The following is a 52,850-nucleotide window of genomic DNA, read 5'->3' on the forward strand; positions in this document are numbered from 1 at the left end:
GCACCTCTGAGTGCCGCTTTTTTTTGCCGACGTAACGACAGGCTGCATTACGCCTCCCCTGCTCAGTACTGTCGCCCTCCTCTTGTTGATTCTTCCCTGCGCGATGCCCGCGCGAAGTTTTTGTGGACCTCTGCCCACTGCCACCAGCAATTTTGTTAATATCCACTATAGCGAGTAATCCTGTCAGTAAGCGAAACGCGTTTCTGCAAGTTGATTCGTGGCGACACGTAGCATAATGCGCCGGATATCCACTATAGCGAGTACGCTTCCGCGCCGTTCGTTTTTAGCAGAGCCAGCGCTGAACAAAGAGCAGCGCTTGTCGGCAGGGCTTTGCACCGGATCTGACAGACTGATCGCTCAGCTATCAGCTCAACTGACCTCTGGGATAACCACTATAGCGAGAAGACAGAGAACAGATGCAGTAAAAGCGTAACCGCCCACCCTGTTCAGGAATCAGTTGATTGAACGGCGCTAAGCAGAGCCTGTACTCATATCCGAATTATTCAGTCTGACGTCAGGCTACTGTCTGCTAACCACTGTAGCGAGTAAAGGTAATGTCCGGGAAAGGGAGTCAGGCCGGGAAAGACAGGCTTGATAAAGGCTTAGAGTGACAGTAAGCACTTACTTGATAGCTTTGATTGTTGACAGAATCATAGCGCGCAAAGGGTGACAACCACTATAGCGAGTAAACCCTCCTTTTTTTGTTCTCATCTGATAACCACTGTAGCGAGAATGTGTGCTTTGCCAGCATAAAAATGGATGTATTAAACAGACAATTGAGAAAAAATTGATCAAATAACCGCTATAGCGAGTGGCCCGAAGGTGACAACCAAGCTGCAACCACAGGTTAAGTGGTTCCGATAAGAGAGAAAACCACTATAGCGAGTAAATACGACTGGACACAGGTAGAATGATCACTTCTGAGCCTTGCATTAACCTGGGCAACAAAAAAATAACCACTGTAGCGAGTAAACAATAGAAGCTTTTTGGACCATCTCTCTGATGGTGGTAAGGAGTAACCACTGTAGCGAGTAGATATCATTTATCCCTGCCACGATGCTATACAGGACTCCCGGATGAACACAGTTAGTCCGGAAGGTTACTTTTCACGGATAACCACTGTAGAGAGTAAAATTACTCGCTATAGTGGTTGCTGAAGTGAGCCGGATTCGCTAAACGTTTTCGCGGGTAAAAAAAGAGCAAAAATGGCGCTGAAAACCGGGAAAACGCCTGCATATCCGCCTCATGCATCACTGCTTTTTTTGTCTTCGGATCTTATTCAGTAACTCTTTTTCTTCGCGTGAAACCATAACCAGCTCACTGCTCTCCTCTTGAAGTAGCGGTCCCGGCAGGCTGGTGTCAACGACGTCGGGATCAATATCCAGATCGTCAAATTCATCCATCTCATCATCGATAAGACCTGACTTACTGAGCGGCAGTTCGGCGGGACGCAGCTTTGGATGACGATAGTGGATCCAGAAGTAGACAGAGGAGCCGCGACGCGTTTCGGTATAATCAAGATAGCCAATCTCTTTTAACTGCTCCATAGCCTTTCTGACGGTGGCATTCTGGGTGATCACGCGCGATGTCAGGTTAAGCCGGGCGCGCAGGCGGGCCATCGATATCGGGGCTGGCTTTGGCGGCAGACTTTCGATAAAGGTGTAAAGCGCCTGAGCAGACTCTTTGCGTGCCAGCTCATTGATGGCTTTCAGCTGCAGCAGGACCTTTCTGTCGAACTGATAGAGTTCAAAGATCTTAGGATCGGCCTGCAACGTGACCGTATCCTTCTTGATGCTGTATTTAGCCGACTGCACCAGGTGCGTAGTGTAGTTTTCGCCACCTTTGCTGGTAAAAGTGAGGGTATTGGAAGCAATACGCGTCAGCGAAGCATCCAGACGGCTTCTGAGCTTCGAGGAGAGCCTTGCAGAAGGTATGCCGCAGAGTTTGGCAAACTCAACAAATGAGAGCGTTACCGTGTCTCCCAGACACTCATGTGTGGCAAAGGCCCGAATGATCCCCACCCAGGTTTTGAAATCGTTATCCATATCCAGGCGCGCCCCCAGAATTTTGATGTTGTCATAGCCTTCTGACCTGACAAGGGATAACTGTTTAAGATCCTGGGTCACATCCATAGCATTCATCTGGTTTTTCTGACTGCGTGCGGTGGATTTAAGCGTGGGAACAAACAGGCCGAGTCGCATCAGCGCTACCGGCTGCACGGTGTTATTACTGTTGGGAGTCAGCGTAACAACTTCACCAGTGCGTTTATCAGTTTCGCTAAACGCGTCCGCTATGTTCAGGATATCTGGTTCTTTTCTTGGCATGGGGGAAGATCCGTGATGTGAACAGGCAAAAGCCGCCGCTACTCGATACAGTGGATACTATCACTCACTATAGCGGTTAATCTACTTGCCATAGTGGTTAATTGCCTCGCTACAGTGGATGTTTTACTCACTATAGTGGTTAGCCATACGGGTCGAAAGCACGTGTACCAGCGCCTGGCAGCATGGCGGGATCTCTTTGGAACTTTCAGGGATCTTATGAGGATCTGTTATTGGATCGATTCAGTGGATAACCCGACAGCACTGACTGAAAATTGCGCTACTTTCTGACCCGCCTGTTTCTGTCTGTATGCGTTCCCCTCACCTTGTCGACTAAAAGTACCTCAGTAATAGCTGACAGAAACTTATTCACACACTGAAAGGGAATTTACTCGCTACAGTGGTTATCAGTCACTCGCCAGCGCGGTTGCTTTACTCGCTATAGTGGTTGTCATGCTCGCTACAGTGGTTATTTCTCTCGCTATAGTGGTTACAGATCCCCTCTCAGGCGTTGTGTGGCAAGGCCTGGAACGGTATGGGGATCTGTTTAGGATCTCAATTTGATCTATTAAGGATCGAACGATTGGATCTGGCCTGTGGATAACGGGGAAAAAATGAGACGCTTTGTCTGCGCTACAGGTGCAGCCCATCTCACAGGGCCTGCAGAAATCAGTCTGATAAGACAGCAACGGATAGTTTTGATAACAGGCTAAAGCGGAGAATAAGGATGGGAGTATCAGACATCTGCTGCAGCATCTTCGCTAAACAGAAAAAGCCTCAGTACGCTAAACCTAAACCTAAACTGTGCTCTTTAACCAGTTTTCACCGTAAAGACATATATATTAAATTATTGATTTTTAATAAAAAATTAATTTATTTTCATGATGAAAACACCATTCGTAAAAGTTTCTGTTAGCTTTATTCGTCAAGGTTAACGAACAAAAAATCAGAAATGCAAAAGAAGGGGGGCTTTAACTGCTACAGAAGAGCAGAAGATAGTATGACAACCAGAATTTATGCGGATGCAGGCTGTAACAGCGTTTCGAAAAACTAACTCAGCAATGGCTGTTTATCATTCAGAATTAACAACAGCAGGATTAATCATGGCAATTCATCTGAGCATAAGCAGCAATTTACAGCCTAGAGCACAGACGGGCATCGCGCGATCAGAAAATCATTACGAAAGAAAAAGGGATGTAAGTATCAAACACAGTATCCATGAAAAATTGCTGACGCCCCTGTCAGGCCACCAAAGAAACAGTCCTTGCGCTGAAAGTACGATCATCAATCTGAATACCACTTTCATCAAACCTTTGAACTGAGTACCGGCAGGATACTGAAGCTGAGCTGAAACTCTGTCACGGGCCAGGAAGTGCTGTGCAAATGGCCTGCCTCAAATCAGTTAATGGTTTTTTACGGGCATTACCATCGTAAACACGGGTTTTGCTGAGTGACACCATGATTGCCCGTTAAAGATACAGTGCTGTACGTCCTGAGCAGCTAAGCTTTACTGCGACATAGAGCGAGAGTGGATTGCGATAACAGTCTATATAAGTCAGGAGCTTCATTATAAATTATCTGAACAGACTCATCATGGTACATCTGTAAAGTATATCGGGCATGTCTGCTGCCACTATATAGTCCAGCATCTTCTAAAATGGCAGAGGCAGATAAGGTTGAGATGTCATATCCACGTTAACATAACATCCCACCTGACATCTGTAACACAACAGGCTCAAGCAAAATTTTCACCAGCCAATTTACAGCACAAAGCCATGATTTAATTATATTTTTATCAAATTTTCATGCTGAAAACACCATCAAAAAGGCCTGCATAATGTTGACCGGGAACTCAGCCATCACAACCATAATGCCTTTCTGCGTAAAACCCGTCGCGCCATTTCAATAGTCATCTCTCAGCACTGTTTTTCGTTCAGGTTATAAAAATCTGCAAGACGCACCCACCCTGCCCCCCGCCTACGCTTCACACTCCCGGCATCACTCTGTGATAAAAAATCCAGGTTTTTAGCTTTTTTCTAAAAAATTGGCAGGTCGCTGCTTTTTGTGTAGTATGCCAAAAACATTAATAAAGAGGGGCTTATGAAGCGCGATTATGGTGGAGTGCTGGAGATGGCAACCCGTGCCAACTCAATGTTGCATGGACTCAGCGATCATATTGAACAGCAGCGTCAGGAGTTTAACCAGACCGGCTTTTATCAGACCTTTTCCCGTAACGCAGTCGCTAATATGCCCCTGCTGAGTAAGCATGCTGTGGTTGCCGCGATCAGCGATATGGAAGCTGCAGGCTATCAGTTCGGTAAGAAACAGACCGGCAGCACATCACAGTATGCGCTGACCATTCAGAACGTGGTCGACATCTATCAGCATCGCAAAGTCCCTAAATATCGCGACCGTCATGATGGCCCCTTTGTCGTGTTTGTTGTCAGCCTTAAGGGCGGTGTGTCTAAAACAGTGAGTACTGTCACTCTTGCGCATGGCATGCGCGCGCACCCTTCTATGCTGCACAACGATCTGCGCATTCTGGTTATCGACCTCGATCCTCAGGCTTCAAGCACCATGTTCCTGAGCCACACCAACAGCGTCGGTTCCGTACTCGAAACCGCCGCGCAGGCGATGCTTAACGACCTGGATGCCGATCAGCTGCGTGAACAGTTTATTAAGCCGACTGTGATGCCCGGCGTGGACGTTATCCCGGCCTCAATCGACGACGGTTTTGTTGCCAGCGACTGGGAAGAGCTGGTGGCCGAACATCTGCCTGGGGTGGCACCTTCAGAGGTATTACGCCGTAATGTGATCGACCGTCTGGCAGGTGACTATGACTTCATCTTCCTGGACACCGGTCCTCACCTCGATTCCTTTATGCTGAATGCGATTGCGGCCAGTGACGTCCTGCTGACACCAACACCGCCCGCGCAGGTCGATTTCCATTCCACCATGAAGTATCTGACTCGCCTGCCGGAGATGCTGGAGCGAATCGAATCCGAAGGTGTTGAGCCACGCCTCAAGGCAAACATCGGCTTTATGTCCAAGATGACTTCCAAGCACGATCACCTGACTTCCCAGAGTTATGCTCGTGAGGTCTTTACCAAATCCATGCTGGACTGCGGTTTACCGCGTCTGGATGGATTTGAGCGATGCGGCGAATCTTTTGACACCGTCATCAGTGCTAACCCGGCCTCTTATCCGGGTAGTGCCGACGCGCTGCGCAAAGCCAAACATGAAGCCGAGCAGTTCTCCAGGGCTGTTTTTGATCGAATCGAATATATCAGGAGTACTCTGTGAGCAAACCTATACAGCGTATCGGCCGAAAGTTCGGGGATTCTGCTATCGCCAGCATGATAGACAGTAGCAGCCAGTCACGCACCTTTACGCTGAAGTCAGGGGCAAAAGCCACCTTTGTTCGCCAGCTGATCCCGCATGATGATATTGCAACCCGGACTTGCGTTGACCCCGGTGTTAACGGGCGCGACCAGAGTACGCTGACCCCCGAGTCGCTTCAGGAGATCACCCGCACCATTACGCTGCAGCAGTTTTTCCCGGCCATTGGTCGCGTAAACGGAAACCAGATTGAGATCATGGACGGTTCGCGTCGCCGCGCTGCCTGTCTGCTTGCCGGCGCGAGTCTGGAAGTGCTGGTGACAGCGGATGATCTGAGTCTCAGTGACGCGCGTCAGCTCGCCGCAGATATTCAGACGGCGAAAGAGCATAACCTGCGTGAACTGGGGCTGCGCTTTAAGCTGATGAACGAGAATGGCATGAGCAAAACCGAGATCGCCAAAGCAGAGGGGATCTCCAATGCTAAAGTTTCCCGCGCCTTCCAGGCGGCTTCGGTTCCCGCCGCCTTTATCGAGCTTTTTCCGGTCGTTTCTGAGCTGACCTTGCAGGACTATCAGTTGCTGCTTGATGTCTGGGAAGAGGCGAAAGCGGAGGCTGTAGATGTCAGTGAGCTGGCCGGTGAGATCCGACACAGACTGGATGAAGATGCGGCGCTGCAAAGTGCCAGCATGGATGAGAAAAAAAGCGTCATCCTGAACGGGTTCAGGAGTGCCCGCCGTCAGTTAAAGAAACCGGCGCCCGCCAGCAAAACGGTGACGGAAAAACTGGCCACGTTCAGCACGGCAAACGCCTATGCGCGTCGTAAAGTTAATGACGAGAAGCGTACGATACAATACGAATTCAGTCGTCTGCCAAAAGATATTGCCGAGCAGATTGATAATTCAATCAGACAGATACTCTCCACCCTTAAATAACCTGTATCTCCTCGTGAATAACAGAACCGGCCCTGTGCCGGTTTTTTTGTGCCGAAAAAGGTTGTCAGTTATACCGCACTGGCCTGTTCAGAACAGGTTTCTGCTTAATCTCTGTTAAGTGTTCTCCAGTTCAGGCGGGTTTAACTTGAAGTTGCCCCGATTTGGCGTTATAGCTAAATCGGTTTAGCTTTCCAATTCAATCAGAGGAGTATTTTATGTCTGTTCGCGTATGGTGCCTCGGGGACGCCGTGGTGGATTTGCTGCCCGAAGCGCCAGATCGACTGATGCAGTGTCCGGGTGGTGCGCCCGCCAATGTGGCTGTGGGTATCGCCCGCCTTCAGGGAAACAGTGGTTTCATTGGCAGAGTAGGGGCTGATCCCTTTGGTGAGTTCATGCGGCAGACGCTCAGAGATGAGCAGGTCGATACCCGGTATATGGTAGCCGATCCGGAACACCGCACTTCAACGGTTGTGGTCGGACTGGATGATCAGGGGGAACGCTCCTTTACCTTTATGGTGCGGCCCAGTGCCGATCTGTTTCTGGCCGCCGCGGATTTGCCTGCTTTCCGTTCCGGCGAGTGGCTGCACTGCTGTTCGATTGCCCTTGCCGCGGAACCCTCACGCACCACGACACTGACAGCGATGCAGCAGATCCGGGCTGCCGGGGGGCACGTCAGCTTTGATGTAAACCTGCGGCAGGATCTCTGGCCCGATACAGCACAGTTGCATGCAGTGGTGAATCAGGCGCTGAGCCTTGCTGACGTAGTGAAACTTTCGGATGAGGAGATCGAGTTTCTCTGTCCGGATCAGGCGCCGTCCGTCAGCATGCCACAACTGGCAGCGCAGTTCAGTATTGAATTGCTGCTGGTCACCCGGGGCAGGGAGGGGGTCATCGCCTGTTTCCAGGGCCAGATCAAGCATTACGCTACCTCGCCTGTGAACAGCATCGACACGACAGGTGCAGGCGATGCGTTTGTGGCGGGACTGCTCTGGAAGCTGGCGCAATGCGGCCTGCCTGCCGATGAATCGCAGTTAGCCCTCTCTCTTGCCTGCGCACAACGCTGTGGTGCACTGGCGACCACGGCGAAAGGCGCGATGACGGCGCTTCCCTGGCGCCACCAGCTGGACGATCTCGCTGGCTGACGATCCTTTATTTCGCCTGTTTTGCGAGCTGTCTCACAATCACTAAACCGGTTTAGCTTTTTTCATTGCGCAGGGAAATTACCCATGGCTATGATTTGCGCCTAAACCGGTTTAGCAAAATCCGGTGATGATAGCCTCTCTTCTCAGGGACATAAAAATGAAAAAAAGCACGCTGGCAGTGACCCTCTCTACGCTTTTCCTTTCCACCCCTGTCTGGGCCGATCCCAGCATGAGCAGCATTGAAGCACGTCTGGCAGCGATGGAGCAGCGACTTCAGGCAGCCGAGCAGCGGGCAAGTGCCGCAGAAATCCGTGCAGAGAATGCTGAAAAGCAGGCTCAGCACCTGGCGGCGGTTCAGCAGCAGAATCAGGCGGCTGCCGCTCAGGTCGCAAATAACGCCACGACACCGGAGACGAAACCGCAGCCTGCAGATAATGGCGGCTTCGAATTTCATGGGTATGCCCGCTCCGGCCTGCTGATGAACAGCTCAGCCGCCCGGACGCAGGGCGGGCCGACCGTCACCCCAGCCGGTGAAACCGGCGGTCACGTCGGGCGTCTGGGTAACGAACCGGACACCTATGTTGAACTTAACCTGGAGCATAAACAGACGCTGGATAATGGGGCGACGACCCGTTTCAAAGCGATGCTGGCGGACGGGCAGCGCACCTACAATGACTGGACCGCTGCCAGCAGCGATCTCAATCTGCGTCAGGCGTTTGTCGAACTCGGACAGCTTCCCACCTTCAGCGGCGCATTCGATAACGCCACGGTCTGGGCGGGTAAGCGCTTTGACCGGGATAACTTTGATATCCACTGGATCGACTCCGACGTGGTGTTTCTGGCGGGAACTGGCGCAGGTATCTACGACATGAAATGGAGCGATCAGGCGCGCAGTAACATTTCGCTGTATGGCCGGACCTTTGGCGATATCGAAAATAATGAAAACACCGCACAGAACTACATTCTGTCGCTGAATAACTTCGTCGGGCCAGTGCAGCTGATGGTCAGCGGAATGCGGGCGAAAGATAACGACGATCGTCGCGACATTGATGGACTGAAAGTGAAAAGCGATGCGGCAGAAACCGGCGTTCATGCCCTGCTGGGACTGCACAACGACAGCTTTTACGGGCTGACAGAAGGCACCTCAAAAACCGCGCTGCTTTATGGTCATGGACTGGGTGCGGAAGTCAAATCCATTGGCTCCGATGGGGCGTTGCTGCCGGAGGCAAACACCTGGCGTCTGGCGAGTTATGGCATCACGCCGTTGGGCGGTGGCTGGCACATTGCGCCTGCGCTGCTGGCACAGCGCAGTGACGATCGGTATGTCAAAGGCGACAGTTATGACTGGGCGACAGCTAACCTGCGCCTGATTCAGGAGATCACCCAGAACTTTGAGATGCAGTATGAGGGCTCCTATCAGTACATGGATCTGCGCCCGGCGGGTTACAACAACCGTAACGCGGTCAGCGGCAGCTTTACCAAACTTACCGTTGCCCCGACTCTGAAAGCGGGGGATGTGGGTGACTTCCTTAAACGCCCGGAAATCCGTCTCTTTGCCACCTGGATGGACTGGGATCACCGGCTCGATAACTATGCCAGTGACGACGCCTTCGGCAGCAAAGGCTTCGATGCCGGTGGCGAATGGAACTTCGGCGTACAGATGGAAACCTGGTTCTGAACAGGCGGCCCTGGTGAACGGGGCCACTGCGCCACGCGGTTAAAAACATAACAAGACTGAGGTATTTATGGATTACGTGAAAATCGCCCGGGCACTCCTTCCGCTGATGGGAGGCAAAGAGAACATCGCCAGCGCCGCCCACTGTGCCACGCGTCTGCGGCTGGTGCTGGCAGATGATGAGAAAGCAGACACTGCCGCCATTGGCCGTGTGGAAGGTGTTAAAGGCTGCTTCCGCAACGCCGGTCAGCTGCAGGTTATCTTCGGCACCGGCGTGGTGAACAAGGTGTACGCGGCCTTTATCGCCGAGGCGGGGATCAGTGAATCGAGCAAATCTGAAGCCGCCGACATGGCTGCCCGCAAGCTCAACCCTTTCCAGCGCATCGCCCGCCTGTTATCCAATATCTTCGTGCCGATTATTCCGGCGATTGTGGCATCAGGTTTACTGATGGGCCTGCTGGGAATGGTCAAAACTTACGGCTGGGTCAATCCGGAAAACGCGCTCTATATCATGCTGGACATGTGTAGCTCGGCGGCCTTTATCATCCTGCCGATCCTGATTGGTTTCACAGCGGCCCGCGAATTCGGCGGTAACCCCTTTCTGGGCGCGACCCTGGGTGGCATTCTCACGCATCCGGCACTGACCAACGCCTGGGGCGTTGCTGCCGGATTCCACACCATGAACTTCTTCGGTATCGAAGTGGCGATGATAGGCTATCAGGGCACGGTATTCCCGGTTCTGCTGGCCGTGTGGTTCATGAGCCTGCTGGAAAAGCAGTTGCGCCGTATTATTCCGGATGCGCTGGATCTGATCCTGACGCCATTCCTGACGGTCATCATTTCTGGCTTTATCGCGCTGCTGATTATCGGACCGGCCGGACGCATGCTGGGCGATGGGATCTCGTTTGTCCTCAGTACCCTGATTGCGCACGCGGGCTGGCTGGCAGGACTGGTCTTCGGCGGACTCTATTCGGTCATTGTTATCACCGGTGTACATCATAGCTTTCACGCTATCGAAGCGGGACTGCTGGGCAATCCTGCTATTGGCGTGAATTTCCTGCTGCCCATCTGGGCGATGGCGAACGTTGCCCAGGGTGGCGCCTGTCTGGCCGTCTGGTTTAAAACCCGCGATGTAAAAATCAAAGCGATCGCGCTGCCCTCTGCGTTTTCCGCGCTGCTGGGGATCACCGAGGCGGCCATTTTCGGTATCAACCTGCGCTTTATGAAGCCCTTTATCGCCGGATTAGTGGGCGGTGCGCTGGGCGGTGCCTGGGTCGTGTCGGTGCATGTTTATATGACGGCGGTAGGGCTGACCGGTCTGCCTGGCATGGCGATTGTTCAGGCCAGTTCTCTGCTGAATTATATTATCGGTATCGTCATCGCGTTCACGACCGCGTTCGTCATCTCTTATCTGCTTAAATACAAAACGGAGGCGGAATAATGGCCTCATCAACACATTTGGCCGCGATCCTGCAGGCGGTCATGCAGGGAATGCCAAAGGCGCTTAGCGACAGCCACTATCCCGGCTGGCATCTGGCGCCGGTCACCGGTCTGCTCAACGATCCCAATGGTTTTATCCAGTTCGACGGTGCGTATCATCTCTTCTATCAGTGGAATGCGCTGGGTTGTGCGCATCAGCACAAATGCTGGGGGCACTGGCGCTCAGCCGATCTGCTGCACTGGGAACATCAGCCCATTGCCCTGATACCGGATGAGGAGTATGACCGCAGCGGCTGCTACTCCGGCAGTGCGGTAGAGGACGAAGGCACTATGACGTTAATCTACACCGGCAACGTGAAGTTTGAGGATGGCTCGCGCACCGCGTGGCAGTGCCTGGCGCAGCAGAACCGTGCAGGCGGCTTTGATAAACTCGGGCCGGTCATCGCGCTGCCCGAGGGCTACACCGGTCATGTCCGCGACCCGAAAGTATGGCGGCATGACAATCACTGGTACATGGTACTGGCCGCGCAGACAACGCAGCGGCAGGGCAGGGTGCTGCTGCTGCGTTCTGAGGATCTGCGGACATGGCAGAATCTTGGCGAGATTGCGGGCAGCGAACGGGGAGGGCTGGCTGCCGCCGGTTACATGTGGGAATGCCCGGATATGTTCACGCTGGGCGACAGCACTTTCCTGATCTGCTGTCCGCAGGGCGTGCCGCGCGAAGAGAAGCGCTATCTCAACAGTCACGCCTGCGCCTGGCTGAGCGGTTCGCTGGATTATACGCAGCCTGCCTTCCTGCATGGGCCGCTGAATGAAATGGATGCCGGATTCGAATTTTATGCTCCGCAAACCACGCTGACTGCAGACGGTCGTCGTCTGCTGGTGGGCTGGATGGGCACGCCGGACGGCGAAGAGATGGCCCAGCCTACCGTTTCACAGGGATGGATCCATCAGATGACCTGCATACGCGAGCTGAGCGCGCGCAATGGCCGGCTCTGCCAGCAGCCGATTGCCGAGCTGCAGGCGCTGCGGGAAAAGGAGCAGCACTATCTGGGCCGAGCCAGTGATGCTCCCGCAATCGCCGCACAGCGACTGGAACTGATGCTGGAGAGCGAGGGCGGCATCGAACTCAGCTTCGCGGATACGCTGATCCTGACGTGGCAGCAGGATGAACTGCGGCTGACGCGTCGCAGCCTGGTCACGGGCGAGTGGATGACCCGTTACTGGATCGGGGCTGCCCGCCGGTTGCAGATCCTGTGCGACCACTCCAGCGTTGAAATCTTCATCAATGAGGGGGAAGGGGTAATGAGCAGTCGCTATTTTCCTGAGCATCCGGCAAGGCTGACTCTGCGCGGAGACGCAGAACTGCAGGTGCGCTACTGGTCGTTACGTCGCTGCATGGTAGACTAAGCGACTGTTTCCTTAACCGATGCCTTGTCGTGCGAAAAACAAAACGCGTTACCATCAGTGACATTGCCGGGCTGGCCGGGGTTTCAAAAGCCACGGCCAGTCTGGTGCTCAATGGTCGGGGTGAAGAGCTACGGGTTGCGAAAGAGACGCGCGAGCGGGTTCTGGCCCTGGCCCGGGAGCATCATTATCAGCCCAGCATCCATGCCCGGATGCTGCATGATGCCCGCAGTCATACGCTGGGACTGGTCGTCCCGGAGATCACGAATCACGGTTTCGCCGCCTTTTCTCACGCGCTGGAAAATCTCTGCCGTGCGGCGGGTCTGCAGCTGCTAATCTCCTGCACCGACGAAAATGCCACTCAGGAGCGCGTCGTAGTGAATAACCTGGTGTCGCGCCAGGTCGACGGGTTAATTGTCGCCTCCAGCATGCTGAACGACAGTGACTATCTCAGCCTCAGTGAACAGATGCCGGTGCTGCTGTTTGACCGGCACATGAATAATACGACGCTGCCCTGGGTAATTACCGATTCCGTTACGCCGACCGCTGAGCTGGTCGAAAAGCTGGCGCGTGCCTGTCCGGAAGAGATCTATTTTCTGGGCGGTCAGTCTGCGCTCTCGCCGACGCAGGATCGTCTGGCCGGATTCAGACAGGGTCTGGCGCGCGCAGGGGTGACAGCGCAGCCGGAATGGATAATTCAGGGCAACTATCATCCCGGCAGCGGCTATGAGATGTTTGCTGCGCTCTGCAGCCAGCTGGGTCGGCCGCCGAAAGCCATGTTTACCGCCGCCTGTGGCCTGCTGGAGGGGGTGCTGCGCTACATGAGCGAGCATAATCTGCTTAACAGCGACATCCGTATCGCCAGTTTCGACGATCACTATCTCTATGATTCTCTCTCTATTCCCATCGATACCGTAGAGCAAAATGTTCCGGAGCTGGCACAGGCCTGCTTTTCTTTGCTGACCACCATGATTGCGGGTGAGGAACCAGCCGCCAGCCAGCTGGTGCTGCCTGCCACGCTGCGCCTGCGCGGATAGTGGCCAGATTCTATTCCGGCCACCGGGTCAATCAGGCTTTGCGCTGAATACGGGTAAGCGAGGCCACAAGGCTGGCTTTATCGGCCTCACTGAGATGCGGCGCTGCCAGCGCCGCGATCAGCCGGTGACTGTCCGACGCTGTCAGCGGACCCGCCGTCAGGCGCTGGCCGATCGCGGTAAGCAGTTCTGTATCCAGCCGTTCTATCTGCTGCCGGGTTTCTGCCAGATCGGCGGGCGCGCGGGCGTTTTCAGGTGTGGCGAGCCAGTCAGCCAGATAGCGATACTGAATGGCTTTACTGGCGTTCATCAGCGCATGGATGAACGGCGTTACGGACTGCGGTTCAAGCCCTGTCTGCTGCGCGTTGCGCAGCATCTTATCCAGCACAACCTGCTCTCGAGGCAGATCTTCCACAGGTAAATGGTGCCGGGCTTTGTAACCGGCAACGGCTTTCATAATCTGCATGCGCTCATTCAGTGCTGCTGAGATAGCATCGGGTGAAACTGTTCCCGCCAGCGCGTTACTGCATATAAACAGGGAAGAGAGAAAAACGGCTACAAATTGCATCATTGGCCTGCTCCGTTAATGAAAACTGGCACTGATTTAGCCATGAAGAAATAACGGGGTGTTATTATTTTATTTTCAAAATGTGAATGGCTGCTTTGATGCAGGATATCGTCCTGTATCGTTAATCGGACACTATTTTTCTGTCTTTTTTCATCAAAGATTCATCTGCGAATGCCGGACAGGCAGATTGTTTCCAGCGTAATCTGACGCCGGATCGGACTGTTTTCCGGACCGTCTGAGCTTTCTCCGGGATTTCGCTGCGCCGTTATTCAGGATCGGATATCAGAAGCGTGGCAATTCCGCTAAGTGAAGAGAAAATGGCAGGGGATCAAGGGGGAATACCAGCAAAACCGCAAAACCCTTAGATAGTACGCCGGGCGGTGCGTAAATCGGCAGGTGTAAAAAAGTGGTATTTTAGCAGGCAGCGGCGCCCGGCATTCTGCGCGCTGCGCAGGGAAGGGGTATTGCCTGGCAGGATCGTGCCGGTCAGCAGTGCCGCCAGACCATAGCGCTGCCTGAGCTGCTGCTGCAGGCAGCGCTGAGCGCGCGCGGCCAGCCCACGACCCTGAAACGCAGGCGTAATCACTTCATCCATAATCTGGAATCCCTCCATAAAGGCCAGTCGTCGCGGTACGCAAATCATCAGTCCGGCTACGCTGCCCTGCCAGACGATCAGACAGACATGCCCCCCGGCGATATCGTCACGCAGTTCCTGACGACTGGTTGCCAGTAGCTGCCCGCGCAGGTGGGGCAGTTTTTGCCAGCTGGTGCGGTAAGCACGATTAATCGCCGTGAGACAGGCGGGATAATCTTTGCGGCTGGCCGTCACCAGTGAAAGCGCCGGATCGCCTGACCCGCAGGATGAGGCGGGATCGCTGACGAAAACCAGCTGATCGGTGACGCCGATATCAGGCATGGAGGCAGGTAACAGGATACGCAGCTTCTGAGGGTTCAGCGGCTGCCAGACCTGCATGATGGCGCTGGCAACGGTATGATCCAGCTCCCCATCCCGGGCAATAACCTCGATAAAAGGCTGGGCGAGATCGCCACCCAGATAACGGGGGCCGGTAAGATAACGCTGACCGTTAATAACGAGTTCACGCTGCAGAAAAGTATGCTGGGGCAGACCAGTTTCACGCCATGGAAAAGCTGCCGAGAAATGGTGGTCGTGACATCTGAACGCTTCCAGTGCCAGCCAGCGGCTCAGCCAGTCGCTGAGGCAGGCCGGAGAGACCGGAAGGGTACGATAGAGCGACACCATATAATTCAGCATAAGAGTCCTTACCGGGGGCCGTCAGCAATCGCCCGCTTCTCTGTCGCTCATCTGGAGCGCAGAAGTGGCTGCAGAGAGTGTAAACGAACAGCCTGCTTTCTGACCATCACAAACGCATCGGTTCTGCATTTCACCCCGGTAACATTTCGCCTGTCACAACGCGATGGAAATTCAGGCAGGCAGTCGCGCTCTGCGCCAGCCCTCGCTCAGCGATGGTGATGCTGACGGCTAATCCCTCATTCAGCGTTGGTAATTAATGCCGGATTATCTTCAGATGGTCAAATTAATTGATGATAATAGCCGGAATTGCACAAAAATATATTAAATTTCAGGGCGACAAAACTTTTACGAAAATAGGACGGAATCAGATAATCAGCCAGCGATAAATGGCTTATGCTTTAAGGGCTGTCCAATAATTATAAAATGTTCTTTTTTTAACACCCGGGGGTTACATGGTTCATATTGATTTATGCACCAAAGAGGGCGTAATGAAAGCTTATGCTTTTCAGACACCTATGCAGGCAATGACATTGTTAGATAAGATTAAAGATGATGAGTTTCAGTGGTTTAATCTGGAGTGGGATGGGCAACGCTTTACCTGTCCCTATCACTTTATTAAAAGACTCAGCAGCCGTTCTTATATCAGATCGTTCTGGCGTTAATGAGATTAATGTATTTTGCAGAGAGACGTCTGCAAAATAATCATGCTTATTTTCCGCTGTGCCGAATCTGAGTAATCTGGCCCGCCCGGCGGGGCAATCTCTGCCCCGTCATTTTCGCCTCTGAAGCACGGTTATTATCAAAACGACCAAGAGTAACGGCAGGCCAGACCACCGCATCTCTGTGACTCGCCTTCATCTTTAGATACTCACTTCGCTGACAAGTGTTATTGCGTTCAGCAGATTGTCATTGCTTCAATAATCAGACTTTGTGGCGACAGACAGCACAAAGCGATGCCAGTAATGAGCAGACTCAGCACTTACTGCGTAGTCGCCAGCCGAGCCACTCATCCAGTGCCGCCTCCGGCAGCGGTCGGGCATAGAAAAAGCCCTGCGCCTGATCACAGCCAAAGTCGGTCAGCGCCGATTCGGTTTCTGCGTTTTCTACGCCTTCGGCGAGGACTGTGTAGTCCAGATCTTTCAGCATGGCAATAATGCTGCGTGCAATGACACGCGAAGCGGTATCCGATGAAATTTCGCTGATCAGGGAGCGGTCGAGCTTAATCACGTCGAGAGGCATCCGTCGCAGATAGCTGATATTACTGTAGCCTGTGCCGAAGTCATCCAGCGAAATACCAAACCCACGCAGTTTCAGCATCTCAAGCCCCTGCATCGCCGCCGGGCTCTCCAGGATCCGCTCGGTTTCCAGACACTCAATACCCAGCAGCGAAACCGGCAGCTTCGCTCTGATCATCTTATCTTCCAGTTCGTCGGCAAAACCGTCACGGGAAAAATCGCTGCTGCTGACGTTGATAGTGACTGGCAGTTGAATATAACTGTCGCGCAGCCGGGAGAGCCGGGCTATGGCCCGCTCTGTCACCCAGTCTGTCAGCTCACTGAGCAGTTCGGTTTGGCCGGCAAAAGGCAGAAACTGAGCAGGCGAGAGCTCGCCGTGCTGCGGATGCTGCCAGCGGATCAGCGCTTCCAGACCGATGGGTTTGCCGCTATGCAGACAGATTTTAGGCTGATAGGCGAGCCATAGCCCCTTATCCTGACGAATAGCTGCAGCCAGGTCGTGCATCAGGGTGAAATCCTGGGTATGGCGGGTATCAGTGTCCTCGCTGAAAAGCATGGAGGCAACGTCGCGGGTGATCGCCTCATGCAGGGCACTGACAGCTCGTCGCAGGATCTCCTGCGCGGGCAGCTCTCCGGTCCTGAAACCGGCCTCCCCGGTGTGGGTCACCAGCGCAACCGACAGCCCGTCGCCGAGGTCGGCGCTGATCCCTGTCAGCTTATCGGCCACCCAGCTTGCCGTCAGTCTGCTCTCCTGACGTGTCAGCAGAGCAAAGCGCCCGGTTGCCACCGTGTAGAGCATTTCACCCGGCGCGGGCCGCAGACGCAGCGGCAGCAGGGTCGCCACATCTTTCAGCAGGCTTTCGACCGGCCCCATACCCATCGAGCGCGCAAGCTCATAGGCGCGCGGCATATCAATGCAGTCAATCAGGACCAGCCGCCGCAGCGTGGTGTCACCAGAGGCAGCCAGAAACTGCAGATCGCGAATCAGACGCTGACGATTGGGCAGACCCGTGACCGGGTCGGCAAAGCCCGCTGAATACCAGGCTTCGAGAAATGACATCACCAGCGCCGCCAGCATAGTGAGCATCGCGATTTGCTCGCGACCAAAGCGATGAGGCACCACATCCGTCACGCATAGCGTACCCAGGATCAGACCGGCGCTGCTTTTCAGTGGCACACCCGCATAGAAGCGAATAAAAGGCGCACCGAGAATCAGCGGATGTTCAGCAAAGCGGGTATCGAGCAGCGTATCGGGCACCACCACGGTGCTGTCACTGTCTACGGCGTGACGGCAGAGTGAATCCTGCCGGGTAGAGTGCGTCAGCGTGAAATTGTGCGCCGCCCTGACGTGCTGCATCTCATCATCCAGTACGGAGATAAAACTCCCCGGAATACCGAGCGCCTGGCTGGCCAGCCGGACAAACTGCCGCAATACCTGGTCACGACTTTCGTCATAACTCAACAGCGCATTCAGTGTGCGCGCGCGGCAATCGTTGTCGCCGCCAGAACGTGTAAACATGGATCCCTCCGCACCGGATGATTACGGTGCGAAATTAAACAGTTAAATTTAATAATATGCGTGATAACTACAGGCAATTTCTGAAAAAGGGAAGAGCCAAGACAGTTTATTTTTTTAATTCACTGTGCGCCAGTCCTGACCAGGACAACAGAGCTTTTTTCTTTAACGAAATATTTTCTTAACCACGATTCTATTATTTTGTCGTCAGAAACTTTTAATTTTTGAAATACCCTGCCAGGATAGAAGGTATAAAAATAGTGCACTATATAATAACGCACTAAAGTAGATGACAAAACTTATTATTGCCTTTTTTAACTACACCAAAACAACATCAGGGAAACCCTTATGAATTCACTCAGGCATTTCACTATCCGCCGCGTTGTGCTGTGGATGATGATCGTATCAGTCGGCGTGATTGCGCTGGCAGGCCTCTGCAGCAATCAGTTAGTGCGCGATATCTTTCGCCAGACGGAACGCTCCAGTGTCCTGACGCAGCAGCTGAGCGTGCTGGCGCAGAGTGCTCTCATCATGCAGAGCGGCCGTCCGGCTGATAAAGACGCGCTTACTGCCGCTATTCCGGCCGATCCTGAATGGGATGGCCTGCGTACCGCCCTCACGGCCGCTCCTGCAGACTTTCCGTCTGCTGCCCGCGAACAGCTGAATCAGCTGACGCAGCAGCTGGCGCAAAGTCAGACTCCGCTCAGGGCTGACCGCCGTAAGCTCGAAGGTGTGCTGCTGGTTGCACTGCTGATGTCCATCGCGTTGATGCTGTTCTGTGACCGCTATCTGGTGGTTCACCTGGTGCGTCCGGTGGGTAAGATCCGCGCGCACCTGAAAGTGATCGCAGACGGCGATCTGACCCGTGAACCTGAAGATCTGGGGCGTAATTGCGTCGGGCAACTGGTGCCTCTGGTAAAAGAAATGCAGCACAGTCTGCTGGAAACGGTCAGTGCCATTCACGACAACGCGGCGATTCTCCATCGCGAAGCGGGCGATATTGCTGCAGGCAACGCGGACCTTTCTGACCGGACCTCGACGCAAGCCGCGGCGCTGGAGCAGACGGCGGCCAGCATGGAGGAGATTACCGTTACCGTGCGTAACAACGCGCAGAACGCCCGTGAGGCGCGGGAACTGGCCGTCAGCACGACGGATACCACCCGCCAGGGCGTAGCACTGGTGCAGACGGTTGCGGCAGCGATTGTCAGCATTGCGCAGGGCTCAGAGAAAATCCGTCAGTTTACCGCCACCATCAATGGCATTGCGTTTCAGACCAATATCCTGGCGCTGAATGCCGCCGTCGAAGCAGCCCGTGCGGGTGAGCAGGGGCGTGGCTTTGCGGTGGTCGCCAGTGAGGTTCGTTCACTGGCGCAGCGCAGCGCGGCCGCCTCTAAAGAGATTGAAGAGCTTATCACTGAGACGGTTGCGCGTGTTGAAGACGGCAGACGGGCGGCAGAAAGTGCAGGAACCACGATGGAGGCAGTACTGCGTGGCGTCGGCGGTGTCAATGACCGCATTGGACAGATTGCGCTGGCGTCGGATGAGCAGAGCAAAGGGATTGCCCAGGTAACGGTGGCCGTGGCTGAGCTTGACCGCGTGACTCAGCAAAATGCGACGCTGGTTCAGCAGGTTTCTGCGACGGCAGGCAATCTTAGTGGACAGACCGAAACGCTGGGAAGCGTGATTACGCGCTTTACCCTGCCACACCAGCCTGCTGCCGCAGTCAGCAAACCTTCAGTGTCAGTGGAACAGCCGGGTGGCTGGGCCGCGTTCAGTCAGGCATAGCCTGCATCACCTTTACTCGGGTTCGTGCTGGCCGTACGCAGATTAGCAGCGGCCAGCTTTCCCACTTATTTAAAGATAAGTAAAAGGGTCATTTATTTTAAGCCCTATTGACCCCGATCATTGTAAAGCCATTTTTGCTATACAGAATGAATATATTGATTCAGGCCGGACAGGAATTGTCCGATGAGAAAGAAAAATATAATTTCACTTAGTTTGGGTTTCTTTACTGGCCTTTTACGCTTTCCTGACGCGAAAAGTAGCTGGAATTTAAAACTTAACTCAAATTTATCTGTTGGCCGTGAACAGGACCTTCAGTCTGGCCATCCTGTCGGGGCACCGTATGCGGAGCGTTTATATGAGAAATCAGATTTTACAGCAGCCGGTCGTTGTGCAGCATAATGTGCGTGAGCTGCGTATGGCCGCCGGACTCTCTCAGGAGATTGCGGCAGAACGGTTTGATCTCAGCCAGCGGGTCTGGCAGACCAAAGAAGCATCAAAAAATCCCGCGCTGCTCAGTCAGGGTGAATATGAGCTGCTGATGCTACTGGCCGGAGAGCATCCCTACTATCAGCTGGTCCCGAAATCGAAAAAGTAAGGTATTCAGCCTGCGTTTTCGCTGAAGTAAAGTTATGTCAGGCCGATATATCACTAAGCGAAGCGCATTATTCCACTCGTCTGATATGCCCCGGCCGGATCAGGCTGGCGTGGTCCGCGAAAAAATGCTGCTGCGATGCGGCCTCTCAGCCGGGCAAAATGTGTTAACTGGCGATCTGCTCCCAGCGGGGCCAGCTTTACCGGGCTCCGTGCGGCAACCTGTTGCTGCCGGGCTCACTGACGGGCCTTTCTTCCGGCAGCGGGTCGGCAGCGTAATCTGTCCGTCCTGTCTGATTGAACGTGTCCTCTTTATGCTGTGTCATGCCGGCCACAGCAGATAACATCAGAGGAAAATAGCGTTGAAACGACCCGTTTATCATGATGCCGAGGCGGCTCGCCTCGACGCGCTGAAACAGTATCATCTGATGGATACACCGCCGACTGATGCGCTGGATCGCCTCACCACGCTGGCCGCACGCCTGTTTAAGGTGCCGGTCGCTTTTGTGTCGCTGATTGATGAGAAGCGGCAATTCTTCGCCTCCCGCTACGGTCTTAATATCTCAGGCACTGCGCGTAACGTCGCTTTCTGCCACCATACGCTGGCGAAGGGCGACATTCTCTGCGTACCCGATACGCTGAAGGATCCGCGCTTTCGCGAGAGTCCGCTGGTGCATGGCTATCCTTTTATCCGCTTTTACGCCGGGATCCCACTCTCAACCCCGGATGGTCATCACATTGGCACTGTCTGCCTGACCGACAGCCATCCGCGAGAGCCACTGACGGCGGAAGATCGGCAGCATCTGGCTGATATTGCCGCCCTGGTGATGGATCGCATGGAGATGCACCGTCTGGAGTTGCTGCGTTACACCAGTCAGCAGCGGCTTCAGGCGATCTCATCGACCTCGCCAGACGCCATTGTCTGTACCGATCTCCGGCGCGGCATCATCTTCTGGAATCCGGCCGCAACGGCGCTGTTTGGTTACACGGCCGAAGAGATGCAGGGCCAGTATATCAGCGAGCTGATTCCGGCGCGTTGCCAGACTGATTATCGCTCTGAACTCGCGCGTATCACTGCTGATGAAGCGGCAATTTCCCTGCCGCGCTCGCTACAGATCTGGGGTGTTACGCGTGACGGTCGCGAATTTCCGGCAGAAGTCTCTTTCTCCGGCTGGTGTGAAGAGGGCGAGCGGCTGGTGGGAATGATCATTCGCGATGTCACGGCTCGCTATGAGAGCGAGGCGCGACTTTGTGAACTGGCTTCTCTGGATATGCTGACGCGACTCGCCAGCCGCAGCGCCTTTATGGAGCAGGTGGCTCAGCTGACCAAAGCGGGTGTGCCCTATACATTGCTGATGACCGATCTTGATGGATTCAAGGAGGTCAACGACACGCTGGGACATGCTGCCGGGGATGCGCTGCTGTGTCACGTCGCCGAACAGATCCGGGCGGTCTGTAGCAGCGCCGTCACGGCTGCGCGTCTGGGTGGCGATGAATTTGTGATCCTGTTAGCAGGCGGCAGCACCGAAGCAGCGATGATGGCGGAAAAGTTAATAGCGGCCATACAGACGCCGTTTCGTTTTCACGACTCACCCGTTGTGGTGGGTGCCAGCACCGGCATCGCCTCTTATCCTGAGCATGGCCGCGATCCCTCTTCGGTCATGTCTGCCGCGGACCTGGCGCTTTACCGCGCCAAGGCTTCCGGTAAAGGCTGCAGCATTCTGTTTATGCCTGCTTTCCGTGATGCGGAACAGCAGCGCCGTCGTTTTGAGCGTGAACTGGAAACGGCAGTGCGGCAGCAGCAGTTTACGCTCTACTATCAGCCACGCTACGACGTTGAAAGCGGCAGACTTGTGGGGTGCGAAACGCTGGTCCGCTGGCAGCATCCGACGCGGGGATTGCTGTTACCTGCCGAGTTCATCGGTATGCTGGTTAAAAGTCCGCTTTCTGTCACGCTCGGAGAGTGGATCATCCGCCGTGCGCTGGCTCAGGTCCGGCAGTGGCAGGTGCGTTTTCCGCAGCTTCGCGTCAGCATTAACCTGTTTCCGCGTCAGCTGACAGGACATACTCTGGAAACAGTGATCCGCGAAAGTGCGGGAGGCGACGCCGGTTTTGTCGATCTGGAGGTGGATGAGCCGCTGCTGGCTGTGCTGGTGCAGGATATGCCTGCACAGGTTGAGGCTGTGCGCCGGACGGGCGCCTCCTTCGTGATCGATCACTACGGCCGGACGCTGGGCGCCCTTAATCTGCTGCGCTATAGCTTTGTGTCGGGGTTCAAGATTGATAAGTCTCTGACGCTGGAACTGGATTCCAGTATGCGGGTGCGGATGTTATTTCGTGCCATGACCGCTCTGGGGAAAAGCCTGGGCATTCAGGTTGCGGCAGAAGGCGTGGAAGAGAAAGAGCAGATCGCTTTTATCACGACCGCCGGATGCAACGTTATGCAGGGTAATGGTCTGTGTCAGCCACTGACGCCAGATGACTTTGAGGCAATCCTGGGTCAGGAGGCCCAGACACTGCCTGCTGTTGCCAGCGGTTACGGCGTCACGCCACGCTGACCGGGTTTGGCTTGCCTGGCGGCTGCGCACGCTCAGTGACTGCGCGCCAGCCGCTCATTCTCGTGCTGCTGGCCGGTACTCCTCTTTCAGCAAGCCGAAGACCCAGTCATCCTGCCATCTGCCGTTGAGAAAGAAGGTCTGCCGCAAGGTGCCTTCCTGAATAAAACCGGCTGAGAGCAGGGTCTGGCGTGAGGGTACATTACCGGCTGTGACGGTGGCGATCATTTTGCGGTAATGTTGCTGCTCAAAGCAAAAGGCGATCGTGGCCCGCAGCGATTCGCTGCCGTAACCTTTGCCCTGCGCCTCTGCGGCCAGCAGAAAACCCACTTCCGCAATATCCTCTCCGCGATCGATAAACCCGCAAAGGCCAACAGGATAGCCGGAGGTTTTTTCTTCTATCACCAGACAGAGCCAGTGCGGGCAGCCCCTGTACCAGGCAGGCAGCCGCACATCAAACGACTGTGTTCTGATCTCATCTGCACTGCGCGGGTCACTGATGTATCTCATCACCGATCGATCCTGACTGACGGCCAGATAGAAAGGCCAGTCCTGCTGGCGCAACGGGCGATAGGTGAGGCGTGGTGAGATGACCTGCGGCTGCGTTCCAGGCGACGTGTCCATTGACATGCTGTCACTCCCTGCGGATCAGTTTAAAGGCTATGCGGCAAAAATAGCAGGTGTCGCAGACGGGCGTGAAGCGATTTCGTTACGATGTGAGGCCCCCGCAATGCCGGGAAATTTGCCTGTTTCCCGCCTCTGTTCGCTGTTTACATTGTATGTATGGCGCTGTTCATGGCTGTACTGGCAGGTCATCCTGCCGCTTCGTTGCTACGCTTAGCCGATAACTGAACGTTGACCAGAGAGATAAGCCTATGGATTTAAGATCGTTTGAAGCTGCGGCCTGGGCGAGACTCATGGAAGCGGCCGCCGGCCCGCACGCCGGATTCCGCTATGTGACGCTCTGCACGGTCGATGCCGCACAACGGCCTCAGGCGCGCATCGTGGTATTGCGCGAATGTGATGATGAGCGCCGGATGCTGACTTTTCACACCGATGTTCGCAGCCCGAAATGGCAGGAGATGGCGGCAAATCCCCAGGTCACCGTGCTGGGATATTGCCATGAGCGCCGCCTGCAACTGCGCCTGGCCGGGCAGGTTCACTGTTATGCGGCAGGCAGTGAGATTGCCCGGAACACCTGGCGTGCGCTACCGCCGCATACCCGGCAGACATACAACGGTGGACCACCGGGCGAGGTGCGGGCAACGGCGCCTCTGGCAGGTGAGTCAACGGGTCCGGAAACCGGAGAATCCCGCTTCGGCGTGGTCATCCTGCAGGCCAGCTCGCTGGACGCTTATCAGCTCCAGCGGAACGACAACCAGCGCGCGCTGTTCCGCTATGCCGCTGACGGAGTATTGCAGGCAAGCGCGTGGATTAATCCGTGATAAGTTGCCCGCTTCTTTCCCTCAGACATCACCTCTCCGCGTTGTACATACCGGGATCCCTGACTACCCTTGCCTGGGTGCCGATGTCGGAACAGGCCGGATAGCCTGAACACTCATCCGGCCATCACCACTTTCAGCTAATATCGGCAGGCGGTCCTAAGCCTGCCGGAGATGATCAAACAGGGACATCATGAGAGAACCGAATTCCACCGATCCTGACCGCGCTGATGAGCATATAGACCCTGATATCTCGGTTCAGGGTGCCAGAACACATAATCTCAAAGAGGTGTCGCTGCGTTTCCCCCGGAATGCGCTGGTGGTCTTTACCGGCATCTCTGGCTCCGGTAAGTCTTCACTCGCTTTTGATACCCTCTACGCAGAAGCGCAGCGCCGGTTTATTGAGTCGGTTTCGCCGCATGCCCGCCGCCTGATCGATCAGGCCGCTGCGCCGGATGTGGACAATATCGACGGGCTGCCGCCCGCGGTGGCGCTTCAGCAGAGCCGGAGCGGTGCGCAGGAACGCTCAACGGTGGGAAGCCTGACCCGCATTTCCGTTACGTTGCGCCTGCTGTTTTCCCGTGCGGGCGTAAGGCCTGAGGGGGTGCCCTTTATGACGGCCGACTGTTTTTCGCCTAACCATCCCAAAGGCGCCTGTCCGCATTGTCAGGGACTCGGCCGGGTGCACACCGTCAGAACCGAAGCGATGGTCCCGGATGAATCACTCAGCATCCGCGAGGGGGCGATAGCTTCATGGCCCCGAGGCTGGCATAACAAAAATCTGCGCAGCATTCTGGAGACGCTTGGCTACGACGTTGATGCGCCCTGGCACACGCTTTCCTCCCGCGATCGGCAGTGGATATTACTGACCGATGAACAACCCTCGGTGCCGATTTTCGCCGGGCTGAACGCGGCGCAGCGGGAAAAAGCGCGGGCGGCGGGCGAAGAGCCTGCCTATACCGGCACCTACACCAGCGCGGCAAAAATCGTGCTGCAGGGCTATGCGGGTGGCAGTGACACCACCAAAAAAAGGCTGGCGCGCTTTGTGACGGTCGCGCCCTGTCCGGAATGTCACGGTAAACGGCTTAACCGGGATGCGCTCTCTGTCACTTTTGCCGGTGAGGATATCGCCAGCCTGAGTGAACGCCCGGTCTTTGAACTGAACGAACGGCTGAAACCTTACGCTCAGGGCAAATCACCCGATATGCCCGCCGAAGCGGCGCTGCGCGAGGCGGTAATCCGAATGGCCGCCGATATCTGCACGCGGCTGGGGCAGCTCGAGACGCTGGGGCTGGGGCATCTCGCGCCGGGACGTCGCACTACGCTACTTTCCTCTGGCGAACTGCAGCGCGTGCGTCTGGCCACCCAGCTGATTTCCCGTCTGTTTGGCGTGCTCTACGTGCTGGATGAGCCGTCTGCGGGCCTGCATCCCGAGGATGTCCGTTCGCTGCTGGCCTCGCTGAAGAATCTGGTCCGGGCGGGTAATTCGCTGGTGGTTGTCGAGCATAATACAGACCTGATTGCTGAGGCTGACTGGCTGGTGGAAGTCGGGCCTGGCCCGGGCAGTCACGGCGGCGCGATCGTCTATAACGGGGAGCCAGCCGGTCTGGAAAAAGTCAGTGCCTCCCCGACTGCAGAGTATCTCTTTGCGCACAGTTACACCGGGCTGCGTCGGCGTCGCCCTGCAGAACAGTGGCTCAGGCTGGCGCAGATCGTCTGCAACAATATCGCCGGAGTGGATATCGCTATCCCGCTGGCGAGAATGACCGCAGTCACCGGGATTTCAGGCTCAGGCAAATCCACGTTACTGAATCGCGTATTGCCCGAAATGCTTGGACGTTTTGATACGCCAGCTGACAGCGAAGAGGGCGAAGAGGAAGAACCGGTGCCGGAAGTGACAGGGCAGGTTGTCAGTGGCGGTGACGCCCTCCGCCGGCTGGTCAGAATTGATCAGCGTCCCATCGGTCGGACACTCCGCTCGAATCTTGCCACCTACACCGGATTTTTCGACATTATCCGCAGACTCTTTGCCGATACACCTGCCGCGAAAGCCAGAGGATTCAGCGCCAGCCGCTTTTCATTCAATCTGCCCGCCGGACGCTGTCCTGCCTGTGAAGGGCAGGGGCAGATCTCCATCGAGCTGCTCTTTATGCCGAGCGCAACGGCAACCTGCTCAGTCTGCGGAGGAAGCCGTTATAACGCTGAAACGCTGGAGGTGACCTGGAATGATCTCACGATCGCCGACGTGCTCGCGCTCACCGTTAATGAAGCCACCGAGCGGTTCCGGGAGTATGAGGGGATCCAGCGTTCCCTGAAGGCGCTGACGTCGCTGGGTCTGGGTTATCTGACGCTGGGTCAGCCCGCCACCGAACTTTCCGGTGGCGAGTGTCAGCGCATCAAGCTCGCCTGGGAACTGCAGCGCGTGCAGCGCACCGCTACGCTTTATCTGCTGGATGAGCCCTCAACAGGCCTGCATCCGTCGGATATGGATAAGCTGCTGAACGTACTGGATGAGCTGGTGACGCGTGGTCACACTGTGGTGATGGCGGAACACACCATGCGGATTGTGGCCGAGGCGGACTGGGTCATCGATCTGGGACCCGGTGCCGGGCTGAAGGGCGGGCGGGTTGTCTCCGCTGGTTCACCGGAAGCGGTCAGCCGTGCGGAACAGAGTCTTACCGCCCCCTGGCTTGCTGTGCAGCTGAAGAAGCGGTCGGGCGATCCCGTGCAGGCTGATTACACGGGATGACGCCGCCGCTGAAAAGGCTGCCGCATCAGGGCTCAGGAGTCAGCTTCTGAGCCCGTCAGTAATGATATTGGCATAGGGTGATGAACAGAGGTTCGCACCTCACCCGGTCACCCTGCTGCCTTATTCAGCAGAGGCGGCTTTCTTATCAGCGCAGCGGTACATGACTCTGCAAGCCATCCAGTTCGCGCGCGTCATGACTGCAGAAAAAGGTAATCTCGCTGCCGTGCTGGCAGGAGAGTTCCCGCAGTCGCTGCTGATTATGCCGTCTGGCCCGGTTATCCATTCCCATCATCCACTGATAAAAGCGCAGCCCCGGCGTGCAGTGCCGTGTCTGCTGCCGCATCTCCCCACGATAAAACCAGGCATCGCCGCCGTGCAGCAGCCAGCCATCGGACTGGCGGATGGCAATACCCGCGTGCCCCGGCGTATGGCCTGCCAGCGGCACCAGCAGAATCTCTGGCGGCAGGTCACGCAGCCGGTTAACGGCCTCAAAACCAAACCAGCGCTCTCCCTGCGGCTGATAAGTCTCCCACTGGCTGATCCCGCCCCATTGTCCGGGACGATAACGTTCACGCGACAGCCAGCTATGCCGCCGATGAGCGGTATCGACCTCCTGCTGTAACAGATGGAGGCGGGCCTGCGGAAAATCAGTCAGTCCGCCGGCATGGTCAAAATCGAGATGGGTCAGAATAATATGCCGCACATCTTCTGCCCGGAATCCCAGTGCCGTGATCTGCGCCAGCGCGGTGAGATCGTCACGTCGCTGAATGTTGTTCAGTGCACGGAAAAAGCCGGACAGGCGGCTGCCGGGCGCATGAATATCCTGCCGCCCGAATCCGGTATCCACCAGTACCAGCCCATCGCGGTCGGTCTCAATCAGCAGGCAGTGGCAGACCAGGTGTGCCTTCAGGCCTTTGCTGAATCCATCATAGAACGCGCCGCCCAGCGGGCACATACAGCCACAGTTAAGATGGTGAATTTTCATCGGGACCCCACAGCGTTAACGGAAAATGACCCGAGGCTGGCACCGTCCGGCACGCAGATCTCAGTCTGGCTATAGAGTGTAGAAAGGGTTGAAACAGTAGGCGGAGCGGTGAAGCGGATAACCGGGCAAAATTGCCGGTTATCCGCCATAAAACCGACGATTAACGGTGGAACAGTGGGAAAGCACCGGTGATCAGGCCTCCCGCCATCAGAACCAGACTGACCAGAATCCCCCATTTGATGGCAAAGCGCTGGTGGTCACCAATATCGACCTTCGCCAGGCCCACCAGCAGGTAAACGGAGGGCACCAGCGGGCTCAGCAGGTGGAACGGCTGGCCGACGATGGAGGCGCGGGCAATCTCTTCTGCGGTAATGCCATAGCTGGCCGCCGTCTGTGCGATAACCGGCAGAATGCCGAAGTAAAAGGCGTCATTCGACATAAAGAAGGTGAACGGCAGGCTGATCAGTGCGGTGAAGAGCGCAAGGTAAGGCCCGAAGCTGTGCGGGATCACCGCCAGCAGACTCTTCGCCATGGCATCGACCATGCCGGTACCGGAGAGGATCCCGGTGAAAATGCCGGCGGCAAAAATCAGCGACGTCACCGCCAGCACGTTTCCGGCGTGCGCACTGATGCGGGCTTTCTGCTCCTCCAGCGTCGGATAGTTGAGCATGACCGCAACCGCAAACGCCAGCATGAACAGGATCTGAATCGGCATTAAGCCAATGACCAGCAGCACCAGCAGCACGGTGGTCAGAATGAAGTTCGGCCAGAACATCTTTGGACGCCGGTTAGCAGCGCACTCTTCGGCATCGCCCAGGCCCAGCTCAATGTTATCCAGGTGATGTTCTTTTATGCTCATCACGCCTAAACGCTTGCGCTCACGCAGGCCAAACAGCACCGCCATCGCCACCAGGCTGACGCACGCCAGCAGCATGGCGGGCAGCATCGGAATAAAAATGTCGAGGGCGTCAATGCGCAGCGCCGCAGCGGCGCGGGCCGTCGGTCCGCCCCAGGGGGAAAGGTTCATGATGCCGCTGGCGAGGTTCACCAGGCAGGTCATCATCAGCACGTTCATACCCAGCCGGTGATAGAGCGGCAGGAAAGCGGCGATGGCGATCATATAGGTGGTTGAGCTGTCACCATCCAGCGAAACCAGCAGGGTTAAAACCGCAGTCCCGACCAGCACTTTCAGCGGGTCGCCACGCACCAGACGCAGAATAAAGCGCACCAGCGGATCAAATAATCCGGCATCGATCATCAGACCAAAGTAGAGAATGGAGAAGGTCAGCATGACACCGGTAGGGGCCAGTTTTCTGACGCCATCCAGCATCATGGCTCCCAGGCCCGCGTGAAAACCGCCTATCAGCGCAAAGAGGGTGGGGATCAGGATCAGCGCAATCAGGGCGGACATGCGCCTGGTCATGATCAGATACATAAAGCAGACCACCATGGAAAAACCCAGTACCGTCAGCAAAATTACACTCCTCACAATGGTGTAAAAGTTATAGAAAAGTTATTGTAAAGCAGAGAAAGTCAGGTAAATACTTAGCCTGTTAACGATTAAGCTATTGTTTTAATTAGACCTGACCAGAGAGATGATATTAAGGTGTTATCCTTTTTTATCATTTATTTAACAAAGAAAGGTGATCGTCGTCATTCTTAAACGGTTCTTAAACGAAATTGTGTGATCGGGATCAAAAGGAATGACAGCGTTATCCGGCCTTCAGGGCCAGAACAGCATGGGATCAGAAGAGGTAACGCGGGGCGGGAAGAAAAGGCTTAGACGGAATGCTGAGCCCTTTCAGAAGGTTAGCTGCCTAACAGTTGAATAATCATCTCCGGCGTTTTATTGGCCATTTTGCTGACAGCCGTCTGACCCTGCTGAATGATCTGACTGCGCGCCAGCTGGCTCGCTTCTTCAGCATAATCGGCATCCTGGATACGGCTGCGGGCTGTGGCGGTATCCACGCCCTGCTGCGCTAACACGTTACGGTTCGACTCGTAGCGGTTGATTTTGGCACCATACAGGGACTGGTATCCGCTGACCTTCGCCAGCGCGCCATCCAGCGCCTTCATCGTGACAGTGATATCACCACTGGTCAGCAGCGTGGTGTTGTTCAGCCCCAGCGCTTTGGTGTCTGAGGGGGTTGCAGGAATGCTATCTGACTGCACCGGCTGACCGTAATCGGCGCTGGTGATCACCTCCAGTGGGCGGCTCTCATGGGGCGGAGTGGCCGGCACGCCTTTGGGCTCAGGCAGATTTCCCCAGGTCAGATTGGCGGTAAAGGAGCCGTTGCCGACAACAACCACAATCAGATCTTCAGTGACGGTATCCAGCGAAATGCGCTCCAGCCGGGTACCGGTGTTGGTGCCGTTATTAAAATCGCCGCTGGCGACATCTTCATAGCGATCGCCGTCACCACTGTAGGTGATGTTCATGCCGTTGTAGCTGCCACTGTTACTGCCGGCCAGCGCCCAGCTTGCTCCCCCTTCCAGCAGCTGCGTGCTGTCATAGGTCGCGCCAGGGGCGAAACCATTGTTGCTGGTCAGCAGGCGGGCGTCTGCTGTTGCCGCATCGTTGATGCCCTTGCTGGTCCAGGTGTAGTCGGGTGCTGTGCCGTCCAGCGGTGTCCCGGCCAGATGCTTCCCGTCGCGGGTAAACAGCTGAAGGTCATCATCCTGTCCCAGGGAGTCGATGGTGATAGCAATCCCCGTCGATCCTGCCGGAATATAGGCCAGCGGGATAACACCGGAGGTAAACGAGTAGTTTTTGCCCGCTACCGGAAATTTTGTGTTTATCGGATCGACGTTGCCCAGCTTCGCGGGAGGCAGATCGGGATCGTTGGTCGCCAGCGGGTAGCGGCCAAAAATTTCGGTCTGATCGGCGATGTCGTTGATGCCGGCCAGAATCTGCTGATACTGGTCGTTAACGCTCTGCCGATCGGCGTCGGAGAGTGTGCCGTTCGCGGCCTGAACGGAGAGCGCGCGCGCCTGAACCAGCATGTTGACGATGCTGCTCAGGCCGCCATCGGCGGTCTGAGCATAGCTGATTGCGTCATTAAGGCCCCGCGCCACCACCGCATCGGCATTGACGTTGGCCGCCATGCGGTTGGCAATCGCCTGACCCGCCGCGTCATCTTTCGCACTGTTAATCCGCATCCCTGATGATAAGCGTTCAATCGTTCGTCCCAGAATCGACTCTGTGCTGTACCGCGCACTGCTCACTTTAGCGGCGGCGTCATTATGATTAATTGTTAACATGGTCGCTTCAGTCAGGGAGAGGAGTCTCTGTTTTATCGGCAGGGTGATAAGCGGCTTTAATCGCTGTGGCGGCAGAATGCGTAGAAAAAGGGCAACATGCTGATGATCAACCGTTTTTAAGATAAAAGAAATTAACGGTTTACCTGAGCGGAAACGTGCCTGCTGCACCTGCGCGCAACAGGCGATGCGTCCTCAGTTAAACACCATACCGCCATCGATTAGCAGTGACTGACCGGTCATATAATCGGCGTCGGGACTGGCAAGATAGGCCACGCAGGCGGCGACATCCTCCGGCTCAGAGAGGCGGCCCAGCGTAATGCGTTTCGCAAATGCTTCAGTGCCATAACCGGCCGGTTTCCCGGCCGCTTCGGAGATCTGCCGGTCTATCTCTTCCCACATCGGCGTTCTGACAATGCCCGGACAGAAGGCATTGACCGTGATACCGGCCGGGGCCAGATCGCGTGCGGCGGTCTGGGTCAGGCCGCGTACCGCAAACTTACTGGAACTGTACACCGCCAGCTCCGGGTTGCCGACGTGACCCGCCTGAGAACAGGCGTTGATGATTTTGCCGCCGTGTCCCTCTGCGGCGAAGGCCTGAATCGCGGCCTGCATGCCCCAGATCACCCCTTTGACATTGACGTTGTAGACCCTGTCGACCACCGCTTCGGTGATCTCCGTAATGGGCGTGGAGGGGGCGATACCGGCGTTGTTGACGATGACATCAAACCCGCCTAACGTGCGACGCGCCTCTTCGACGGCGGCCACGACCTGATCACGCTGCGAGACATCCACCTTCAGCGCGATCGCTTTGCCGCCCTGCTGGTTGATCTTCTCCGCCACCTGACGTGCGGTTTCCGCGTTGAAATCGGCTACCGCCACGGCCAGGCCATCTTTTGCCAGACGCAGGGCGATCGCTTCGCCAATCCCCTGGCCTGCGCCAGTCACCAGTGCCACTCTGTTTTTCATCATCCATTCCTTATTAACGTGAGATTAAAGAAGCTGGCTCAGATGCAGCTGACCCATCAGGAGCGGGTTGTCGGCGTAATCGACCGGCACGGCCACGACCGCTGGGCCCTGAACATCCATCGCCTGACGCAGCATCGGCTCCAGCTCGGCAGCATGGGTTACTGCAAAGCCCGCCGCACCAAAGGCTTCTGCGTAGGCTTTGAAATCGACCGGGCCAAAGTTGACGCCTGAGACGCGCTGATACTTTTTATCTTCCTGCATCGCCACCATGTTGTAGGCGTTATCCACCCAGACGATATGCAGAATATTGGCTTTCAGCCGCACGGCCGTTTCCAGCTCCATGCTGGACTGCAGGAAGCCGCCGTCGCCGGACACGGATACCACCTTGCGCTGCGGATCGACCAGCCAGGCCCCAATCGCCCATGGCAGTGCCACGCCCATGGTCTGCTGACCGTTGGAGATCATGATCTGACGGGCGCGGAAGCTGTAGAGATAGCGGGCGATCCAGATGTGAAAGCTGCCCATATCGACCGTCAGGCTGACGTCGCTGTTGATGATGTCCTGCATGGCGCGCACGATGCGCAGCGGATGCAGGGCAAACTGGTTGAGGCTGGCTCCCTGCATCGCCAGTAATTTACGCTGCTGCTGTCGATCTTCCAGAATAGCGGCCGCTTCTGAGGTCAGCTGCAGCGGGGTAGTGATGCGTGCCGCCAATTTGCGCACCGTGGCGGCGATGTCGCCCACCAGTTCGGCATCCGGCAGGTAGCGGTTATCGGTCTCTGCCGGAATGACGTCGATATGGATCAGGGTGGCGCTGCCGCTGTTCCACATCGCTGGTTCATATTCTACCGGGCTGTAGCCGATAGTGATGATCAGGTCAGCCTGTTGCAGCAGCCGATCGCCCGCCTGATTGTTGAACAGGCCGACGCGCCCGGCAAAACGTGAGAAATGCGCCTGTCTGATCGCCCCTGCCGCCTGATAGGTGCTGGTCACCGGAATATGGCTGCGGGTCAGCAGATCATGGATCGCCTCGCTGTTTTCCGGCTGGCTCGCCATCAGACCCAGCAGGATAACCGGATTTTTCGCTGCGGCAATCGCCCGGCTGACCGCGTCGATCATGGTATCAGGCGCGGCGCCCAGCACCGGCCTGCCTTTGCTGCTCAGCGCCTTGCCGGTCACCGGCTGGTCGACAATATCCTGCGGCAGGCTGATAAAGGCACCGCCACCCCGGCCATGTTCAGCGTGACGAAACGCGTTCGACAGACACTCAGAGAGCGCCGAGGGATCGGTGACCTCAACGGCATATTTGGTGACCGGGCGAAACATCGCCACCGTGTCCATGCTCTGATGCACCTGTTTGGCACTGTCGGAGCGTCGGACCTGGCCGCCGAGTGCGACCACCGGGTCTCCTTCGCTTGTGGCGGTCGCCATACCGGTGATCAGGTTTGAGCAGCCCGGCCCGGAGGTGACCAGCGCCACGCCCGCGTTGCCGGTGAGACGACCTGTTGCAGCGGCCATAAATGCGGCGTTGGCTTCATGGCGAACCGGGATGGTCTGGATAGACGAGTCGAGCAGCGAGTCAAAAACCTTATCGATTTTTGCGCCGGGAATGCCAAAGACATGCTGAACGCCCTGCGCTTCCAGCTGTGCGACCACCAGGTCAGCGCCGCAGGTCCAGAGTGTGGTATCGGTTGGCGTCTTCATTATTATTCCTCTGTTTAGCTTTCGACCGCACGAATCGCGGCGTCAAGGTTGGCGGGGTTGAGGTCGGCATTCAGAAAGTCGCTGTCCTGCGGTAAATCCACGACCAGCTTGCTGATGGCACCAAAGGTGAGGGTGCCCCGTTCCAGCGCGTAGTCGAGAATGTGCCCCCCTCCCTGGCGATCGTCGGTAATGAAATGTTCGTGATAGCCCGCAACGTTGATCCCCTGCATATACTGCGGCGTGCGGAATCCAATCAGCTCGCCCGTGCGCTGGCGAAAAGCAAAGGTGGGCTGGTCGTCCAGGACTTCCGGCATTGAGCGATAGGGACGGCACTGGCACGGCACGGTGCGGGTGTCGACGTGGCTGAAATGACCACTGATGCGCAGCGCGCAGAACTGATTATCAGAGGTGATCTCACGGTCGATGACCTGATGAATTGCCTCACGCGACAGCGGCCGGTCAAACTCATAGCGATGCTGCGGTCTGAAAAAGGTCATGACCGCAAACGGGGTTTTCTGTGCCGGGTCGGCCGGATGGGCGCTGCCATCGGCATGCAGCTGATAGACCTTGCTGTCGAACGCAATCATCTCGCCATCCAGCCTGTTAAACGTGCCCAGACCGAAGTCACCTTTACGCAACAGGTCAGCAATTCTGACGTTGCCGTCATAAACGCCGCTCAGCAGCGCACTCATCAGAGAGGTCTGATAGATAACGCTTTCTGGTACATCCCGAGAGAGTTTCAGGACGGTATGTCTCAGTTGATCCTCGCAGGAACAATCAGTTACATAATTGCTCATTTGATGCCTCATCGAATAACCGTTAAGCCGTGTTAACCTAATGGTGAACCGATTCCGCTGGCGGATCCAATAGTGAAACCTGTTAACTTTGAGACGTTTTTAATATGGAACTGCGCCATCTGCGTTATTTTGTTGCCGTTGCTGAAACGCATCATTTCACCCGCGCTGCAGAGAAGCTGGGAATTTCGCAGCCGCCCCTGAGTCAGCAGATCTTGCGACTGGAGCAGGAGATTGGTACGCCGCTGTTAAAGCGGCTGACGCGCGGAGTGGAGCTGACGGAAGCGGGAGAGGCCTTTCTGGCGGATGCGCTGCAGATTGTGCAGCTTGCCGACCAGGCGCTGGAGAACGCACGCGGCATTGCCCGCGGGATCAGCGGCCAGTTGTCGCTGGGGTTTGCCAGCTCGGTGGCCTTTAATCCGCGCATTTTTACCCTGATCCGCCAGTTTACGGCGCGTTATCCGTCGATGATGCTGCTGACGCGGGAAGAGAACATGGCGCTGCTGATGCAGGATCTGCAGGAGGGGCTGCTGGATGCTGCCTTTATCCGGCTGCCGTGCGAAAGCAGCAAAGCCTTTAATCTGCGCATCATCTCCACCGAAAAAATGCTGATTGCCCTGCCGCGCAGCCATCCTCTCAGCGGCACGCCTGTGCTGGCGCTCTCCGCACTGGCGAACGAAACCCTGATCATCTTTCCGCGCGACGTCTCACCCAGCCTCTATGAGCTGATCGTCACGGCCTGTCTGCGGGCCGGATTTTCCCGCCACACCTTTCAGCAGGCGCCGCAGATCACCACTTCTCTGGGGATGGTCGCAGCGGGCTGTGGCATCGCGCTGGTTCCGGCGTCGATGCGCTGCGTCGACAATCCTGAGGTTTGCTTCAGCGACATTGAAAACAATACGCTGTTTACGGATGTCGCCTTTGCCTGGCGTCGTCATCATCCGTCGAAAGCGGTCCTGCATCTGCTGGCGTTGCTGGCGGAATTGCCTGCCTCACCGGGCTGCGCGGGTTGATAAGCGGCAGCTATCATACTGAAAATAATAACCAGCTGGCGGCAGGGTGCCGGAATGCCAATAATCGGTGCATGACAACATATCGCGTAAGAGTCGGGTTTCATAACCCGTCAGCCCTGACGTTCAGGCAGCTGGACGAAATTCTCGAACCACAGCGATTCTGGCGAACAGACGCTGCCGGCGGACGTTTCCGCTATTTCATGGAGTATGAGTACCAGTCTGACGTGCGTGACCTCTGTTCAGTCTGCTCGCTGGCCTACAGTCAGGCCTGCAAAGTCAGAAAGTGCCCACTGATTCTGGTTGAGGTGATAAACTGACCGCCCCCGGCGATCCCGCCGGAAGCGGTTTACCGCGCCCTGCGCTGCAACAGCAGGCTTAACGCCGCGGGCAGCACCGTGAGCGTGGCCAGCGTTGCGCTGATGAGCCCGCCAATAATCGCCAGCGCCATCGGCCCCCAGAACACCTGATGGGCAATCGGGATCATGCCGAGGATTGCCGCACAGGCGGTCAGCACAATAGGACGCGCACGGTGATGCGCGGCCTCTTTGACCGCTTCACTGGCGGGCAGCCCGGCCCGAAGGTTGGCATCCACTTCACCGATCATGATCACCGCGTTACGGATGATCATGCCTGCCAGCGCGATAATGCCCAGCAGCGCCACAAATCCCAGCGGTGTGCCTGCTGGCAGCATCGCCAGAACAATGCCGGGCAGGCCAAACGGGGCCATGCTCAGCGCCAGCAGCATGCGGGAAAATCGCTGCAGCTGGATCATCAGCAGGAGCAACATGGCGCAGAGCGTGATCGGCAGTAGCGCAAACACGGAACCGTTGCCTTTGTCCGACTCCGCTACCGCACCTCCCTCTTCAATGTGGTATCCGGCGGGCAGCGCGGCGCGCAGTGTGCCAATGGCTGGCGCAAGCTGTTGTGAAACCTGTTCCGCTCGCTGGCCGGGCGCGATATCCGTCTGCACGGTGATAGTGGCCAGCCGCTGACGCCGCCAGATGACCGGATCATCCACGCCCCAGTTCAGGGTCGCCACCTGCCGCAGCGGGATTTTTTTTCCGCTGGTATTGGTGATCATTAATCCCGCCAATGTGTCGGTGTCCTGCCGCTCTGCATCATTACTGCGCAGCACCACATCGATCAGCCGGTTGTGATCGCGTAGGGTGGTCACCACGCTGCCGGACAGGAGGGTATTCAGCGCCTGGGCTATCGTGTCGGAGGAGAGGCCGGCGGCGCGTGCGGCGGTCTGATTGACCGCCAGCGTCATAACCCGCTCCGGCTCGCCCGCGGTAAGATTGACGTCGCGGGTCAGCGGAGAGCGGGCGAGTCGCGCCGCCAGCTGGCTGGCAGCCTGCCGCACCCGGGCATTGTCCGGGCCGGTGACGCGATATTTCAGCGGCCAGCCTACTGGCGGGCCCAGCTCCAGCGGCGAGACGCGGGTGGTGATATCACTGAACTCCGCCGCCAGCTTCTGTTCCAGCCGGCTGCGCAGCCGATCGCGCGCGGGCAGATCCTTCGCCACCACCACCAGCTGCGCGATGTTTTCATTGTCAGGCAGCACATCCATCGGCAGGTAGAAGCGTATCGCGCCCGACCCCACGTAACTGGTGAAGGTAGTGACATCCCGCTCGCCCCCCAATATCTTTTCCAGCCGGGCAGTGCGGCGGGTGGTTTCCGCCTGGGTCGCGCTGGCAGGCAGCGTCAGGCTGACCAGCAGCTCCGGCCGATCGGAAGCAGGGAAAAATTCACCCTGCATAAAGCGGGTAGCGTAAAGGCTGACCAGCAGCGTCACCAGGGCCACGCCAATCGTCATCCGCCGGTGGCGCAGGATCCGCGCCAGCATACGATGATAATTGCGCATCAGCCAGCCAGGCGGGTGGGCTTTGATGGTCTTTGCGGACAGCAGCCAGCAGCCGGTCAGCGGAGAGAAGATCACCGCGACGATCCAGGAGCAGAGCAGTGCCAGGGTGATGACCACAAACAGTGAGTAGCAGTACTCGCCCGCGCTGGAGGCGGCGAATCCGACCGGAATAAAACCGGCGATCATCACCAGCGTACCCGTCAGCATCGGAAAGGCGGTGGTTTTAAAAGCCCGGGTCGCGGCCTGCCATCGACTGTCACCCGCTTCCAGCCGCGCCACCATCGTTTCAACGGTGATCATGGCATCATCCACCAGTAGCCCCAGCGCGATAATCAGTGCGCCCAGCGAGATCCGCTGCAGGCCGATGCCAGCCAGTAACATGCCGGTAAAGGTCATCGCCAGCACCAGCGGAATAGCTGCGGCCACCACCAGCCCGGCACGCAGACCCAGCGAGACAAATGAGACGGCCAGGACGATGACCACCGCCTCGCCCAGTATCCGGACAAACCCGCTGACCGCACGCATTACTACAGCAGACTGATCGGCTACGCGGGTCACGGTAATGCCGTGCGGCAGCTGATCGGTCAGGGTCTGCATGCGCTGACTCAGCTGCTTACCGAAATGGAGCATGTTGCCGCTGGCGGACATGGCGATCGCCAGCCCGATAGCGGGTTCGCCGTTAACCCGGAACGTCGGCGTCGGGGGATCGGCCGGTTCCAGGCTGAGGGTGGCGAGATCGGTGAGCGGTATAAAGCGGTCGCCTATATGCAGCGTTATCGCCTGCAGGCTCTTCAGCGAGGTCAGCGTGCCGCTGACCCGCAGTGCGATATTCTCGCGATCGGTGCGCAGGCTGCCCGCCGGAACAACGTCGTTCTGCGCTTTGATGGCGTCGCTGACCTGCTGTAAATCCAGCCCCATCCCATTGATCCTGCGCGGAGAAAAGGCGATAACGACCTGCTGCTCCTGTACGCCCAGCAGACGGGTTTTGCCGATGTCGGGCAGGCTGGCAAGGCTCCGGCGCAGCGCATCGACCTGGTCGCGTAACTCTCTGGCGCTGAATCCCTCTGCCGTGAAGCCGTAAATCGTGCCGAAGGTATCATCAAATTCGTCATTAACCGCCGGACCCACGACGCCCTGCGGCAGCAGGGGGGTGACATCCTGCATCTTTTTGCGCAACTGATACCAGATGTCCGCCACCTGCGAGGGCGGGGTGTCATCACGCAGGTTGACGTAGATGAGCGTCCGTCCGGCGCGGGTTTCGCTCTCAACCGCGTCCAGTGAGGGGATCTCCTGCACCTTCTGTTCCAGCACGTCCGTGAGCAGTTGCACGGTGGTATTCACATCCGCGCCGGGCCACTGCGCCGAGATGACGGCCGTTTTGATGGTAAACGCCGGATCTTCATTGCGCGGCAGATGTTCATAACTCAGCACCCCGGCAGCCATGATCAACAGCATGAAAAAGATCACCAGCTGCTGATGGGCCAGCGCCCAGCCAGAGAGATTGACGCCAGCCGGCTTATTCATAACGACGCCTGCATCACGTTTACTTTTTCACCAGGCTGTAGTGTGCTGATACCGGCGGTGACCACGCGCTCACCTGGCCGCAGTCCCGATGCGACAAAGATCTGTCGGGCGCTGAAGCGCGCCAGCACAACAGGCCGGCGTTCCAGGCGTGACGCAGCATCAACCACCAGCAGCGCGGGCTGATCGGCTGAGCGGGTCAGGGCGCTGGCGGGCAGGGCGATCACGGGGGGTTGCGCATCGGGCAGGCTGACGGTGACCGTGGCGCCTGGGGCCATTGCCTCAGGTGGCTGATGCAGCGTGATTCGCAGCCGCCAGGTGCGGGTCTGTGGGTCGGCCTGCGGGCTGATGTCTCTCACCGTTCCGCTGGCCTGAATACCGGGATCGGCGAGCAGCGTTATCTTCAGCGGTGCGCCATTTTCCGGGCGTAACAGGGCAGGCCTGGTCAGGTCAAACACCGCATCGCGCGCATCATTCGCGGCCAGCGTCATCACCGTTTGTCCGGCGCTGGCCACCTGACCGGGCTGAACGGAAACCGATGTGATCCTGCCCGCCGCAGGCGCATTGAGCTGCGTCCAGCTGAGGTTATCCCGGGCATTTTTCAGCGCGGCCTCGCTGCTGATACGGCGCGACTGCGCGCTCTGCCAGTCTGCCCGGGCGCTGTCCAGCTGGCTGCGGGCGATGGCCCCGCCGGGCATCAGCAGCGTCATACGGTGCAGATTAAGCGCGGCAACCTGCTCGGCGGCACGGGCGCTGTCCAGGTCGGCCTGCGCACTGCTCAGCTGATTACGCAACTGACTATTTTCCAGGGCTGCCAGCGGCTGGCCAACGCTGACACGATCCCCCAGCTCCACCGTGCGGCTGACCACCCGGCCATCCAGCCGGAACGCCAGCGCAACCTCATCATGAGCGCGGATTTCGCCGGTCAGCTCCTGTGACGCATCGGTGCTGAATGGTGGTGCGATCACGGTCCTGACGGTCCGGATCGGCGCAGCGGTAGGCGGCGGATTATTGTCCCGGCAGCCAGCCAGAATGAATACGCCGGGCAGGAGAAACACCATGGGCGTAACGCTATGAACGGTGAAGAGATGACGCCACAGCAGACGGGCAGCATCAGATAAGAAGTCTGTCATAACCGGGTTCCTTTAATGCGTTGTGCTCATTGAACCCGGCTTGTGTCCAGAAACGTTCCATGAACCATCAAGAAATGGTCAAGTCAGAACAATTTATTCCGCTGGCAGCGTGATCCCAATCAGTAATCCGCCGTCAGCGGGCAGCGTGGCCTCAAGTGACCCGCCGTGCGCCTCGACAATTGCTTTGGCGATCGACAACCCCAGGCCACTGCCGCCGGAGTGACGGGCGCGGGAGGAGTCGGCGCGGGTAAAGCGGTCAAACAGCTGAGGCAGAAATGCCGGTTCCACACCCTGACCGTAATCCCGGAAGGTCAGAACGATTACCCGATCGCGCGTGCTGGCCGTGATCTGCAATGCGCCACCTTCCGCCGCGTAGCGCAGCACATTTTCAGTGAGGATGGTGATCACCTGACCCAGGCGGAAGGCGTCACCGTAGAGCAGCAGATCCTCCGGCGAGGTTACGTGGATGTTCACGCCCGCCTGTTCCGCCTGCGGCAGCAGCCAGCCGATGCGCTCGCGCAGCAGCTCGCCGGGATTAATCCATTCGCGGTTCAGGGTCAGCTGCCCCGCATCCGCCAGTGAGAGGAGATGCAGTTCGTCAGTCAGGCGGCTGAGCTGTGTCAGCTGCTTCATGATCATCGCCAGCTGCTGCGGCTCGGCCGGAAAAACGCCATCCAGAATGCCCTGCAGACGGCCGATCGCCGCCGTCAGGGGCGATCGGAGTTCATGGGCCATCGCGACATGCGAGGTGCGCAGCTCGCGCTCGTATCGGGCCAGCTGCTGCGTCATCTGGTTAAAGTCTTCCGTAAAGCGCACCAGCTCCTGCGGGGCCTCTTTTACCACCGCGGCTGTCCGGCCAAATTCGCCTTTCGATACGGCCCGCGCCGCACCTGCCAGCTGGCTGAACTGCGCCGACAGCGGTCGGGCAAACCGCAGCGCCATAAGCACCATAAACGGAATGGCGACCATGACCAGCACCAGCACGGTCAGCCAGTCAGAGGAGGCCAGCGAGGGATCGGAAAAGGTAATTCCCCACCAGCGATCGACAATCTGGTGAAAGCGCGCCGGATCGCTGGCGGGATCGAGACGCAGACGGGTGAACTCCTCTGCGACCGCCGCTGGCATCCGCTGATACACCCAGAAGGCTTGCACCGCAAAGCGCAGCCACATGCAGAGGGCGATCAGGATTACGCTGCCGATGGCCAGAAACAGCACCCGCAGGCAGATCCAGCGCCACAGCGACGTATAGGTATCGCGCTTCATGGCTGTCTGAACCGGTAGCCGACGCTGCGTACCGCCGGTAAAACGTCTGAGATGCCTGCCGCTTCCAGCTTGCGGCGCAGGTTATAGACATGCGTATCGACCACCCGCTCCAGCGCATCGCTCTCCGGCAGGCACTGTTCCAGCAGGAACAGGCGGGTAAAAGGTCGCGTCGGGGCCCGCATCAGGGTGACCAGCAGGGAAAATTCGGTGGGCGTCAGATCCAGACGGCGCGGCGCGGCGCTGCCGCGGTCGACCACGGCAGTGAGTGCCTCGGGGTCAACCACCAGATCGGCCCAGCGCAGAGTCTCGCTGACCGGTGCGTGACTCTGGCTGCGGCGCAGCACGGCCTGCACGCGCGCCACCACTTCGCCCGGATGATAGGGTTTGACCACATAGTCATCTGCGCCATAGCGCAGGGCACCGATGCGATCCGGCGTATCGCTCATCGCCGTTACCATTATTACTGGCGTGTCATCGCGACGTCGCAGCGCAGCCAGTACTTCGGTACCGTTCATGCCTGGCAGCATGATATCCAGCAGGATCAAATCAGGCTGCCAGCGTCTGGCTATCTCCAGCCCGCCAGGACCGTCACCGGCAATTGTGACCTCATAATTTTCACGTTTCAGGTAAGCCTCAAGCACGCCTGCGGCATCGGCGTCATCTTCAATAATCAATACACGTTTTGACTGCATTTCCGGAGCACCTTGACTGTTTCTTCATAAATCCCTGGCCGTTCATTGACACTCGCCACGCATACTCCAGGCGATGATGCGGCACTGGATCCCTCAGCTCCGCCCCTGATGTGATAATGAGGAGAGGTGATGATAACCGGAAAAATAACGCTTCACATGGTCTGTTTTTCGCTGGGCTGGTTTACGGCTGATGCGGTCGCGGATGCTTCAGCGACGCCGCCCCCGAGCGTGACGCTGGGCATCGCCGCCATCAATGCACCGCGCTACAGCGGTGCAGATAAACAGCACTGGCAGCTGCTGCCGCTGGTCCAGGCACGCGATGGCGCACTTTTTTTCGACTCGCAGAAGGGCGTGGGTTATGACCTGCAGACGGATAATGGCTTCTATCTGGAACATACGCTGGGCTACGGGCTGGGGCGTTCGGACCGGAATTCCTCCTGGCGCGACGGTGACGATCGGCTCAGAGGCATGGGGAAGATCGATCCGACGCTGAACACGTCACTGGCGCTGGGATGGTCAGTCACGCCGTGGCTGGTGCTGGAGGAGAAAGCGACACTGCCGCTGAGTGACAGCCAGGGCGTACAGTACCGGACATCAGTCACGCTGATTCCCTGGCAGACCAGCAGCGACACCGTGGCCCTGCAGGTCGCGGCATTGTCAGGTGATGGACGCTATATGAACACCTGGTATGGCGTGAGCAGTCAGCAAAGCGCGCAGAGCGGCTTTAAACGTTATGGCGCGGCGGGCGGATTTTATGGCACTGACAGCAGTCTGACATGGAGCCATCAGTTTACGTCTGCGTGGGCTGCCAGCGTTATCGCTGATTACACCTGGCTGGATAAACATGCTGCGGATAGCCCTGTCGTTGCCCGGCGCAACAACGTATCCGCGACGCTGGCACTGAGCTACACGTTCTGATCGGTTTCCTGACATTACCAGGGCACACTGCTGTCAGGCTGCTTCTGCCGGTTCAGTGCCAAAGAGGCGTTGGGGCAGATAAACTATTGTTTAAGACCAGCGAGTCAGCGGGCCAGGGCGCTTTCGTTCGCGAAATGGCACCGCGGGTACTACAACACGGTGATGCATGTCTGACTGTTGTACGGCAGAAAGACGCCGATATCGGGTTTGAAATAGGCACCGAAAAAGGGTGCGCGAGGGTGAACGCCAAGCCACTCTGAAACTGCACGTGCGATGTGAAAGAATGGCCTTGAGCATGGGTCCTTTATGGCGATGACCCGCCCGGTTCGGGCTGGCAGAGCGCCAGCCCGAACCGGGCGGGTCATCCCGATATCGGCATTCCAGCCATGAGTCAGCCCTGGGGGGACGGCCGGCGCTGCAGAAAATTCCAGGTGGCGCCCAGCATGCCGGAGTCATTGCCATACGTTGCAGCATCAATATGGATATCGAGATCATATTTTGCCAGCTGCTCACCCAGCTCCGCCATAAATGACTCGCGGGCGGTAATTCCTCCGCCGATAAAAATCATCTGCGGATCAAAAACGCTGAACAGGTTATATAAACAGGCTGCAAGGTCCTGATAGAACTGAGTGACGATTTTCTGCGCAGCATCTTCGTTTTGATCGTATGCGTCGAAAACGTCTTTGCCGCTAACGTCATCAATGGGCACTCCTCGCAACTCACTGTAATTTCTGCGCAGGGCTGTCATGGTGCAGCTCTGGCTCATCGTATGACGTTCAATGTCGCTGCTGGTGGGACGTGACGTGAGCAGACAGCCAAACTCACCTGCCCGATTACGGCCTCCCCGGATCAGCGCGCCGTTGCAGAAAGCTGCCCCACCAAGTCCGGTGCCGATCGTCAGCATCAGAAAATCGTTCAGCTTTCTGGCTTTTCCCAGCCACTGCTCGGCCAGTAAAGCACAGTGCGCATCGTTTTCCACGGTGACAGGCAATGACGTTTTCTCTGACAGCCACTGGCTCAGGTGAAAATGGTCAAAGTCCCGAATCGTGCCGCCCATGGCGATATATCCGACGTCGGCGTCGATATAACCGGGTGTACTGACAGCAATTCCCGTACAGCCAGGATTCTTTTCCAGCCATGTCAGGATTTCTTCAAGTATCCCGTCGCGCAGGCTATGTGAGATATCACTACTGTCGCTGACAAGGATATTTCCCTGATCGTCAACGACGCCCATTTTTAATGAGGTCCCGCCAATATCGAAAGCTGCAATTTTCATTGATGTCCCCGGAGGTGATTTTCTCCCGAATAAGTGTAGTGCTGGTGAGGATCGTCAGGCTGCGCTGCACAGGCTATTTTTGTCAGGAAAGATGCAGATTAGTAGAGATTCTTCTCTGCTTAATCTGTCTCCAGCAGGACGACAGCCATCCGTCCCGGCATCAGTTCATTAACCGGGCAGGACAGGATGCGTTGCGCGCGACACTGTCAGAGTGTTGAAAAAAACTTCTCTGTACGCATCGGCATCCCTGAGTCCGGACGGCACGTCAGTTTCTGACAGAGAAAAAAACGTTATCCGGCGGGAATAGCGTCACAACTGTCGGTACTGAATCAAATAAATAATCCAGAATGCTGAACACCTGGTTCTGACACTGGCAGATCAGAATTGTCTCCCAGGTGCTTCTTTATATAAGCTGAATTATACTGTCGCAAATGAGCAAAAATTCAGTGAATTCTTAATGATTTACATTATCGATGATCAGATTGCCTACAATTCTGATGACTGCACGCTCAGTCATATTCCTACTCAGGAAACACTGAGTCTGAGCATCTCATCCGGCAGATTGTTTGAGCAGCTACTGAATTCACAGGGGGACATACTGTCTCGAGATGTTCTGCTGACCGAGGTGTGGGATAAGTATGGTCTGCGTGGCTCGAACAGTAATCTGAATCAATATCTGAGCGTTCTTCGCCGGGCACTTGCGGCTTACGGTTGTGAAAACCTTATCGTCACCATTCCAAAAATAGGTATTCGCCTGAATACCGAAATCAGCATTAAGCGGCACTCCTCATCTCCGCAGGAGCCTGCAGAAGTGCCGGATGATGAAAGACCGGTAGAGGTCATCGTTGAAGAAAATAAAAATTCAAAGCTGCCTGCACCTGATGTCAGTAATAAAGTAACCAAAAGAACGGCCTTAACGGCAGGGCCGGCTGCCATCTTATTTATCATGCTGGCCGTGACTGGAGCGATTTTCTGGTATTTCAATACGCAGTATACTGCTGACGAAACCTCGCCCTTGAGCACTATCAAGCTGGCAGGAGGATGTGAGGCCGTAATCCTGCAGGGGATAGATATATTTGAGAAAAAGTCTCTGAGTAAACAGATCCTTGAAATGCTCAAAGAAAATAATCTGTCCTGTGTTTCAGGAAGGCGTTTGTACTTCGACAAAAACCCCTCAATTGATACAGATAATTATGGCAGAACCATTCTTTCCGCATGTAATCTGGATAGTCAAAATCATATTATTTCCTGCGACAACTTTTACTATCTGGACTGGAGGATGTATTGAAGCGTAATGTCAGCCTTATAATAATTGCAATCCTTACCACGCTAGCGGGAGTCGTGGCCAGTGTGCATGATAAAAAACAGGATAACGAGTACTCGTTTCGTTGTTCTGCATTCAGCCGTTACGATCTCAGCCGTCGCGAAGGAAAACCCCTCTACTTTTATGTCTCTCAGGATTTGCGATTTATTAACCAGGATTCGGGTTACTTACTGATTAACGGACAGGCAACAACGGGCGAAGATGTTACAGTCGTAAACCGGCGTATTGCATTAATTCATGGCAGAAAAATAGATAGTAAAACGTATGGTTACAAAATCAGTGATGTTATCACGTCGTCAGATGATACGACGCCTGATGATATTTTTAATCTGCTTCTGGCAGAGCTTACGCTCGATCCCCAGTCGTTACAGATAGGTGTTTCTGAAATTGAAGAAAATATCTTTCTTATAAGAGGGCCGTTATCGTATCTATTCATCTGCAAACGATACTGATGGTTTTTTTATCCGAACCCAGCTTTACTATTGGCGGCCTCGGTTCGTCCGTGTGGCTAGCGGAACTATTTTCTCATCTGGCCGATGAGCCAAAAGACAACCTTTCATATCTCCTTCACTAGAGCCGCGCCTATTATTTAAGGGCGCGGCTTTGATCTGTCTGACTCCTGCTTTTTCTGAGCATAATTCAACCTTTCTTAAATCAGTCTCTCTGTTCCCTGCGGCGGGTTTCATTTGTTGCAGAAGGCGTTAAGGTGTTACGCGCACCGTTGAAATTGATTATGTGGATCATCTGGCGATGACATGCGGCTGACAGTAAATGCGCGCCCTCTCTCAACGATTGAATACGATAGGATAATGCTATCCTCACTCTGCTCCTCTTTATCTTAACATGGCCTGTGGCTATCCGGTTTTCGCCACTGACGAAAAATGCTATGGGCTATGACAGTCAGAACAGCATGGCTAAGTGCTTTTTTATTTTTTTCGTGCTGATGAGTTCTGCTTTTTTTAAAGATACCGTACAGGGAAAAGCAAACACGAAATATTTATAGTACCTCTTACTCAGGAACCTCTGTTCGTCAGTTGTCATACTACAGTTCAGAGCAGCCCTGTCATTCTCGCTCATTAGTAATCTTTATTATGCTACACGCTGTCGCCTCTGCTGGCATCGATAAGAACGCCGCATGTTCATTAAATAGCAGCATCACTGCGGCTATGGGCTGACTAAAGCATCATCTTTTAACGCAGAATATTGAAAATGTGATTAGCAAATCGCGAAAGCTTTATTGTTAAAGTCATTCCTGAAAAAGACTGTCAGTGAAAGATAAATCTCCACATCAGGGGTTTGTGCTAAGTTTTATTTAAATGGCGATATATAAAACTAAATATCTACCAAGTTTCAACTTAAGTGTCCAGTATGGGTTCGCTGTGGTTTAATTCATCTCACATTTTACTGCTCTCGGTTATTACCTGCGTTCAAAGGGGATTAACAATGATTCCAAAATGATTTTGATTTTTTATGCATAAAAAATTTTTATTGTTTGTGTTTGGCATGAAGGTTCTTTACTTAGCATATTTATAACATTGGATATCAAATGAACACGATAGATTGCTTATATAGGAAAAAAGTTATAACACCATTAGTTAGTTATCACATGCTGGGTTGATATACTGATTATATTGGATTTGTGAGGTGTAATATCTGGTTGTAGGGTCATAAGCTGGCTTAGTTGCCTTTCTTTTTGCATGTTTATGGTGTTGAATTTTAATGTGACGGTTTTATTATAGCAAAACCTATGTCATATTAATTTTGCTCACACTCTGGAGGGAGCAAAACTCTGCAGTACACCAGGCGAAAGAAGAGACTAAAACAAACAGATTTTACTAATTTTATAACTAATACTAATTTTGTATTGGTCAGATTGAGTCGATTATTATGTACAGAGTAATAGAAAATCATGAGCGAGTTATCAGTGCATTAGCAGAACATGCACAAATTGCAGATCCCGATGAGATTTCACGCGGTAAACGTCGTTATCATCTCACTAAAGATAATGTCAGGCGTGTCATGTTCATTCTTGATGGCGACTTTTTACTTAAAATAAAAGGTGAAAATAAGGTTCTGAACATCTTATCGGCTCCTTTTGTAGTGGGTGTCACCCCTGCATTAGATGAACAACCCGTGTATCTTGAGAGAATTGATTACGGTAAGGTGAGCTTTATCGAGTATGATCTTTTCTGGCGGCTAATTTTTGAAAAAGATATTTTCAATGATGCCATGTCAATCCTGTCAGGGCAGTACTCAGATCTCATGAACTACATTCAGCTCTCAAAGAAAAACTCTCATGATGAAGTCATTTCTTTGATCGAACGATGGAAAAAACTACCGCCACATTTAAAAAAGCGCTTTTCTGCTTTGTATCTTATCGAACATAGCTCTCATCTCTCCAAAAGCTCGATTTGCAGAGTGCTAAAAGAGCTTAAAGAGAAAGGTGAACTGGTGCTGATTAACGGTAAGTTTACCTGATTATTTAATTTTATTTTTGATATGCCTAAGGGAAAAAATGGACTTTAATGTTGTTTGCACAGATGATAATTATTTCTTCAGACTAGGCATTTCAAAAGTAATTGAAGAGGTACTCCTGTCTGAAACCCGGGTGATTTTTTTACCAGGTTTCGACAGCGAGTACCTTAAACAGGCCGATTTCATTCTGGTCAATAATTCGCAATGGCGTCTCTATATGTGTCAGCCTGCTTATCGCGATCGAAAGCCGGGTAGTATCATCATTGTATTTACTGAGGAACCAGGGGATATCATCAGAACACACCTTCCCGTGTGCTATCGTTCGTTAATTGTCATTTCACGTCATGACTCAATCAGGATGGTTTCTGAAAAGATCCTGCGGGCGTGGCTGGCCTTTCATGATCGGGCCAGGGGATTTGTGTCGTCTGACTGCGAGCATTGCGAATATGTCAGAATTACAGTAGTCCAGTTGCAGGTCCTGAGCTTTTTGAAAAAGGGTTATGATGTGACTCAGGCAGCAAAACGCCTCAATATATCAACTAAGACAATATATGCGCATAAGTACAATGTGATGAAAAAGTTTGGGTTGCGGGGTGATAGAGAGTTCAACGCATTTATCAATGATCTCTCTTTAATTGAGCTTTATAAAGGCATGATAACTTAAGGCGCTGGTGTATCAAAAACCGCTGTCAGCAAGCCATTAGCTTATTCGGATTAAAAATATTTTTTGTTAGTAAAACGCCAGAGGTTAATATGATGAAAAAAAATCGTCAGAAACGTAACTATTCACTTGTTCCGTTCAATATTGTGACTGCAGTGATACTGGGTGTGGTTTTTTTACTGTTCGCCTATCTCTATGTTAATTATTTTTCTTCTGAGACTATGGCCTATACCTCTGGAGAGGCCTGGCATGATATTTACCCTGATGTCCATTCCTGAACTGGCTGGTCAGGTTTCCAGGACTGTCAGGACTGTCAGGACTGCAGCGAAACCCTGGCCTTACCCACCTCAATTACCGTTCTTACTAAGCGTAAAACCTGAAAGTAGATCATCCTGGCTTGTGAGAGTAAACACATCATTATGTGGCTATCAGAGGGATGTTCAGGTCAGCAGATGAAATTTTTATCAGACATGCGTACGGTTTCCACGTCGTCACACCACGTGCAGTGATGGCACCATACTTCGTAAAATGATACGTGAGCCCAATAGGCCTGACGCACTTTATCATCGCTGTTCAGGCGAAATATTAGGGATAATCGTAAGCGGCTTATGCTGTTCACAATGCATGCACTCACTGTCAGCTTCTTCTGGCGTATGACTCTTAAAAGCGAGCGACGCAATTATTGAGTTTTGTTCCATCAGGGCAGCGGCATTCCGCAAAAAATGTGTTTAATTGAAATGGCACGACTATCCATTGAGTAGAGAAAATGTGTTTCTGGCATGAAAGATCTGACACCGCATTATCAGTCTGCATTCCCTGGACACGATTGCCATTTTAAAACGACACCTTCATAAAGCAAATGATACTTTAATTTTTTTCATTATGTGTTTTTCACATGTTATTAAATATTTTAAGTAGTTTTAAATAAGAACGAATATTAGGTTTTTATTAAATTTTAACATCAAATTTAATTATATTGTTTTTATTTTTTTGTCTTTAAAAACATTGAGTTACTGAGTTATTTTTCGTAATAAAGGCTTATTTGTTGATTTGTGCCAATTTTTTAGTTCGTGCTGATTTTAAGCATGGGTGACCCCAATGGTAGAGTTTAATTAAAGGTTCTTTTAATGATTAAATGCTATGGGGGCAATCCATTGAAATATTTTGGAAGCGCAGCGCTATACTGCACCTTCTTTATCTGCACGGAGTCTTATGCCGGTATCATGCTTAATGATATTGATGTTCAGGAGTATCGTGATTTTGCAGAAAACTTAGGGAACTACCCTGCAGGCAGAATGGGTGCGCCTGTTTATAAAAAGGATGGATCACTTTCCGCCTATCTTGATTTTCCAATGCCGGATTTTGGCGGTGTTGCCTCACTGGGCTATGCAACACTCATTTCACCTTCCTATGTTGCCAGCGTAAAGCATAACTCGGGCTATAAAACGGTAACATTCGGCAATGGTGCGCTCTATGCGAATACCTATAAACTGATTAACCGCAATGAACACAGCAAAGAAGATTTTCATGTGCCTCGCCTTAACAAGGTCGTCACTGATGCTGCACCTTATCCTTATGTGAGCAGAACTGACTATCTGGCAAATTATAAATCGAACTATTCCTGGTATACCCGGCTAGGCGCCGGTACTCAGCAGCAAATTAATGATGATCAGACTGAGCGTGTTACCCTGACAGGAGCTTATGCCTGGAAGAGTGGGGGGACTATTAGCGCAACCAGTGTACGGGCCACCTCTTACTGGGCTTATCTGCGTTATTACAATCTTGGACCCGATGATAGCGGAACCACGCCTCTCTCAATCGGTGATAATAGCGGTGACAGCGGCAGTCCGGTATTTGCATGGGACGATACTGAACAGCAATGGAAACTCGTTGGTGTTCATGTAGGTTATGACGAGGATAAAGGTCTCTACAGACAACGTGCAGCGGTGGGCTATATTCCCGGTGACTTTATCACGTCGGTTCAGTCAGCTAACACCTCACCGGATGTCACTGATGTGGCGGGTAAAGGACCAATTTTTTGGGATGAAAGCGGTATAACGCAAGGTGCGTCCTCATGGTCCTGGGCTGGCCTGGGGAAAAGCTATGCTTCTGTTGCACCGTCAGCTGCCTCTGATAAAGAGCTTGATGCGACAAAGGATCTGCGTTTTAACGGGGCGGGTAATCTAATCACCCTTGATTCATCCATTAACATGGGTGCAGGTAAGCTCCGCTTTTCAAATAACTACACCGTTTCCCCCCTGGCAGATGCGAACGCGACGTGGACCGGAGGCGGTGTTGAGGTTGATGCCAGCAAAGAGGTTGTGTGGCAGGTCAATGGCCTTGCTGGTGATGCCTTGCATAAGATTGGCGCAGGGACATTGCATGTCAATGCCAGGGGGGTAAACCCAGGCGCGCTCAATGCGGGTGAAGGTACGGTGATTCTTGACCAGCGCGCAGATGGCTCTGGTAAAAAGCAGGCTTTTTCTTCGGTCACTTTAGTCAGCGGCCGCCCTACCGTTGTTCTCAATGATGAAAACCAGGTCTCCACGGACCAGATATTTTTCGGTTACCGCGGCGGAAAACTTGATTTAAATGGCAACACACTTGATTTCAAAAAAATACACCACACCGACAGTGGCGCCCGTCTGATCAATAGCAGCCAGAATGCATCAACGCTGAATATCAATGGTTTTCAGCCAAAAGATATCCCGATTAATAAACTTATCTCTGACAATCGAAACGGGACGCCAGGATCGATCTATATTTACAAAAAAAATAACAATCCTGCCGAATATTTCCAGCTCAAAAAAAGCCGTTATGTCTATTTTCCTCGCTCTAAAACGTCAACATCGGATTGGACATACCTGGGTACGGATCTGAACAAGGCCATCAATTACCGCCTGTCCCAGCTTGATACCAATGTGTTTCGTGGTTTTCTGGGCGAAACACGAGAAGATGCATTCAATGGTGTAATGAATGTCAATATCCGGAATCCACTAACATCAGCAATCACAGCCCTGACCGGCGGCATGAATCTTAATGGCGATTTGAGTGTGTCTGACGGCACCACCGTTCTTTCAGGTCAGCCCGTCGCCCATGCCGGAGGGGTTGTGATTGATGACGACTGGAACACCTCATTATTTAAAGCCCGCCAGATAAACGTAGGCAGTGGCGCGCATTTTCAGGTGGGGGAATATGCTGGCGTTAAAGCAGATATGGTGGCGGCGGATTCGGCCATACTCTCTTTCGGCTATAACGATAGCCAGCAGGCAGCGGAAAAAAGCTGGCGTTGTTATGCTGCAATCAATTCTGATAACGTTTCGTGCTCGCAACCCGTGCGAAGCACTGAAGCATTAGCGGTGCTGCCGGCCAGTGAAGTCGAGGGTAATATTCAGCTGGCTAACCATGCCTCACTCTATCTTGGAAAAGTAAATTATCAGGGCGCTGTCACGTCTGCAGGCAACAGCGTAATGACGCTGGGTTCAAATGCAAACTGGACCATGACGGACCACAGTAATATCACTTCTGTGATGGCCCAGCGTGGTTCGCGGCTGTCAATGGTACCCGATGGCAGCTGGCATGCTAAAACCCTGAATGTCGATACGCTGAATGCGACCGGAATGAATCTGCTGTTAGGCGTTAAACCTTCAACACGGGAAAGCGATAAGCTGATTATCAGAGAGTCAGCAAGTGGCGGAGATAACCGGCTGGATGTGAGCCTGCTCCTGAACAAGAAAGAGCCGGTTTCGCTGACCCAGGATCTGGTGATGGTGGATGCACCAATCGGGACATCCAGCAGCTACTTTACGTTTGCCAGCAGCTACAGCGGTTTCAGCGTTTATACACCGGACTATCAGGTAAAGAAAAATAACGACCGCGTGCAATGGGTGCTGAAAAGTAATCACTCCTCAGCATCCCTGCCAGCAACGGATGCGACCGTATCTGAACCGGCCTCTGTTCCGGAGGAGACTTCAGCGTCTGAACCGGCCTCTGTTC

The 52,850-nt window shown here is 54.8% G+C and carries 38 protein-coding genes; 22 read left to right on the plus strand and 16 right to left on the minus strand.

What is annotated here, in order from left to right; all coding sequences use genetic code 11:
• Nucleotides 1-1,250: 1,250 nt before the first annotated feature.
• Nucleotides 1,251-2,324, minus strand: coding sequence for a RepB family plasmid replication initiator protein (locus tag RT657_RS17635; RefSeq protein WP_313656005.1), 1,074 nt, complete (start codon nt 2,322-2,324; stop codon nt 1,251-1,253).
• Nucleotides 2,325-4,421: 2,097 nt separating this feature from the next.
• Between RT657_RS17635 and RT657_RS17640 the strand changes: the two genes are divergently transcribed.
• From RT657_RS17640 to RT657_RS17670, 7 genes are all read left to right on the plus strand, one after another.
• Complete coding sequence (locus RT657_RS17640; protein ID WP_111138342.1) at nt 4,422-5,624, plus strand: AAA family ATPase; 1,203 nt, start codon at nt 4,422-4,424, stop codon at nt 5,622-5,624.
• Nucleotides 5,621-6,592 (plus strand): ParB/RepB/Spo0J family partition protein, encoded by a 972-nt coding sequence (locus RT657_RS17645; protein WP_313656006.1) that lies wholly within the window; start codon nt 5,621-5,623, stop codon nt 6,590-6,592. Before RT657_RS17640 ends, RT657_RS17645 begins: the two co-directional genes overlap by 4 nt.
• 215 nt (nt 6,593-6,807) lie before the next feature.
• A complete protein-coding gene (locus RT657_RS17650) occupies nt 6,808-7,734 on the plus strand; it encodes an aminoimidazole riboside kinase (protein ID WP_313656007.1) in 927 nt (308 codons plus the stop codon).
• A gap of 157 nt (nt 7,735-7,891) precedes the next feature.
• Nucleotides 7,892-9,412: a carbohydrate porin gene (locus RT657_RS17655; RefSeq protein WP_313656008.1), complete on the plus strand. Its 1,521-nt coding sequence runs from the start codon at nt 7,892-7,894 to the stop codon at nt 9,410-9,412.
• A 67-nt stretch (nt 9,413-9,479) separates the two neighbouring features.
• A complete protein-coding gene (locus tag RT657_RS17660) occupies nt 9,480-10,850 on the plus strand; it encodes a sucrose-specific PTS transporter subunit IIBC (RefSeq protein ID WP_313656009.1) in 1,371 nt (456 codons plus the stop codon).
• Nucleotides 10,850-12,259 carry a sucrose-6-phosphate hydrolase gene (locus RT657_RS17665; protein ID WP_313656011.1) on the plus strand — a complete coding sequence of 470 codons (1,410 nt, stop codon included), beginning with the start codon at nt 10,850-10,852 and terminating at the stop codon, nt 12,257-12,259. Before RT657_RS17660 ends, RT657_RS17665 begins: the two co-directional genes overlap by 1 nt.
• Before the next feature lie 29 nt (nt 12,260-12,288).
• A complete protein-coding gene (locus RT657_RS17670; RefSeq protein ID WP_313656012.1) occupies nt 12,289-13,293 on the plus strand; it encodes a substrate-binding domain-containing protein in 1,005 nt (334 codons plus the stop codon).
• A gap of 31 nt (nt 13,294-13,324) precedes the next feature.
• On the opposite strand, the gene RT657_RS17675 is transcribed toward RT657_RS17670, so the two are convergent.
• Nucleotides 13,325-13,861 (minus strand): chorismate mutase, encoded by a 537-nt coding sequence (locus RT657_RS17675; RefSeq protein ID WP_313656013.1) that lies wholly within the window; start codon nt 13,859-13,861, stop codon nt 13,325-13,327.
• A gap of 358 nt (nt 13,862-14,219) precedes the next feature.
• Nucleotides 14,220-15,131 carry an N-acetyltransferase gene (locus RT657_RS17680; protein WP_313656014.1) on the minus strand — a complete coding sequence of 304 codons (912 nt, stop codon included), beginning with the start codon at nt 15,129-15,131 and terminating at the stop codon, nt 14,220-14,222.
• 452 nt (nt 15,132-15,583) lie between these two features.
• Between RT657_RS17680 and RT657_RS17685 the strand changes: the two genes are divergently transcribed.
• Nucleotides 15,584-15,793 (plus strand): hypothetical protein, encoded by a 210-nt coding sequence (locus RT657_RS17685; protein ID WP_313656016.1) that lies wholly within the window; start codon nt 15,584-15,586, stop codon nt 15,791-15,793.
• A 310-nt stretch (nt 15,794-16,103) separates the two neighbouring features.
• Here RT657_RS17685 and RT657_RS17690 read toward each other — a convergent pair whose 3' ends face one another.
• Nucleotides 16,104-17,885 (minus strand): GGDEF and EAL domain-containing protein, encoded by a 1,782-nt coding sequence (locus RT657_RS17690; protein WP_313656017.1) that lies wholly within the window; start codon nt 17,883-17,885, stop codon nt 16,104-16,106.
• Between the two features lie 345 nt (nt 17,886-18,230).
• On the opposite strand from RT657_RS17690, the gene RT657_RS17695 reads away from it, so the two are divergent.
• From RT657_RS17695 to RT657_RS17710, 4 genes are all read left to right on the plus strand, one after another.
• Entirely contained in the window at nt 18,231-19,667 is a 1,437-nt protein-coding gene (locus RT657_RS17695) for a methyl-accepting chemotaxis protein (RefSeq protein WP_313656019.1), read from the plus strand.
• Nucleotides 19,668-19,850: 183 nt separating this feature from the next.
• Nucleotides 19,851-20,066, plus strand: coding sequence for a hypothetical protein (locus RT657_RS17700; protein WP_313656020.1), 216 nt, complete (start codon nt 19,851-19,853; stop codon nt 20,064-20,066).
• Nucleotides 20,023-20,262 (plus strand): transcriptional regulator, encoded by a 240-nt coding sequence (locus RT657_RS17705; protein WP_313656022.1) that lies wholly within the window; start codon nt 20,023-20,025, stop codon nt 20,260-20,262. The genes RT657_RS17700 and RT657_RS17705 overlap by 44 nt, the downstream gene beginning before the upstream one ends.
• Before the next feature lie 424 nt (nt 20,263-20,686).
• Complete coding sequence (locus RT657_RS17710) at nt 20,687-22,816, plus strand: putative bifunctional diguanylate cyclase/phosphodiesterase (RefSeq protein ID WP_313656059.1); 2,130 nt, start codon at nt 20,687-20,689, stop codon at nt 22,814-22,816.
• Nucleotides 22,817-22,870: 54 nt separating this feature from the next.
• Here the strand turns inward: RT657_RS17710 and RT657_RS17715 are convergent, their stop codons facing one another.
• A complete protein-coding gene (locus RT657_RS17715) occupies nt 22,871-23,443 on the minus strand; it encodes a GNAT family protein (RefSeq protein WP_313656023.1) in 573 nt (190 codons plus the stop codon).
• 245 nt (nt 23,444-23,688) lie between these two features.
• Here RT657_RS17715 and RT657_RS17720 point away from each other — a divergent pair, with 245 nt between their 5' ends.
• Nucleotides 23,689-24,258 carry a pyridoxamine 5'-phosphate oxidase family protein gene (locus RT657_RS17720; RefSeq protein ID WP_313656025.1) on the plus strand — a complete coding sequence of 190 codons (570 nt, stop codon included), beginning with the start codon at nt 23,689-23,691 and terminating at the stop codon, nt 24,256-24,258.
• Nucleotides 24,259-24,448: 190 nt separating this feature from the next.
• A complete protein-coding gene (locus RT657_RS17725; RefSeq protein ID WP_313656026.1) occupies nt 24,449-27,004 on the plus strand; it encodes an excinuclease ABC subunit UvrA in 2,556 nt (851 codons plus the stop codon).
• A 145-nt stretch (nt 27,005-27,149) separates the two neighbouring features.
• Here the strand turns inward: RT657_RS17725 and RT657_RS17730 are convergent, their stop codons facing one another.
• From RT657_RS17730 to budA, 6 genes are all read right to left on the minus strand, one after another.
• Nucleotides 27,150-27,989: an MBL fold metallo-hydrolase gene (locus RT657_RS17730; RefSeq protein WP_313656028.1), complete on the minus strand. Its 840-nt coding sequence runs from the start codon at nt 27,987-27,989 to the stop codon at nt 27,150-27,152.
• Between the two features lie 160 nt (nt 27,990-28,149).
• Entirely contained in the window at nt 28,150-29,463 is a 1,314-nt protein-coding gene (locus tag RT657_RS17735; RefSeq protein WP_313656030.1) for a CitMHS family transporter, read from the minus strand.
• 335 nt (nt 29,464-29,798) lie between these two features.
• Nucleotides 29,799-31,250, minus strand: coding sequence for a flagellin (locus RT657_RS17740; RefSeq protein WP_313656032.1), 1,452 nt, complete (start codon nt 31,248-31,250; stop codon nt 29,799-29,801).
• Between the two features lie 192 nt (nt 31,251-31,442).
• Nucleotides 31,443-32,216 carry a (S)-acetoin forming diacetyl reductase gene (locus RT657_RS17745; RefSeq protein ID WP_313656060.1) on the minus strand — a complete coding sequence of 258 codons (774 nt, stop codon included), beginning with the start codon at nt 32,214-32,216 and terminating at the stop codon, nt 31,443-31,445.
• 24 nt (nt 32,217-32,240) lie between these two features.
• On the minus strand, nt 32,241-33,920 hold the full coding sequence (gene alsS, locus RT657_RS17750; protein ID WP_313656033.1) for an acetolactate synthase AlsS: 1,680 nt from the start codon (nt 33,918-33,920) through the stop codon (nt 32,241-32,243).
• 14 nt (nt 33,921-33,934) lie between these two features.
• A complete protein-coding gene (gene budA / locus RT657_RS17755; RefSeq protein WP_313656034.1) occupies nt 33,935-34,717 on the minus strand; it encodes an acetolactate decarboxylase in 783 nt (260 codons plus the stop codon).
• 104 nt (nt 34,718-34,821) lie between these two features.
• On the opposite strand from budA, the gene RT657_RS17760 reads away from it, so the two are divergent.
• Nucleotides 34,822-35,727, plus strand: a complete 906-nt coding sequence (locus tag RT657_RS17760) for a LysR family transcriptional regulator (protein WP_313656036.1) — start codon at nt 34,822-34,824, stop codon at nt 35,725-35,727.
• Between the two features lie 71 nt (nt 35,728-35,798).
• The gene (locus tag RT657_RS17765; protein ID WP_313656038.1) at nt 35,799-36,044 is read left to right on the plus strand and encodes a hypothetical protein; all 246 of its coding nucleotides are present in this window, start codon (nt 35,799-35,801) and stop codon (nt 36,042-36,044) included.
• Nucleotides 36,045-36,073: 29 nt separating this feature from the next.
• Here RT657_RS17765 and RT657_RS17770 read toward each other — a convergent pair whose 3' ends face one another.
• The 4 genes from RT657_RS17770 to RT657_RS17785 form a co-directional block, all read right to left on the minus strand.
• Nucleotides 36,074-39,115, minus strand: coding sequence for an efflux RND transporter permease subunit (locus RT657_RS17770; RefSeq protein ID WP_313656040.1), 3,042 nt, complete (start codon nt 39,113-39,115; stop codon nt 36,074-36,076).
• The gene (locus tag RT657_RS17775) at nt 39,112-40,245 is read right to left on the minus strand and encodes an efflux RND transporter periplasmic adaptor subunit (RefSeq protein WP_313656042.1); all 1,134 of its coding nucleotides are present in this window, start codon (nt 40,243-40,245) and stop codon (nt 39,112-39,114) included. The genes RT657_RS17770 and RT657_RS17775 overlap by 4 nt, the downstream gene beginning before the upstream one ends.
• A 93-nt stretch (nt 40,246-40,338) precedes the next feature.
• The gene (locus tag RT657_RS17780) at nt 40,339-41,508 is read right to left on the minus strand and encodes an ATP-binding protein (RefSeq protein ID WP_313656043.1); all 1,170 of its coding nucleotides are present in this window, start codon (nt 41,506-41,508) and stop codon (nt 40,339-40,341) included.
• On the minus strand, nt 41,505-42,200 hold the full coding sequence (locus RT657_RS17785) for a response regulator (RefSeq protein ID WP_313656044.1): 696 nt from the start codon (nt 42,198-42,200) through the stop codon (nt 41,505-41,507). Before RT657_RS17785 ends, RT657_RS17780 begins: the two co-directional genes overlap by 4 nt.
• Nucleotides 42,201-42,329: 129 nt before the next feature.
• Here RT657_RS17785 and RT657_RS17790 point away from each other — a divergent pair, with 129 nt between their 5' ends.
• Entirely contained in the window at nt 42,330-43,118 is a 789-nt protein-coding gene (locus tag RT657_RS17790; protein ID WP_313656045.1) for a MipA/OmpV family protein, read from the plus strand.
• Between the two features lie 391 nt (nt 43,119-43,509).
• Here RT657_RS17790 and RT657_RS17795 read toward each other — a convergent pair whose 3' ends face one another.
• Nucleotides 43,510-44,394 carry an ROK family protein gene (locus RT657_RS17795; protein ID WP_313656046.1) on the minus strand — a complete coding sequence of 295 codons (885 nt, stop codon included), beginning with the start codon at nt 44,392-44,394 and terminating at the stop codon, nt 43,510-43,512.
• A 457-nt stretch (nt 44,395-44,851) separates the two neighbouring features.
• Between RT657_RS17795 and RT657_RS17800 the strand changes: the two genes are divergently transcribed.
• From RT657_RS17800 to RT657_RS17820, 5 genes are all read left to right on the plus strand, one after another.
• Entirely contained in the window at nt 44,852-45,682 is an 831-nt protein-coding gene (locus tag RT657_RS17800) for a winged helix-turn-helix domain-containing protein (protein ID WP_313656047.1), read from the plus strand.
• Nucleotides 45,679-46,170, plus strand: a complete 492-nt coding sequence (locus RT657_RS17805) for a FidL-like protein (protein WP_313656048.1) — start codon at nt 45,679-45,681, stop codon at nt 46,168-46,170. The genes RT657_RS17800 and RT657_RS17805 overlap by 4 nt, the downstream gene beginning before the upstream one ends.
• Nucleotides 46,171-47,605: 1,435 nt before the next feature.
• On the plus strand, nt 47,606-48,196 hold the full coding sequence (locus RT657_RS17810) for a transcriptional regulator (protein ID WP_313656049.1): 591 nt from the start codon (nt 47,606-47,608) through the stop codon (nt 48,194-48,196).
• A gap of 37 nt (nt 48,197-48,233) precedes the next feature.
• Nucleotides 48,234-48,857: a LuxR C-terminal-related transcriptional regulator gene (locus tag RT657_RS17815; RefSeq protein WP_313656051.1), complete on the plus strand. Its 624-nt coding sequence runs from the start codon at nt 48,234-48,236 to the stop codon at nt 48,855-48,857.
• Nucleotides 48,858-49,981: 1,124 nt separating this feature from the next.
• Nucleotides 49,982-52,850: S6 family peptidase (locus RT657_RS17820; RefSeq protein WP_313656052.1), on the plus strand; the 2,869-nt coding region annotated here is incomplete at its 3' end.

Origin of the sequence: Pantoea sp. (assembly GCF_032114055.1) — a bacterium.
In the GTDB taxonomy this organism is placed as follows: Bacteria; Pseudomonadota; Gammaproteobacteria; order Enterobacterales; family Enterobacteriaceae; genus Pantoea.

Coding starts and splice junctions, on each gene's coding strand:
- RT657_RS17635 (WP_313656005.1), bottom strand. CDS start 2,324: ATGCCAAGAAAAGAACCAGATATCCTGAACATAGCGGACGCGTTTAGC.
- RT657_RS17640 (WP_111138342.1), top strand. CDS start 4,422: ATGAAGCGCGATTATGGTGGAGTGCTGGAGATGGCAACCCGTGCCAAC.
- RT657_RS17650 (WP_313656007.1), top strand. CDS start 6,808: ATGTCTGTTCGCGTATGGTGCCTCGGGGACGCCGTGGTGGATTTGCTG.
- RT657_RS17655 (WP_313656008.1), top strand. CDS start 7,892: ATGAAAAAAAGCACGCTGGCAGTGACCCTCTCTACGCTTTTCCTTTCC.
- RT657_RS17660 (WP_313656009.1), top strand. CDS start 9,480: ATGGATTACGTGAAAATCGCCCGGGCACTCCTTCCGCTGATGGGAGGC.
- RT657_RS17665 (WP_313656011.1), top strand. CDS start 10,850: ATGGCCTCATCAACACATTTGGCCGCGATCCTGCAGGCGGTCATGCAG.
- RT657_RS17675 (WP_313656013.1), bottom strand. CDS start 13,861: ATGATGCAATTTGTAGCCGTTTTTCTCTCTTCCCTGTTTATATGCAGT.
- RT657_RS17680 (WP_313656014.1), bottom strand. CDS start 15,131: ATGCTGAATTATATGGTGTCGCTCTATCGTACCCTTCCGGTCTCTCCG.
- RT657_RS17685 (WP_313656016.1), top strand. CDS start 15,584: ATGGTTCATATTGATTTATGCACCAAAGAGGGCGTAATGAAAGCTTAT.
- RT657_RS17690 (WP_313656017.1), bottom strand. CDS start 17,885: ATGTTTACACGTTCTGGCGGCGACAACGATTGCCGCGCGCGCACACTG.
- RT657_RS17695 (WP_313656019.1), top strand. CDS start 18,231: ATGAATTCACTCAGGCATTTCACTATCCGCCGCGTTGTGCTGTGGATG.
- RT657_RS17700 (WP_313656020.1), top strand. CDS start 19,851: ATGAGAAAGAAAAATATAATTTCACTTAGTTTGGGTTTCTTTACTGGC.
- RT657_RS17705 (WP_313656022.1), top strand. CDS start 20,023: ATGAGAAATCAGATTTTACAGCAGCCGGTCGTTGTGCAGCATAATGTG.
- RT657_RS17710 (WP_313656059.1), top strand. CDS start 20,687: ATGGATACACCGCCGACTGATGCGCTGGATCGCCTCACCACGCTGGCC.
- RT657_RS17715 (WP_313656023.1), bottom strand. CDS start 23,443: ATGTCAATGGACACGTCGCCTGGAACGCAGCCGCAGGTCATCTCACCA.
- RT657_RS17720 (WP_313656025.1), top strand. CDS start 23,689: ATGGATTTAAGATCGTTTGAAGCTGCGGCCTGGGCGAGACTCATGGAA.
- RT657_RS17725 (WP_313656026.1), top strand. CDS start 24,449: ATGAGAGAACCGAATTCCACCGATCCTGACCGCGCTGATGAGCATATA.
- RT657_RS17730 (WP_313656028.1), bottom strand. CDS start 27,989: ATGAAAATTCACCATCTTAACTGTGGCTGTATGTGCCCGCTGGGCGGC.
- RT657_RS17740 (WP_313656032.1), bottom strand. CDS start 31,250: ATGTTAACAATTAATCATAATGACGCCGCCGCTAAAGTGAGCAGTGCG.
- RT657_RS17745 (WP_313656060.1), bottom strand. CDS start 32,216: ATGAAAAACAGAGTGGCACTGGTGACTGGCGCAGGCCAGGGGATTGGC.
- alsS (WP_313656033.1), bottom strand. CDS start 33,920: ATGAAGACGCCAACCGATACCACACTCTGGACCTGCGGCGCTGACCTG.
- budA (WP_313656034.1), bottom strand. CDS start 34,717: ATGAGCAATTATGTAACTGATTGTTCCTGCGAGGATCAACTGAGACAT.
- RT657_RS17760 (WP_313656036.1), top strand. CDS start 34,822: ATGGAACTGCGCCATCTGCGTTATTTTGTTGCCGTTGCTGAAACGCAT.
- RT657_RS17765 (WP_313656038.1), top strand. CDS start 35,799: ATGACAACATATCGCGTAAGAGTCGGGTTTCATAACCCGTCAGCCCTG.
- RT657_RS17770 (WP_313656040.1), bottom strand. CDS start 39,115: ATGAATAAGCCGGCTGGCGTCAATCTCTCTGGCTGGGCGCTGGCCCAT.
- RT657_RS17775 (WP_313656042.1), bottom strand. CDS start 40,245: ATGACAGACTTCTTATCTGATGCTGCCCGTCTGCTGTGGCGTCATCTC.
- RT657_RS17780 (WP_313656043.1), bottom strand. CDS start 41,508: ATGAAGCGCGATACCTATACGTCGCTGTGGCGCTGGATCTGCCTGCGG.
- RT657_RS17785 (WP_313656044.1), bottom strand. CDS start 42,200: ATGCAGTCAAAACGTGTATTGATTATTGAAGATGACGCCGATGCCGCA.
- RT657_RS17790 (WP_313656045.1), top strand. CDS start 42,330: ATGATAACCGGAAAAATAACGCTTCACATGGTCTGTTTTTCGCTGGGC.
- RT657_RS17795 (WP_313656046.1), bottom strand. CDS start 44,394: ATGAAAATTGCAGCTTTCGATATTGGCGGGACCTCATTAAAAATGGGC.
- RT657_RS17800 (WP_313656047.1), top strand. CDS start 44,852: ATGATTTACATTATCGATGATCAGATTGCCTACAATTCTGATGACTGC.
- RT657_RS17810 (WP_313656049.1), top strand. CDS start 47,606: ATGTACAGAGTAATAGAAAATCATGAGCGAGTTATCAGTGCATTAGCA.
- RT657_RS17815 (WP_313656051.1), top strand. CDS start 48,234: ATGGACTTTAATGTTGTTTGCACAGATGATAATTATTTCTTCAGACTA.